The sequence below is a fragment of the Bergeyella zoohelcum ATCC 43767 genome (assembly GCF_000301075.1).
Lineage (GTDB): Bacteria > Bacteroidota > Bacteroidia > Flavobacteriales > Weeksellaceae > Bergeyella > Bergeyella zoohelcum.
This window is the reverse complement of record NZ_JH932293.1, coordinates 1975866-2033536: the sequence shown is the minus strand read 5'-3', so window position 1 is coordinate 2033536 and position 57671 is coordinate 1975866. Positions and strand designations below refer to the sequence as shown.

54 protein-coding genes and 1 tRNA gene (2 of these 55 cut by a window edge) are annotated in these 57671 nt (G+C 36.5%); 28 read left to right on the top strand and 27 right to left on the bottom strand.

Features of this window, described 5'->3' with window-relative positions:
- Positions 1-81, bottom strand: a tRNA-Ser gene (locus tag HMPREF9699_RS09300); it reaches 6 nt to the left of the window's first position.
- A gap of 198 nt (positions 82-279) precedes the next feature.
- Between HMPREF9699_RS09300 and HMPREF9699_RS09295 the strand changes: the two genes are divergently transcribed.
- From HMPREF9699_RS09295 to HMPREF9699_RS09285, 3 genes are all read left to right on the top strand, one after another.
- Entirely contained in the window at positions 280-807 is a 528-nt protein-coding gene (locus HMPREF9699_RS09295; protein WP_002664339.1) for a YceI family protein, read from the top strand.
- A gap of 227 nt (positions 808-1034) precedes the next feature.
- Positions 1035-1385 (top strand): hypothetical protein, encoded by a 351-nt coding sequence (locus HMPREF9699_RS11365; RefSeq protein WP_002664338.1) that lies wholly within the window; start codon positions 1035-1037, stop codon positions 1383-1385.
- A 45-nt stretch (positions 1386-1430) separates the two neighbouring features.
- Positions 1431-1757, top strand: coding sequence for a hypothetical protein (locus HMPREF9699_RS09285; RefSeq protein ID WP_002664337.1), 327 nt, complete (start codon positions 1431-1433; stop codon positions 1755-1757).
- Positions 1758-1965: 208 nt separating this feature from the next.
- Here HMPREF9699_RS09285 and HMPREF9699_RS09280 read toward each other — a convergent pair whose 3' ends face one another.
- Together HMPREF9699_RS09280 and HMPREF9699_RS09275 are read right to left on the bottom strand one after the other, a co-directional pair.
- Entirely contained in the window at positions 1966-4332 is a 2367-nt protein-coding gene (locus tag HMPREF9699_RS09280; protein ID WP_002664336.1) for a TonB-dependent receptor, read from the bottom strand.
- Between the two features lie 236 nt (positions 4333-4568).
- Positions 4569-4838 (bottom strand): hypothetical protein, encoded by a 270-nt coding sequence (locus tag HMPREF9699_RS09275; RefSeq protein ID WP_245946133.1) that lies wholly within the window; start codon positions 4836-4838, stop codon positions 4569-4571.
- 343 nt (positions 4839-5181) lie between these two features.
- Between HMPREF9699_RS09275 and HMPREF9699_RS09270 the strand changes: the two genes are divergently transcribed.
- Genes HMPREF9699_RS09270 through HMPREF9699_RS09260 form a run of 3 tightly spaced genes read left to right on the top strand, consistent with a single transcriptional unit; the run spans position 5182 to position 11001 of the window.
- The gene (locus tag HMPREF9699_RS09270; RefSeq protein ID WP_002664334.1) at positions 5182-8325 is read left to right on the top strand and encodes an efflux RND transporter permease subunit; all 3144 of its coding nucleotides are present in this window, start codon (positions 5182-5184) and stop codon (positions 8323-8325) included.
- 52 nt (positions 8326-8377) lie between these two features.
- Positions 8378-9562: an efflux RND transporter periplasmic adaptor subunit gene (locus HMPREF9699_RS09265; RefSeq protein ID WP_002664333.1), complete on the top strand. Its 1185-nt coding sequence runs from the start codon at positions 8378-8380 to the stop codon at positions 9560-9562.
- 38 nt (positions 9563-9600) lie between these two features.
- A complete protein-coding gene (locus HMPREF9699_RS09260) occupies positions 9601-11001 on the top strand; it encodes an efflux transporter outer membrane subunit (RefSeq protein WP_002664332.1) in 1401 nt (466 codons plus the stop codon).
- A gap of 197 nt (positions 11002-11198) precedes the next feature.
- Here HMPREF9699_RS09260 and HMPREF9699_RS09255 read toward each other — a convergent pair whose 3' ends face one another.
- The 3 genes from HMPREF9699_RS09255 to HMPREF9699_RS09245 all read right to left on the bottom strand — a co-directional run bounded on the left by HMPREF9699_RS09255 (position 11199) and on the right by HMPREF9699_RS09245 (position 13317).
- Positions 11199-12032 carry an undecaprenyl-diphosphate phosphatase gene (locus tag HMPREF9699_RS09255; protein ID WP_002664331.1) on the bottom strand — a complete coding sequence of 278 codons (834 nt, stop codon included), beginning with the start codon at positions 12030-12032 and terminating at the stop codon, positions 11199-11201.
- 112 nt (positions 12033-12144) lie between these two features.
- A complete protein-coding gene (locus tag HMPREF9699_RS09250) occupies positions 12145-12414 on the bottom strand; it encodes a DUF3098 domain-containing protein (protein ID WP_002664328.1) in 270 nt (89 codons plus the stop codon).
- A gap of 6 nt (positions 12415-12420) precedes the next feature.
- The gene (locus HMPREF9699_RS09245; protein WP_002664327.1) at positions 12421-13317 is read right to left on the bottom strand and encodes a cell division protein FtsX; all 897 of its coding nucleotides are present in this window, start codon (positions 13315-13317) and stop codon (positions 12421-12423) included.
- A gap of 134 nt (positions 13318-13451) precedes the next feature.
- Here HMPREF9699_RS09245 and rsmA point away from each other — a divergent pair, with 134 nt between their 5' ends.
- Genes rsmA through HMPREF9699_RS09230 form a run of 3 tightly spaced genes read left to right on the top strand, consistent with a single transcriptional unit; the run spans position 13452 to position 17158 of the window.
- Positions 13452-14219, top strand: coding sequence for a 16S rRNA (adenine(1518)-N(6)/adenine(1519)-N(6))-dimethyltransferase RsmA (gene rsmA / locus HMPREF9699_RS09240; protein ID WP_002664326.1), 768 nt, complete (start codon positions 13452-13454; stop codon positions 14217-14219).
- A gap of 45 nt (positions 14220-14264) precedes the next feature.
- Positions 14265-15368 (top strand): lipid-A-disaccharide synthase, encoded by a 1104-nt coding sequence (gene lpxB, locus HMPREF9699_RS09235; RefSeq protein ID WP_002664325.1) that lies wholly within the window; start codon positions 14265-14267, stop codon positions 15366-15368.
- Between the two features lie 17 nt (positions 15369-15385).
- Entirely contained in the window at positions 15386-17158 is a 1773-nt protein-coding gene (locus HMPREF9699_RS09230; protein ID WP_002664324.1) for a ComEC/Rec2 family competence protein, read from the top strand.
- A gap of 9 nt (positions 17159-17167) precedes the next feature.
- Here HMPREF9699_RS09230 and tilS read toward each other — a convergent pair whose 3' ends face one another.
- A complete protein-coding gene (gene tilS, locus HMPREF9699_RS09225; protein WP_002664323.1) occupies positions 17168-18463 on the bottom strand; it encodes a tRNA lysidine(34) synthetase TilS in 1296 nt (431 codons plus the stop codon).
- A gap of 54 nt (positions 18464-18517) precedes the next feature.
- Here tilS and HMPREF9699_RS09220 point away from each other — a divergent pair, with 54 nt between their 5' ends.
- From HMPREF9699_RS09220 to HMPREF9699_RS09205, 4 genes are read left to right on the top strand one after another with little or no spacing between them, the layout of a single operon-like run.
- Entirely contained in the window at positions 18518-19165 is a 648-nt protein-coding gene (locus HMPREF9699_RS09220; RefSeq protein WP_002664322.1) for an O-methyltransferase, read from the top strand.
- A 2-nt stretch (positions 19166-19167) separates the two neighbouring features.
- On the top strand, positions 19168-19851 hold the full coding sequence (locus tag HMPREF9699_RS09215) for a C40 family peptidase (RefSeq protein WP_002664321.1): 684 nt from the start codon (positions 19168-19170) through the stop codon (positions 19849-19851).
- 6 nt (positions 19852-19857) lie between these two features.
- Complete coding sequence (locus HMPREF9699_RS09210) at positions 19858-20328, top strand: DUF1648 domain-containing protein (RefSeq protein WP_002664320.1); 471 nt, start codon at positions 19858-19860, stop codon at positions 20326-20328.
- Between the two features lies 1 nt (position 20329).
- Complete coding sequence (locus HMPREF9699_RS09205) at positions 20330-21550, top strand: 3-deoxy-D-manno-octulosonic acid transferase (protein ID WP_002664318.1); 1221 nt, start codon at positions 20330-20332, stop codon at positions 21548-21550.
- 36 nt (positions 21551-21586) lie between these two features.
- On the opposite strand, the gene HMPREF9699_RS09200 is transcribed toward HMPREF9699_RS09205, so the two are convergent.
- The 12 genes from HMPREF9699_RS09200 to HMPREF9699_RS09145 all read right to left on the bottom strand — a co-directional run bounded on the left by HMPREF9699_RS09200 (position 21587) and on the right by HMPREF9699_RS09145 (position 31427).
- A complete protein-coding gene (locus HMPREF9699_RS09200; protein WP_002664317.1) occupies positions 21587-22198 on the bottom strand; it encodes an inorganic pyrophosphatase in 612 nt (203 codons plus the stop codon).
- Positions 22199-22306: 108 nt separating this feature from the next.
- The gene (locus HMPREF9699_RS09195) at positions 22307-22834 is read right to left on the bottom strand and encodes a DUF7935 family protein (protein ID WP_002664316.1); all 528 of its coding nucleotides are present in this window, start codon (positions 22832-22834) and stop codon (positions 22307-22309) included.
- Positions 22835-22960: 126 nt separating this feature from the next.
- Entirely contained in the window at positions 22961-23923 is a 963-nt protein-coding gene (gene trxB / locus HMPREF9699_RS09190) for a thioredoxin-disulfide reductase (RefSeq protein WP_002664315.1), read from the bottom strand.
- Positions 23924-23925: 2 nt separating this feature from the next.
- The gene (locus HMPREF9699_RS09185; RefSeq protein WP_002664314.1) at positions 23926-24204 is read right to left on the bottom strand and encodes an ATP-dependent Clp protease adaptor ClpS; all 279 of its coding nucleotides are present in this window, start codon (positions 24202-24204) and stop codon (positions 23926-23928) included.
- Positions 24205-24237: 33 nt separating this feature from the next.
- The gene (locus tag HMPREF9699_RS09180; RefSeq protein WP_002664313.1) at positions 24238-25593 is read right to left on the bottom strand and encodes a hemolysin family protein; all 1356 of its coding nucleotides are present in this window, start codon (positions 25591-25593) and stop codon (positions 24238-24240) included.
- 378 nt (positions 25594-25971) lie between these two features.
- The gene (gene atpG, locus HMPREF9699_RS09175; protein WP_002664306.1) at positions 25972-26832 is read right to left on the bottom strand and encodes an ATP synthase F1 subunit gamma; all 861 of its coding nucleotides are present in this window, start codon (positions 26830-26832) and stop codon (positions 25972-25974) included.
- Between the two features lie 66 nt (positions 26833-26898).
- Positions 26899-28476 carry a F0F1 ATP synthase subunit alpha gene (gene atpA / locus HMPREF9699_RS09170; RefSeq protein WP_002664305.1) on the bottom strand — a complete coding sequence of 526 codons (1578 nt, stop codon included), beginning with the start codon at positions 28474-28476 and terminating at the stop codon, positions 26899-26901.
- Between the two features lie 17 nt (positions 28477-28493).
- Entirely contained in the window at positions 28494-29027 is a 534-nt protein-coding gene (gene atpH / locus HMPREF9699_RS09165; RefSeq protein WP_002664304.1) for an ATP synthase F1 subunit delta, read from the bottom strand.
- A gap of 1 nt (position 29028) precedes the next feature.
- On the bottom strand, positions 29029-29523 hold the full coding sequence (locus HMPREF9699_RS09160) for a F0F1 ATP synthase subunit B (RefSeq protein WP_002664303.1): 495 nt from the start codon (positions 29521-29523) through the stop codon (positions 29029-29031).
- Positions 29524-29603: 80 nt separating this feature from the next.
- Positions 29604-29813 (bottom strand): ATP synthase F0 subunit C, encoded by a 210-nt coding sequence (atpE, locus tag HMPREF9699_RS09155; protein ID WP_002664302.1) that lies wholly within the window; start codon positions 29811-29813, stop codon positions 29604-29606.
- A 56-nt stretch (positions 29814-29869) separates the two neighbouring features.
- Entirely contained in the window at positions 29870-30949 is a 1080-nt protein-coding gene (gene atpB / locus HMPREF9699_RS09150; protein ID WP_002664300.1) for a F0F1 ATP synthase subunit A, read from the bottom strand.
- Between the two features lie 58 nt (positions 30950-31007).
- Positions 31008-31427 (bottom strand): hypothetical protein, encoded by a 420-nt coding sequence (locus HMPREF9699_RS09145; protein WP_002664298.1) that lies wholly within the window; start codon positions 31425-31427, stop codon positions 31008-31010.
- Positions 31428-31463: 36 nt separating this feature from the next.
- On the opposite strand from HMPREF9699_RS09145, the gene ffh reads away from it, so the two are divergent.
- Positions 31464-32831, top strand: a complete 1368-nt coding sequence (gene ffh / locus HMPREF9699_RS09140; RefSeq protein ID WP_002664297.1) for a signal recognition particle protein — start codon at positions 31464-31466, stop codon at positions 32829-32831.
- A gap of 127 nt (positions 32832-32958) precedes the next feature.
- On the opposite strand, the gene HMPREF9699_RS09135 is transcribed toward ffh, so the two are convergent.
- From HMPREF9699_RS09135 to HMPREF9699_RS09125, 3 genes are all read right to left on the bottom strand, one after another.
- Positions 32959-33519 carry a hypothetical protein gene (locus HMPREF9699_RS09135; RefSeq protein ID WP_002664296.1) on the bottom strand — a complete coding sequence of 187 codons (561 nt, stop codon included), beginning with the start codon at positions 33517-33519 and terminating at the stop codon, positions 32959-32961.
- 36 nt (positions 33520-33555) lie between these two features.
- Complete coding sequence (locus tag HMPREF9699_RS09130) at positions 33556-35943, bottom strand: TonB-dependent receptor (RefSeq protein WP_245946134.1); 2388 nt, start codon at positions 35941-35943, stop codon at positions 33556-33558.
- Between the two features lie 83 nt (positions 35944-36026).
- Positions 36027-36398 (bottom strand): hypothetical protein, encoded by a 372-nt coding sequence (locus tag HMPREF9699_RS09125; RefSeq protein ID WP_002664294.1) that lies wholly within the window; start codon positions 36396-36398, stop codon positions 36027-36029.
- 125 nt (positions 36399-36523) lie between these two features.
- Here HMPREF9699_RS09125 and HMPREF9699_RS09120 point away from each other — a divergent pair, with 125 nt between their 5' ends.
- The 3 genes from HMPREF9699_RS09120 (at position 36524) to hutH (ending at position 40353) form a co-directional block, all read left to right on the top strand.
- On the top strand, positions 36524-37354 hold the full coding sequence (locus HMPREF9699_RS09120) for an SAM hydrolase/SAM-dependent halogenase family protein (RefSeq protein WP_002664293.1): 831 nt from the start codon (positions 36524-36526) through the stop codon (positions 37352-37354).
- Positions 37355-37432: 78 nt separating this feature from the next.
- Positions 37433-38743 carry a dihydrolipoamide acetyltransferase family protein gene (locus tag HMPREF9699_RS09115; RefSeq protein WP_002664292.1) on the top strand — a complete coding sequence of 437 codons (1311 nt, stop codon included), beginning with the start codon at positions 37433-37435 and terminating at the stop codon, positions 38741-38743.
- Between the two features lie 116 nt (positions 38744-38859).
- On the top strand, positions 38860-40353 hold the full coding sequence (gene hutH, locus HMPREF9699_RS09110; protein WP_002664290.1) for a histidine ammonia-lyase: 1494 nt from the start codon (positions 38860-38862) through the stop codon (positions 40351-40353).
- Positions 40354-40416: 63 nt separating this feature from the next.
- Here hutH and HMPREF9699_RS09105 read toward each other — a convergent pair whose 3' ends face one another.
- Positions 40417-41226: a GLPGLI family protein gene (locus tag HMPREF9699_RS09105; protein ID WP_002664283.1), complete on the bottom strand. Its 810-nt coding sequence runs from the start codon at positions 41224-41226 to the stop codon at positions 40417-40419.
- A gap of 264 nt (positions 41227-41490) precedes the next feature.
- On the opposite strand from HMPREF9699_RS09105, the gene HMPREF9699_RS09100 reads away from it, so the two are divergent.
- From HMPREF9699_RS09100 to HMPREF9699_RS09050, 11 genes are all read left to right on the top strand, one after another.
- The gene (locus tag HMPREF9699_RS09100) at positions 41491-42819 is read left to right on the top strand and encodes a M16 family metallopeptidase (RefSeq protein ID WP_002664281.1); all 1329 of its coding nucleotides are present in this window, start codon (positions 41491-41493) and stop codon (positions 42817-42819) included.
- 20 nt (positions 42820-42839) lie between these two features.
- Positions 42840-44861, top strand: a complete 2022-nt coding sequence (locus HMPREF9699_RS09095; RefSeq protein ID WP_002664280.1) for a M16 family metallopeptidase — start codon at positions 42840-42842, stop codon at positions 44859-44861.
- A 105-nt stretch (positions 44862-44966) separates the two neighbouring features.
- Positions 44967-45323, top strand: coding sequence for a preprotein translocase subunit SecG (secG, locus tag HMPREF9699_RS09090; protein ID WP_002664279.1), 357 nt, complete (start codon positions 44967-44969; stop codon positions 45321-45323).
- Positions 45324-45485: 162 nt separating this feature from the next.
- Positions 45486-46505 carry a sugar phosphate nucleotidyltransferase gene (locus tag HMPREF9699_RS09085; protein WP_002664278.1) on the top strand — a complete coding sequence of 340 codons (1020 nt, stop codon included), beginning with the start codon at positions 45486-45488 and terminating at the stop codon, positions 46503-46505.
- Between the two features lie 80 nt (positions 46506-46585).
- Positions 46586-47392: a DUF4292 domain-containing protein gene (locus tag HMPREF9699_RS09080; RefSeq protein WP_002664277.1), complete on the top strand. Its 807-nt coding sequence runs from the start codon at positions 46586-46588 to the stop codon at positions 47390-47392.
- A complete protein-coding gene (locus HMPREF9699_RS09075) occupies positions 47389-48942 on the top strand; it encodes a murein hydrolase activator EnvC family protein (protein ID WP_002664276.1) in 1554 nt (517 codons plus the stop codon). Before HMPREF9699_RS09080 ends, HMPREF9699_RS09075 begins: the two co-directional genes overlap by 4 nt.
- A gap of 58 nt (positions 48943-49000) precedes the next feature.
- Complete coding sequence (locus tag HMPREF9699_RS09070) at positions 49001-49183, top strand: twin-arginine translocase TatA/TatE family subunit (RefSeq protein ID WP_002664274.1); 183 nt, start codon at positions 49001-49003, stop codon at positions 49181-49183.
- Between the two features lie 4 nt (positions 49184-49187).
- Positions 49188-49805 (top strand): DUF4254 domain-containing protein, encoded by a 618-nt coding sequence (locus tag HMPREF9699_RS09065; RefSeq protein WP_002664272.1) that lies wholly within the window; start codon positions 49188-49190, stop codon positions 49803-49805.
- Positions 49806-49808: 3 nt separating this feature from the next.
- Positions 49809-50267: a hypothetical protein gene (locus HMPREF9699_RS09060; protein WP_002664270.1), complete on the top strand. Its 459-nt coding sequence runs from the start codon at positions 49809-49811 to the stop codon at positions 50265-50267.
- A gap of 15 nt (positions 50268-50282) precedes the next feature.
- Positions 50283-50867, top strand: a complete 585-nt coding sequence (gene ribA, locus HMPREF9699_RS09055) for a GTP cyclohydrolase II (protein ID WP_002664268.1) — start codon at positions 50283-50285, stop codon at positions 50865-50867.
- A 78-nt stretch (positions 50868-50945) separates the two neighbouring features.
- Positions 50946-52385, top strand: a complete 1440-nt coding sequence (locus HMPREF9699_RS09050) for an aminoacyl-histidine dipeptidase (protein ID WP_172539696.1) — start codon at positions 50946-50948, stop codon at positions 52383-52385.
- A 342-nt stretch (positions 52386-52727) separates the two neighbouring features.
- Here the strand turns inward: HMPREF9699_RS09050 and HMPREF9699_RS09045 are convergent, their stop codons facing one another.
- From HMPREF9699_RS09045 to HMPREF9699_RS09030, 4 genes are all read right to left on the bottom strand, one after another.
- Entirely contained in the window at positions 52728-53702 is a 975-nt protein-coding gene (locus HMPREF9699_RS09045) for an IS256 family transposase, variant Zn-binding type (RefSeq protein WP_002661810.1), read from the bottom strand.
- Between the two features lie 145 nt (positions 53703-53847).
- Positions 53848-55350 carry an amidophosphoribosyltransferase gene (gene purF / locus HMPREF9699_RS09040; protein WP_002664264.1) on the bottom strand — a complete coding sequence of 501 codons (1503 nt, stop codon included), beginning with the start codon at positions 55348-55350 and terminating at the stop codon, positions 53848-53850.
- Positions 55351-55354: 4 nt separating this feature from the next.
- Entirely contained in the window at positions 55355-56077 is a 723-nt protein-coding gene (purC, locus tag HMPREF9699_RS09035; RefSeq protein ID WP_002664263.1) for a phosphoribosylaminoimidazolesuccinocarboxamide synthase, read from the bottom strand.
- A gap of 680 nt (positions 56078-56757) precedes the next feature.
- On the bottom strand, positions 56758-57671 hold the final stretch of the coding sequence (locus HMPREF9699_RS09030) for a M13 family metallopeptidase (RefSeq protein WP_002664262.1). Its footprint extends 1174 nt past the window's final position; the window shows 914 of its 2088 coding nt (coding positions 1175-2088); its start codon lies off the right edge, out of view; its stop codon occupies positions 56758-56760.

Sequence of the window (57671 nt, the reverse complement as noted above, 5' to 3'; positions counted from 1 at the left end):
GGAAGGGATTCGAACCCTCGATACGGTTACCCGTATACTACCTTTCCAGGGTAGCCTCTTCAACCACTCGAGCACCTTTCTTTTTCGGTGAGCAAAAGTAAGCAATTATGTATAAAAAAACAAATATTATCGTAAAAAGTAATTGAGGCACATTTAACTCCAAGTACAATTCATTTCAGTCCCATCATAAAAAACAAAAAAAATCACTTCTTGACTTACATCAATGACCGAGTGCAAAAAACCGACTACCTTTGCCCCGAATTTAAAACTAAAGAAAATATGTCAACAGTAAAATGGTCATTAGATACCGCTCACAGTGAATTGAATTTCAAGGTAAAACACCTTATGATTTCTAATGTAAAAGGAAGTTTCAAAGATTTTTCAGTGGAAATTCTTGGCGAAGATTTCGCTACTTCAAAAGTAAATGCACAGGTAAAAACTACTTCTATTTTTACTAACAACGAAGACAGAGACAACCACTTGCGTAGTGCCGATTTCTTCGATGTAGAAAACTTCCCAGAAATGAAATTTGAAGGAACTTCTCTTACCAAAAAATCAGATGACGAGTTCACTTTGGTAGGAAACCTTACCATAAAAGATGTTACCAAAGAAGTGGCTTTGGCAGTAGATTTTGGAGGGGTGAGCAAAGATCCTTGGGGAAATGAAAAATTAGGTTTCTCTGTAAAAGGAAAAATTAACAGAAAAGATTTCGGGCTCAACTGGAATGCCGCTTTGGAAACAGGAGGGGTTTTGGTAAGTGACGAAGTAAGAATCGAAGGAGAATTGCAATTCGCAAAACAAAACTAAATATAACTCCATCACTAACTCATATCAGGGCTTTTACAATGATTGTAGAAGCTCTGATTTTTTTATACCGTTGCTGTTAGTAATATAAAATTTTAGTAAGTCAAATTTAAAATCACACAGTAGCATTGTACCTTTCTCTATGTCTTTAAGTGGTTTTAGTTTTCATTGTTATTAGAATGGTGTTTTTTTATGTTTTTGCCTAATTATTCATAAAAAAATCTTTTCTTATGGAATTTTTTTTATATTTTTACACTATTCGAAGACGGTCTTTTATTTATCTTAACCCTCCTACACAGGTAGGAAATTATTTTACATCTGTAGGGAACGCTCCTACACTTTGGGGAAATACTCCTACATCTGTAGGGAATGCTCCTACACTTTGGGGAAACTTTCCTACATCTGTAGGGAACGCTCCTACACTTTGGGGAAACCCTCCTACATCTGTAGGGAACGCTCCTACACTTTGGAGAAACCTTCCTACATCTGTAGGGAACACTCCTACACTTTGGGGAAACCCTCCTACATCTGTAGGGAACCCTCCTACACCTTGGGGAAACTTTCCTACATATTATAAATAAAAATTTACACCCAAATCATTGTTTAATCTTTAAAAATTGAGTCTTATGAGCAGTTCAAAACCTAAAAAAAGCTATGCGGAAACTATTTCCCAAGCACAGGTAATGGCAACAGGGCTTACTAATCAAGCCACAGAAGTTGCCAAAAGAGGAATTGATTCTGATTTTATTCAAAAATTAGAACGCACACGCACCGAAGCCATCGATCTCAACGATGAGCAGGAACGCCTAAAAGCTGAGCTAAAAACCAAAACAGAGGAACTAGACGGAAAAATGAAAGCACTTACAGCAATGCTTAGCGAGGCGAAGAAAATAGTGAAAATAGCTATGCCACAAGCCGGCTGGCGAGAATTTGGTATTGAAGACAAAAGGTAAACCCTAAAAAAGGAACGATGAAAATCGTTCCTTTTTTTATTCAGAAAATTATAATGGTAACCCATGGTGCATGGAGGAGGAATATGCTATAGAAGTGGAAAATTTGATAATACCACTAGAACTTATCTAGATTTTTATTCTGCTTAAATTTTCTGCGTCTTAATGTACTTTTAAAACACTTTGGCAAAGTGCTTAAATCATGAAAGTTTTAAAATCGGACATCGATGCCGAAGTAAGCATTTGTGGGCATGATAGGGGCATACACCATGCTTCCATCAAAATAGGAACCGAAAGGGTTTTTAGCATCAATGATAGGATTTTTTTGCATTGTTCCTGTAAGGTTTTCTCCACCGATGTATATTCTGGTGTTTTCACTGAAATGTCTTGAAATTTGGGCATTGAGTGTGGTGAATGCTGAAGAATATCCGGGAAGCTGATATTGTGGGAGGCTACCTGTCATTACTGGGAGTTTTTGTTTTCCTACAATATTGAGTGTGGTATCCAAAGACCAAAATTTGCCCTCTTTTTTAGGGGTAGTATAGGCAATGTTTAGGAAGCCTCTGTGTTTTGCCATGAAAGGAACGGCTCTTCTTCCTCCTGAATAGTCTGCCTGAACATCATAGTATTTGTACGCAATTCTGAAATCTAAATTTCTTATGAGGGTAAAATCCCACTGAGTTTGGAAGCTATTGGCAAAAGATTTTCCATCTAGATTATAAAACACCATTTTATGTGCAGAGAGGTCTAGGTCTAGGAGTACCTGTTTTTGGAAGTCCGTTCTGAAGAAATCTAATAATAGGGTAGATTTTCTCCCGAAAAGTTTCATCTCTTGCTGGAAGCTCATGCCATAGTTCCAGGCGATTTCAGGTGCTAGTCCATAGATTTTTCCATCTTTATTAAGGATTTCCAGCTGTCTATTGGATGCGAAATAGGCTTGATTTTCAGCAAAAATATTCGCTGTTCTGAAGCCTTTTCCTGCGGATAATCTAATGATGGACTGTGGGGTAATATCATATTTTAAATTGAGGCGAGGGGTGAACTGTATGCCCGCCAGATTATGAAAATCTACTCTGGCACCTGCTACTAAGGTGAATTTTTGTGCTGTATGTGTATATTCTGCAAAAGCACCTGGTACGGTCTCTATTCTGCTGAAGGGCTGTGTAGCATAAAATTCGTTATAGTGGTCATAGAGGAAGCTGGCTCCTGTTTTATATTTATGCCTTGTATCACTGATGATGCTTTCGAAAATAAAATTAGAATAATAAGAAATTTGTTCTCCGAAGTATTTTCTATGCCCGAAGAAGCTATCTTGTTTATGATAAGTAAACTGGTTCATAAGCCCTACGCTTTGGTAAGGTTTGTTTTTAAAGATGTGTCCTGTTTTGTTCCACACTTGAAATCTTTCAGTTTCTATTCCTATTCCATAGGCGGTTTGTTCTGCTTGGGAGAGTTTTCTATCATAGTTTACTTGTCCAGAGAATCTTTTGTCTGTTAATCCTGTAATCCCGAATTCACTTGCCCAGCCTGATTTTTCTAAATCATTAAAGTTTAACAAATAGGCAATGTTGATTTGGTTTCCAGTAGGCTGGTCTAGAATGCCATCTTCATTATAATCTCTTTTGGCAGTAGTAGTATTTCCGTGGAGTAAGATGCTTTGTTTCCATTTTTCATTCAGTGGTGAAATATGGGTGATATTTACCTCTGTTCTTGCATTGATATCAGCAAACAGATTAAGATCGGTTTCGGGATTTTTTTTATCTTTTAAAAGTTCTGTATTGATTTGTCCTGTAATACTCTCATAGCCATTTACTACGGTGCTTCCTCCTTTAGTGAGCTGTATTCCTCCTATCCATCTTCCTGGGATAAAGTTGAGTCCATACGCACTGGCAAGACCTCTAATTTCGGGCAGCTGTTCTTTAGTAAGGGCGGTATATTTTTGGTCTAGCCCCAGCATTTTCAGCTGTTTTGTTCCTGTAACGGCATTGGTAAAAGATACATCTACGGTAGCATTGGTTTCAAAAGATTCGGAGAGGTTACAGCAGGCTGCTTTGAGCAGTTCTTTTTGGTGGATATTAAAAGTAAGTCCAGCACTTTTATTGTCAATGGCCGTTGCTGCTTTGGCTTTCACTATTTTCACGCCATCTATTCTTTTTTCTTTTTCAGAATGCTGATGTCCATCATGATGATTATGGTCATCATAAGGCGTTTTTTCTTTTGCTGTAGAGGCTGTTTCGGGCGTTTCATTTTTTTCATCTCTTGGGTAGAGGCAGCACTGGTGTAGCTGTTCATAGTTGGCATCTTTGGCACGGAATAGCACATTATCATGCCCTACATTGGCTATTTCTTGAAGGATTTTTTCTGCGGAAGTAGTAGCATCAAAATCAATGGTTAATTGCTTGGTCTGGATATTCCAATCTGCTGTTTTAGCTCCAGCTTTTTTAGCGGCGGTTTCTATTCTGGTTTTACACATTCCGCAGTTGCCTTTTACATGAAACTGCTGTAATTGCTGTGCCGATATGGTATTGATAGCAAAGAATAAGATGAAGAAACTTATAATTTTTTTTGAAAATTTCATTGTAATCATTTTTTTATTGAAAATATTATATAGATGAAATGATAATCATTCTTTGGATAATAGAATGATGAGGCATCCAATAATGATGGAGAATTTGTCTTGATTTTAACTATTCCAAAGGACTTGGGTAAAGTTCCCAAAAGATGCTTTGGATAATGATGTAAAGACAATAGTCTCAATCACGAATAGGATGAAGAAAACGAAGTATCTATCTCTAAAGAGAATATTAGAAATGATTAGGCAGAAATTTTCGGCGGTTTCCAAATTTTTTGGAAAGTAGTAAGAATATGCGGAGAAAGGTACGGGAAATTCCTTTCCTTATCCGTCATTCCGATTGTTTTTTTAGTAGTTAGATTTTCATCTAATTCTGTAATAAAAAGAGCGAAACATGCGGAGCATACTTTAGCACAGCTATCTCCACAATGCTGTTTTTCAGACGAAGAGTGCTGGGAGGTGGTTTCTTCATAACAACAAACTTTTTCTCCCTGATGATTTTCTTTACTCATTTTGCAACACTTTACTTCTTTTTGAGGCATAGCAAAAGCCTTCAGCGTAGGCAATATAAACATTGCCCCGCAAGTTAACCATATAAAGAATAGCATTGCTTTTTTCATCTGAATGCAAAGGTAATAATTTTTTTATGATGAATGAGGTAAGTAATCCATCATCATAAAAGGTGAATTTTAGATTTAGCTTATAAAGCTATCTTTCGTTTTTTACTTATTTTTTTCATATCCAATGGATGATTTGTAGGGACAATGTGTATCTTTGTGCTAAGATTGGGATGAAAAGTAATATTTTTTTCAACTATAGTACTTTAGATTTTTCTTGTTGTAAACCGCTTTAGATATGGTAAAACACTTTATTAATAGACCCGTACTTTCAACGGTGATTTCTATAATGATTGTTATTCTCGGGGTTTTAGGGATTACTTCTTTGCCTATTTCTCAATATCCAGATATTGCACCTGTTACAGTATCGGTCTCTACTAATTATACGGGAGCAAATGCTGAAACGGTAATGAAATCCGTAGTCATTCCGTTAGAAGAACAGCTTAATGGAGTAGAGAATATGGATTATATCACCTCTACCGCTACGAATAATGGTTCGGCCAATATTAATGTGGTTTTTAAGCAAGGCACGAATCCTGATATTGCTGTGGTAAATGTGCAGAATCGTGTAGCAAGAGCGAACTCTATCCTTCCCAATGAGGTAACAAGGGCAGGAGTAATTACCCAAAAACAGAATACAGGGGCTCTGATGTTCATTTCGTTTTATTCTGAAAATCCTAAATTAGATGCGGTATTCATTCAGAATTTTATGAATATTAGTATCATCCCCGCTTTGAAAAGAATAAATGGTGTGGGAGATGCTAATGTCTTTGGGGCAAAAGATTACGCTATGCGTATTTGGCTTAGACCTGATAAAATGGCAGCATATGGGCTCAATCCTTCAGAAGTTTCGGCAGCCATTGCAGACCAAAGTAGAGAGGCAGCTGCGGGAACTTTAGGGCAAAATTCGGGTAGCAGCTACGAGTATGTGATTCGGTATAAAGGTAAGTTTAATGAAGTAGAGGAGTATGAAAATATTGTATTAAAAGCACTGGATGGAGGAAGAATTTTGAGGCTCAAAGATGTAGCAGAGATAGAGCTAGGCTCACTTTCTTATGCTGGTTTTGCTGAAAATAATGACTATCCTGCCATTGCAATGGGGATTTTCCAAACTCCTGGCTCTAACTCCCGAAATGTAATTAATGATATAAAAAAATATCTGAAAGAGAATGAGGCATCTTTTCCCGAAGGGATAAAGTATTCCATTAATATGGATTCTAATGAGTTTTTGGAGGCCTCCATTAATAAAGTAGTAATCACTCTTTTAGAAGCTTTTGTACTCGTCTTTTTAGTGGTATATCTCTTCTTGCAAGATTTTCGTTCTACGCTTATTCCTGCCATTGCTGTACCAGTATCTGTGATAGGTACCTTTTTCTTTCTCAATTTATTAGGCTACTCCATTAATATGCTTACGCTTTTTGCTTTAGTTTTGGCCATTGGTATAGTAGTAGATGATGCCATCATCGTGGTAGAGGCGGTTCATGCTAAAATGGAACATACCCATCAGGCTGCCAAGTCTGCTACCATTAGTGCCATGAATGAAATCACTGGTGCTATTATTTCTGTAACATTAGTGATGGCAGCAGTATTTATTCCTGTAACTTTTATAACGGGAAGCACAGGTGTTTTTTATAAGCAGTTCGGGATTACTCTCATCATAGCTATCGTTATTTCGGCGGTGAATGCACTTACGCTCAGTCCAGTGCTGTGTGCTTTATTTCTGAAGCCTCATCAAGATAAAGCGTACGAACAGAAGTCTTTTATGGGAAAATTTTTCCATAAATTTAATATTGCCTTTGAAGCTGCTACGCTCCGCTATGGTAAAACTTTTACTTTTTTCTTGAGACATAAATGGATAACATTAGTGCTATTTGTGATAGCGGGGGGCGTACTTTTTTGGTCTAATCAATCCATGAAAAAAGGATTCATTCCTAGTGAAGATACAGGTTTTTTCTTTGCCAATATAGAGATGATTCCAGGGGCTTCCATGGAGAGAACCTCTGCAGTAGCAAAACAAGTGCAAGACCGTCTAAGAAAGATAGATGGGGTAGATAGAGTAACTGTGGTGAGGGGCAGGAGTATTATTTCTGGTGCAGGCAGTAATTACGCTCTTAGTTTTGTTCGGTTAAAACCCGTTGCTGATAGAATTTCAGACCCTGCACAGAGTGTTCAGGCGATTATTGGGAAGGCATTTGCATCTGTGAGTGATATATCGGAGGCTAAGATTGTATTTTTTCAGCCTCCTGCCATTTCTGGTTTTGGAATGAATTCGGGATTTTCAATGGTGCTCTTGGATAAGCTGGGAGGTGAAATGTCTGAACTGAATGCTACTACCCAACAATTTTTATCAGAACTTAATAAGAGACCAGAAATACAGTATGTTCAGACTTCATTTAATGTAAACTATCCACAGTATGAACTCTCCATTAATGTGGAAAGAGCAGCCCAATCTGGCATTTCGGTCAATAGTATTTTATCAGTGTTACAAAACTATATTGGGGGGCTATACGCTACAGATTTTACTAAATACGGAAAACAATTTAGGGTAATGATTCAGTCTTTGCCAGAGGATAGGAAAGATTTGCAAAGTCTTGATAAGCTAATGGTAAGAACTGCTTCGGGGCAGATGGCACCAGTCTCTCAGTTTGTTCATCTCACTCGCGTTTTTGGCCCACAAAGCATTAACCGTTACAATCTTTTTACTTCAGTAAGTCTTTCGGGAGCCAATGCGGAAGGGTATTCCACGGGAGATGCCATTAGAGCAGTGGAAGAGGTAGCCGCAGAAAAATTGAGTGCCAACTACGCATTAGACTATACAGGAATGACAAGGGAAGAACAAAATGCAGGGGCACAAACGGTAATTATCTTTATGTTATCATTGGTTTTTACTTATTTTATTCTTTCAGCACAGTATGAAAGCTATCTGTTACCTATGGCGGTAATTTTTTCCTTGCCTTTCGGAATTATGGGAGCATATCTAGGGCAGTGGTTATTTGGATTGGAAAATAATATTTATTTTCAGATTTCTCTCATTATGCTCATAGGTCTTTTAGCCAAAAATGCCATTTTAATTGTGGAATTTGCTGTGCAAAGGAGACATCACGGTGAAAGTCTTTCTCGTTCTGCCATTAATGCCGCAATGGCTCGTCTTCGCCCAATATTGATGACTTCCTTTGCGTTTATCATTGGGTTGTTGCCACTCGTATTTGCTAGTGGAGTGGGGGCTGCCGGTAATCGCTCGGTAGCTACAGGGGCAGTAACGGGATTATTGATAGGCACTTTCTTGGGGCTTATCGTTACACCAGTACTGTTTGTAGTATTTTATGGCATTCAAGAGAAAATTTTTCCCAAAAAGCAAAACCCAATTCATCTTGGAGAATAGGGAAATGGTTTAAAAAAAACATAAATAAGTATTTATCATAATAATTTAGGCAATGAAAAATAAAATCATATTTGCAGTAATGGCGTGGGTATTATGGTCTTGTAGTAAGGAAAAACCCAAAAATGAACCCCAAAAAGTGTATTCGGTGATTACTGTTGCAGAACGGGATGTGGAGGGCTATTTTACCTATCCTGTAAATATCCAAGGGAAGATTAATAATGATGTGAGAGCAAAAATTTCGGGATATATCACTCAAGTTTTAGTAGATGAAGGGCAATATGTTACCCAAGGGCAGCCACTTTTTAGGTTAGAAACCAATATGCTTAATGAGAGTGCCAGTGCAGCACAGGCAGGGATAGGAGCATCACAATCGGGCATCAGTGCAGCACAAGCAGCGGTGAATGCAGCACAGGTAGAAGTGGATAAGCTCAAGCCTTTGGTGGAGAAAAATATCATTAGTAATGTACAGTTAGAAACTGCAAAAGCGAATTTGTACAGAGCCCAAAGTCAGCTAAAACAAGCACAAGCAGGGCATCAACAAGCGTTGGCCAATTATAAAGGAGTTAAAGCGAACATTGATTACTCTATCATCAGAGCTCCCATTAGTGGAGTGGTAGGCAGTTTGCCCCTAAAAGTAGGTAGTTTGGTAGGGCCTAATGATCCTGTGGCACTTACCACGATTGCTGATACGAGAGAGGTATATGCCTATTTCTCAATGAATGAAAAAGAATACCTTAACTTCCTTAAGACTTCCAATGGAGCTACTGTTTCTGAAAAATTGAAAAATATGCCTATGGTGGAATTGGTAATGGCCAATGGTGAAATCTATACTGAAAAAGGAAAAATAGAAACTGTAACGGGGCAAATTAATCCTAGTACAGGGAGTATTCAGTTTCGTGTGGCTTTTCCGAATGGACAAAAAATGCTGACCAATGGAAGTAGTGGAAAGATAAGAGTGCCTAACCGCTATGATGATGTATTGATAGTTCCAGAATCATCTACTTATGAACAGCAAGGAGTGGTATATGCGTACAAGGTAACGAAGGATACTGCCAAATCTGTAGTCATAGAGGTACAAGACCGTGTGAATAATCGAGTGGTGGTGAAATCAGGATTAAAGAAAGGAGATATGGTAGTGGCATCGGGAATTGGTGGATTAAAATCGGGAACTGCTATTAAATCTAAACCTGCTAATTTAGATAGTTTAGTAAATGCTATAGAACCCATTTTTAAGTAAAAACGAGTTTTTGTTTTTATAAAATAAAAAAATAGACGATGAAAAAACAAAATATCATCTTATTGCTTTGTATCAGTATAGTATTGTGGTCTTGTGCTACACAGGAAAAATATGTAAGACCGCAAGAGATGGTAAATGAAAATTTATTTCGAACAAATGAAATTCCTAAGGATAGCCTGAATGTAGCTCATCTCCCATGGCGAGAAATTTTTACTGATGAAGTACTACAGAAACATATTACCCAAGCCTTGGAGAATAATTTAGATATCAGAATTGCTTTACAAAATATTATTTCTGCGGAGGCTTACCTATTACAGAGCAAAAATGCTTACTTACCTACATTTTCTGTAGGGCCTAATTTTACTTTCCAAACCCAATCGCTCAATACGCAGTTTGGTAGAATCATAGGAAGAAGAGCATACATTAAGCAGTTTGATATCACAGGAAGTTTAAGCTGGGAAGCTGATATTTGGGGGAAAATGAAAGCTCAAGAAAAAGCAAACTATGCCCTATATATGGGAACAGTAGCGGCACATCAGGCGGTGAAAACGAATTTGGTAGCTTCCGTAGCAACGATGTATTATCAACTACTCACTCTTGATGAACAGAAAAGAATTATTAACGAAACAATTCTTCTAAGAAATAAGAATGTAGAAACTACCAAAGCCTTAAAATCTGCAGGAATACTTACGGAAGTAGCTGTAAAACAAAGTGAAGCATTGGTGGCCAGTGCCAAAGCTTCACTGATAGAAATGGATAATCAGATTCATATTTTGGAAAATAGCCTTTCACTATTAATGGGGGAAGCATCACAGACTATTCCGAGGAAAACAATGCGTGAGCAAATTTTTCCAAGAGATATTAAGCAGGGGATTGCAGTTCAATTGCTGGAAAATAGACCTGATATTCGTGCAGCAGAATTCCAGCTTATTTCCGCTTTTGAATTAACCCAAGCTGCGAAAGCTAATTTTTATCCTAGTTTAAAACTCACTGCTAATTCGGGAATTCAATCCATAGATGTAGATAAATTATTTAGTGTTAATTCGTTATTCGCATCCGTGATAGGAAGTCTAGCCCAGCCTATCTTCAATAAAAGACAAATAAAAACACAGTACCAAGTAAGCCTTATCAATAAAGAAAAAGCATATCTTAACTTCCGAAAAACGATATTACAAGCAGGAAAAGAGGTGTCTGACGCATTAAAAACCATGGAAAGTCAAGATGAATATATTCACTATAAAAAACAGGAATTGGCTGCTTATAAAAAAGCTACAGAGTATTCCCAAGAGCTGGTCAATTACGGTATGGCTAATTATTTAGAGGTGCTTAATGCGAATGTCAATAGCCTGAATGCAGAACTGAGCATTACTACTGCTCAATATAATAAGATGAAAAGTATCATAGAACTTTATAAATCCTTAGGAGGAGGCTGGAGATAATGGCATATCTTTTGACGATTAGCCTCTATGAGTTTGAAAATATGATGAAACCCCGAGATTCAGAAAAAAGTTGAAAATCGGGGTCTTGTAATAAAAAGTGTAACAAATATTTTCCGGGTAAAAAGAGCCTTGAGTTGGTGTCAAAAAAATGATTTTACGGGTGTAGCAATAGTATTATCTGTGCAATAAAAATGAAATTAGGATACTCCTCCGTTTTCTTGCCAAAGGAAGAACAGCAAAAGTACAATACCGATAATGATTCTGTACCACCCCCAAAATCTAAATCCATATTTGGCAAGCACACTGATAAAAGTTTTTACCGCGATCATAGCTACGATGAATGCTACGATATTTCCGATGATGAAAACTTGAATATTCTCGGTACTAGAAAGTATCATTTCATATCCTTTTTGTGCATTTTCAGTACCTTCTCCCCAGGTTTTTACAAAAATAGAGTACACTGTAACGGCAAGCATGGTGGGCACCGCAAGGAAAAATGAAAACTCAGCTGCCGCTTTTCTGCTCAGTCCCTGTGTCATCCCACCGATGATGGAAGCTGCAGAACGAGAGGTCCCTGGCATCATGGCTAAGCATTGCCAAAAACCAATGATTACGGCTCTTTTTATGGAGATTTCTTTTTCATCAGTGATTTTAGGGTGTTTAAACCATCGGTCCACAAATAATAATATAACACCTCCGATGATAAGCACCGAAGAAATAGCAATCTGATTGCCCAGTACTGCCTCTATTTTCTCATCTAATAATTTTCCTAATACCAAAGCAGGAATTACGGCAAATCCCAATTTGATATAAAATTTGAGATTGGAAAAATCAAAAAACTTTTTCCAGTACAAAACTACAATGGAAAGAATAGCTCCAAACTGGATAGAAACTTGAAACATTTTTAAATATTCTGATTCTTCCATGCCCATGAGTGCTGCGGTAAAGCCCATGTGAGCAGTAGAAGAAATAGGAAGATACTCGGTAAGCCCTTCGATGATGGCAATGATAATTGCTTGTAGTATATCCATGGATGATTAATTGTACGGGTTGATGAATAAGTTTTTTTTTACAATAAAAACCCCTTTCAGATGAAGATATTCTAAAAGGGAGGTAGGTTTTCTATTCATTGAAAACTGGTATTTATTTCTTTTTTAAAATGGCATAGACCTGAATTCCAAATCCTATCAATACCAATAATGGAGCAATTCTAATTCTTCGGAATGAAAAAATATCAGGATTCCAATGGTTCGGATTGGAAATGCCATCTACCGTATTAGCATCGGCCCCCATCATTAGGATAAACCCTAACGCGATGCATACCAGACCGATGAGCATCCATCGATAGTTTTCCTTGCCAAAATAAAAAGCATCTTTATTTTCTGTATTGCTATTTGTCTTTTGATTTGCCATGTTGGATTAGTTGTAATATAAATCATCAATATTTGAACTCAGAAATCTCCAAGTAGCGAAAACAGTGGAAATCAATGAAATGAAAATACCTATTAAAATAATTCCGCCTAAAAGCATGTAGTACTGATTTTCATCTTGAACAAATGGAGTTTCTATGGTGGTAGTAAAGTAATACCAAACGCCTGTGAGTGCTAATATCCCTAAAACAGCCCCGATGAGTCCTAAAACTACAGCTTCTTTGAGGAAAGGAGCAATGATGAATCTTCTTCTAGCCCCTACCAATTGCATGGTTTTAATAATGAACCTTTTAGAAAATATTTTAAGACGAATAGAGTTGTTAATCAATACGATGGCTAGAACCAGAAATAACAATGAAAAGCCAATGATCCATTTTAAAATTTTATTCAGGGTATTATACACCTGCTTAGATTCTGAATTGTTTTTCACATCTACAATTCCAGGAATCGCCTTAATTTCTTTAATCGCATTTTCAATATGAATAGAGTCTATATGGCTGGCTTTGAGAGCAATTTCTACTGATGAAGGGTAAATGTCGGCGTTAAAAAGTTGCTGAGCATCAATGCCTAAACTCTTTTTAGCTTCTATTGAAGACTGTGCTCTAGAAATGTAGGTAGCTTTTCTTACGGGGGTAAGTGATTTGATTTTTTCTACCGCTTCATGCTCTTGTTTTAAGATTTTTACAGAGTCTTTTGCATCAAAATCTTGATCAAAATATGCATTGATTACCAGCTGTTCTTTCAGATAATCTGCATACTTCTGTGCATTGATCACAATAAGCCCTGAAAGCCCTACCATAAATAGTACCAAGGCAATACTAATGACTACTGTGAAATTGCTAGAACGCAATCTTCTTTTATTAAAATCTTCGGGCGAATTTGCCATTTTGTAAAAATTTTTGGCTAAAATAGAAAAATCTAACGAAATTTGTAGCCGAAATGATGATAAAAGATTGTTAAAAAAAACATAATTTGTCTTCATGAGTGTAAGAAACAAATTGTAAATCAATATTATATTCTATGTCTGTTCGTGCTAAAAAACATTTAGGTCAGCATTTTCTTACGGATGAAAATATCGCCCAAAAAATAGTAAATTCATTGCAAACTCCTGTAGATGCTTATTTGGAAGTAGGTCCTGGTATGGGAGTGCTTACCAAATATTTGATTCATAAAGAAAAGCCCCTTTTCTTAGCTGAAATAGACACTGAATCTATAGAATATTTGATAGAAAACTATGATGAAATTATGCCAGAAAGTTTTGTAGGGGATTTTCTAAAAACTGATTTTTCCTTTTCTCAAGGGCAAATAGCCGTTATAGGTAATTTTCCGTACAATATATCCTCACAAATTCTTTTTACCATTGTAGAAAATTATACCCGAATTCCCGAAATGGTAGGCATGTTCCAAAAAGAAGTGGCAGAAAGAGCAGCAGCAGCACCTAGAACAAAAGCCTATGGTATAGTATCCGTACTCGTTCAGGCGTTTTATGATGTAAAGTATCTTTTTACGGTTCATGAAAATGTGTTTAATCCACCTCCGAAGGTGAAATCTGGAGTTATCAGAATGGAGAGAAATCCAAAGGTAGGGGTGCTAGAAAATGAAGATTTATTCAAGAAAATTGTAAAAGCAGGGTTTAACCAAAGGAGAAAAAAGCTGAGCAACGCACTGAAAACTTTAGGTATTCCCGAAAATCTTTTGCCGCATCCTTTTCTAGATAAGAGAGCGGAGGAACTCAGCGTGGAGGAATTTATTGCTTTTACTAGAGCATGGAAAATGAAGATTAATTAGTAGATGATATTATTTTTTTTCTAAATTTGTTATCATATTCATCGTATGAGGTATTATATAATAGCAGGGGAAGCATCGGGAGACTTGCATGGAAGTAATCTGATGAAAGCCTTAAAGGAGAAAGATACATCTGCAGAATTTAGATTTTGGGGTGGTGATTTGATGGCAAATGTTGCGGAGGAAAAGCCCGTGAAGCATTATCGGGATTTGGCGTTTATGGGGTTTGTGGAGGTGATTAAAAATTTACCCACCATTCTTAAAAATTTGAAATTTTGTAAACGAGATATTCAGGCGTATCAGCCTGATGTTTTGATATTGATAGACTATCCTGGGTTTAACCTGAGAATAGCCAAAGCAGCTAAGAAATTAGGCGTAAAAAAGGTGGTGTACTATATCTCACCACAGCTTTGGGCTTGGAAAGAAGGAAGAGTGGAGGTCATCAAAAAATTCGTGGATGAAATGCTGGTGATACTTCCTTTTGAAAAAGATTTTTATAAAAAACATGGTATTCATGTACACTTTGTAGGGCATCCGCTTTTGGATGCTATAGCACATCTTCCTGAAATAGATCAGGAAAAATTTAGGAAAGAAAATCATTTGGATGCTAGGCCTATCATTGCTTTATTACCAGGGTCTAGGAAACAAGAAGTGGAGAAAATGCTTAATATGATGCTCTCTGTGAAATCTAAATTTGAAGATTATCAGTTTGTGATTGCAGGAGCACCCAGTTTACCTCCATCGTTTTATGAACAATATAATACTGAGGGGGTTCATTTTGTATCGAACAAAACTTATGATATCTTGAGATGTTCAGAGGCAGCATTGGTAACTTCAGGAACTGCTACTTTAGAAACGGCACTTTTGGGAATTCCTCAGGTGGTTTGTTATCGTGGAAGTGCCATTTCTTATGCCATTGCGAAACGATTGGTAAAGCATATTAAATACATTTCATTGGTCAATCTTATTGGAGATAAAGAAGTGGTAAAGGAGTTGATACAGAATGATTTGAATACGGAAAATCTCGTTCGTGAATTAGGTTTTGTCTTAGGAGAAAAACGAGATCGAATATTAAATGACTATGCTCAGCTGAGGATGAAGCTGGGAGGGGCAGGAGCCAGCCAAAGGGCAGCAGAGAAAATTGTAGAATAACCTTATATTTTTTTATTATGCAAAAACAACTTTTTCTTTATTTGTTAGCTTTTTGCATAGTGGGCATTGCTCTGGCAGATTATTTTCATGAAATGCTTTCTGTGCAAAGCATCTTATTTGGGCTGAGTATTCTGGTATTCATTCTTATATTACAGTTATTGGTACCTAAACTATTTCCGGCTTGGGGGAGTGGAATTGTACTAGGAGGAATTTTTTCTTTTTTGTTTGCTTTTTATCATTTGCTTTCTATTTCAGATGGGGCCAAAAAAGAATATAGTGGTAAGCAGTTGTATCATTTTCAGTTGGTTAAAAAATTAAATTCCACAGAGAAATACAGGAAATATGAAGTGGAAATTATTGCAATTCAAGGAGAGGAATCGAACGAATCATTTAAGGCACTATTCAATATTCCGAAAGACCTTCCCGAACTGGATTTTTTTCATACCTATCAGGCAGAATCTTATATTCATCAGATGCGTTCTACGGTATTGGATTTTCAGTTTGATTATTCTAAATATTTAGCAAGGCAAGGAATTTATTATCAGTCTTTTGTAAGTGATTACTATGAGATAAGTGCGTACTCTGGTTTTAGATTATCACAATGGATTAAGCAGCAGAGACTTCAGTTATTGCAAAGGATAAATGTTGGGCAATTATCATCTACTACGAAATCATTTTTAAAGGGAATTATTTTGGCAGATCGTACCGAAATGGAGCAGGAAATGATTTTAGATTTTAGGAGAACAGGGCTGATGCATCTTTTGGCTATTTCGGGTGGACATATTGTGGTAATTTTTGTACTGATATTCTTTCTTCTCAAATATAGCGTTTGGTTTGTTTCGTATCGGTGGAGATTAATTGTTTCATTATGTGTGGTTTGGTTATTTACCATTTTCATAGATTTGGGTAATTCTGTGGTAAGGAGTAGCCTTATGCTAAGTATGTATTACGGCGCTATTCTCCTTCAAAGACCACCTAATCTTTTTCACTCGGCAAGTATTTCGGCATTACTGATGTTGCTTATAGATACCAATGCTATTTTCGATGTCGGTTTTCAGATGAGTTATACGGCTGTATTCGGTATAGGTTTATTTTATGCTCCATTGTTAAAGCGTATGTATGGCGGAGTTTCAAAGTGGAAGAGGAATTTTTTCTCTATTATAAGCATTACCATTGCTGCACAGATAGGTACATTTCCTGTGGTGTTGTATCATTTTCATCAGTATGCTTTGGTGTCTTTTTTTGCGAACCTTATCATTGTTCCTTCTGCGGAAATTCTGATTGTCATTTCATGTTTCATGGTTGTTTTCTATGCTGTAGGAACCATTTTTAATTTCTTGGAATGGGCGTATGACACGGTAGTACAAGGGGTATTATGGCTTATCCATCATTTGGGAGATTGGGAAGTGATGTTTGTAGAGTATATTTCTTTTGGTATTTTGGAACTCATCATGATGTATTTTTGTATTTATCTGTTTTATAGATATTTAGTGGTTAGTAGATCTTCTTTTTTACCATTAGTCATCGCGGCTATTAGTTTTTTTATTCTTCGTTTAGGGATACAGATGTATTGGAACCATCAAAGTGAAAATATATCTATGCAGTTTGCTAAGCAAAAAGTACAAATAGTAAAGGACAGGCGGAAAGTATATTTTATGATTTCGGGAAAACCATCTGAAAATTTTGATGATGAAAAGTTTAGAAAGTTCGTGATGATGCCATATCTTACCAGTAGAAGAGTGAGTGAAGTAAATACGGAGGTGTATTTTTCTGAAAGTACATCGTTTTAAACGAGCGTGTCAGAAAATAATGGTCATACGATGAGGGTTTTCAAGTTCCTTGATAGAAAAATCTCCATCTTGGCGGTAGGGGAGTACGCCTAATATTTTTCCAGAAGCATCGCAAAGAACTCTGCATTTTTCTTTATCGAATTGGTTGATTTTTTCGTCTTTTAAATATTTGGAAACCAGTTTGGTGCCTTTCATACCTTTGGGCTGAAATCGGTCACCTTCTTTTTTGGGTCTTAGCTCTAAGGGAAAAGAAATTTGAGAAGCATCGAAATGCCATTGCTGTGTAGATTTTTCTTCTGTGGTAGAATGGAAAAGGTTAATTTCGTAGGTGTTAGTATGGTTTTTGGGAATGAAAATACGCTCAGCATTTGGAGGCGTTGTATTTTTTTGAATTAAAATTTCATTACGATTAATCAATATTTTATGCGTTTGGGTCATAAAGATAGCACCTGTTTCGGCGTGGAAAATTTTTTCTATTTCAGTGCTGTTTTGCATTCCGAAAGGTTTTAAAATTTCGTATTGGATTAAAGCGTCCATTTTCTGTAAAGCGTCTTTATCCAAAGATATTTGTTCATTTTTTTCTTGAGAAATAGTGTTTCTTTTTTCTTCTATAAGGGTTTTCATTGCCTTTTGGGTGGCTTGTAGATGACCGAGTGTTTGGCGGAAATTATCTAAGAACATCGGCTGAATTTTCTCCAATTGAGGAATGATTTCGTTTCTCAAAAAATTTCTTTGATAGATGTTTTTAGTATTACTTTCGTCTTCTCTAAAGAGAATAGCATTTTGTAATGCAAAATCATAAATTTCTTTTTTAGAGAAATTTAAAAGAGGTCTAATGATTTTATTTTCAGCGTTGGGTATGCCACACAGCCCACGAACTCCTGTCCCTCTCATCAGATGGATAAAGAAAGTTTCCAGTTGGTCATTCAGGTGATGAGCGGTCATTATATAATCTATTTTTCTTTCCTTCCTAATTTTATGAAAAAAATCATAGCGTATTTCCCTTGCCCAAGTTTGAATATTTTTGTTTTTAGATTGTTTAAAATCAGCATGGTAGATATGGATAGGGATATGATTTTGGGTGCATATTTTCGTTACCAATGCTTCATCGGCATCGGAATTTTCTGCTCTGAGATGATAATTGATATGTGCTACTTCTATATGGATTTTCAGCTGGATACAAAGCTGGAGCAGCACCATGGAATCCACGCCACCACTGATGGCCAAAAGAAAGGTTTTTTGTTGGTAATGGGCACATGAGTTTTCCAATGCTTGGACGAAATTTTCTTCCGATAATTTTTTCATAAAAACAAAGATATTAATTCTGTTTTACCTAACTTTGAGACTCAAAATTTTTCTATGAGTTATTTTGAAGAAATCGCTCCAGAGATGGATGCTTATTTGGAATCTCATGCATCGGGAGAGTCAGATTTATTAAAGGAACTAAAGGCAGAAACTTACGAAAAAACTACACAGCCTCATATGGTTTCGGGAGGGCAGCAAGGGAGATTACTGTCTATTCTTTCTAAAATGCTAAGGCCTAAAAAAATTCTTGAAATAGGAACTTTTACGGGGTATGCTACACTCTGTTTAGCAGAGGGGTTACCTAGTGATGGGGAAATTGTTACGCTGGATATTAACGAAGAGCTGGCATATTTACCCAAGAAATATTTTGAGAGAAGTCCATATTCTGATAAAATTCGTTTTGTGCTTCAGGATGCGATGGCGTATTTAGAACAGTCTGATGAAATTTTTGACTTAGTTTTTGTAGATGCCGATAAAGGGCGATATCCTGCCTATTTTGAGGAAGTGAAAAAGCATTTACGCTCTGGCTCTGTGGTGCTTTTTGATAATGTGCTTTGGTACGGTAAAGTTTTGGAACAAAATTCAAAGAAAAAAGCCACCCGAATGATACAATTATTAAATGAAATGGTAGCAAAAGATGAAGCGTTTGAAAATGTGATTTTACCGATTCGTGATGGTCTTAATGTTTTGATAAAAAAATAGTTATGAATATAGCTCGTTGCCGAACATCTGTATCATCCATTACTCAAAAACCAAGTTTTGAATCTTTATTGGTCAGTCAGCTATTGTATGGTGAGTATTGTGAAATTCTTCGGGAGGAAGGGTATTTTTCATTCATTCGTGTGGAAAATGATGGGGTAGAAGGTTGGGTTTTTTCTGGGCATCTGCAGTGTGTGAATGCTGTGGAAAAACAGGAGGTTTTGAAGTTAAAGTACATGGAGAAAGAAGGACAATTATTTTCTCTGGGTGCTGAATTTTCAGAGAATGAATTGTTAATTGATTCTGAAAATCAATCACTGGATACTATTGCCCGAAGCTGCATAGGAGTTCCCTATTTACATGGCGGGCGAAGTGTTTTCGGGATGGATGCAGACGGATTTACCCAACTGATGTATAAAAGTCAAGGGTTTTTATTACCCAGAAAAGCTTCTGAACAAGTACAATTAGGAGTGGTTTTAGACTTTGTAGAAGAAAGTAGTTTAGGGGATTTGGCTTTCTTTGAAAATGAAAATAATGAAATTACTCATGTAGGAATGATGTTAGAAAACTTGAAAATTATCCATGTTTTCGGAGAGGTAAGAATAGATGATTTGGATATTAGTGGGATTTATAATAGAGAATTAAAAAAGCATACCCATAAACTAAGATGTATCAAAAGGATTTTGTAACTTGTCATGATTCATTATCATATGATGGTATTCAATATTTTAGCGTTTTGTTTTTTAGCATTAACATTTTTTGTGGCGATAAAAAATTACCCCAAATTACCCGATAGAATTCCAATTCACTTTAATATAGAGGGCGAAGCGGATAGATATGGACATAGAAAATGGATTTTCTTTACCCCATTTTTGAGTTTGGTAATATTTGTGTCAATGACAATTATTGCTTTTGGAAATGTTGGATACAATAACCCTGTAGAAACTACTGACCAAAATATTGATACTCAAAAATACATTGGGGATATAGTCATTGGTGGATTAAATGCGATATGCACGGTATTATTCTATTTGGTGACTTTATTGATGATTAATTATCAAAATGTGGAGAAAAGAAAAAAAATCAGTATTTATTTGCTTTCATTCATTGGACTTTCTTTAGTTTTCCCAATCGTGATGGTTGTAATTGCGTATTTCAGTAAATAAAATGGCATTTTTATATACATTTTTTGTTGGATTATTGTCTTTGGGCTTGAAAGTTTTTTCATTATTTAATGAAAAAGCACGGAAGGGTGTGGAGGGGAGAAAGCAAAGTTTTTCATTGGTTCAAAAGATTAAAAATGATAAAGTGATATGGATGCACGCTGCCAGTTTGGGCGAATACGAACAAGGGTTACCCGTTTTAGAAAAACTGAAAACACATTTTCCGAATCATAAAATTTTGATTACATTTTTCTCGCCATCAGGGTATGAAATCGTGGTGAAAAAACCGAATATTGCAGATGTAGTTTGTTATCTTCCTCTAGACAAAAAAAAGGAAATTCAAAAATTTGTATCCCAGTTTAAAACAGAGCTATTTTTTACTGTAAAATATGATTTTTGGTATCATCTTTTGGCAGAACTGAAAAAACAAGGGGCAAGAACATTTGTGGTTTCTGCATTGTTTTATAAAAAACAAGTATTTTTCAAACCTTGGGGAAAATGGATGGTACATCAGTTAAGACAATCTATTGATTTTTTCTTTCATCAGACGCCGGCTTCTTTAGAATTGGCAAAATCAGTGGGTATATCACAAGGAATGGTTTCAGGGGATACGCGTTATGATAGGGTGAGAAGTTTTCTTTATAGAGATAATCATGTGCCTTATATTGGGGCATTTATAGGCGATAATAAAGTGGTAGTGATAGGTAGCTCTTGGCAAGGCGAAGAGGAGGTTTTGGAAGATTTAGCGGTTCATTCTACTATTAAAATCATTATTGCACCCCATGATTTAGGAAGAGTGAAACTACTGAAAAAGAAATTTCCCAATGCTTTTCTTTATTCTCAAATTTCTGAAAATGAGGATTTATCAAAATCTAATATCTTGATAATAGACTGTATAGGATTGCTCAATAGGCTTTATTCTTATGCTGATGTGGCGGTGGTAGGCGGTGGTTTTCACAGTAAAGGACTTCATAATATTTTGGAAGCAGTCATTTTTGGAATTCCTGTTTTCTTTGGGAATCAATATCAGAAAAATCCTGAAGCAGATGATTTAATTGGTGCAGGTGGAGCGAAATCATTTGCGAAACCTAAAGAATTAACAGAAGAAATAGTATCGGTGATTCATCATCCTTCTTTGCAAGCAATATCTGAAAAAACCAAAGAGTTTATGAAATGTCAATTGGAATCTACGCAATTAATTGTGAATCAGATGTTAAAAAAATAAGGCTGTCTGATATTTTCAGAACAACCTCTTTTATTTTTACTTACCATATTTATCTTGATAATCTTTCATAGAAGCTTTGATAACTTCTTTGGCATGTTCAGCTCCATACACTTGCTCTATTCTGCATTTTGCTGGTTCATTAGGAAGATTTTTGTAAGTCAAGAAATAGTGCATCAATCGGTTAATTTCTGCCTGTGGAAGTTCAGAAATATCTTTATAATGCCCAAAAGCATGGTCTCCTACTAATACCGCAACAATTTTATCATCTGCCTCTCCTCCATCAATCATTTTAAAGCCACCAATAGGCACAGCGTCCATCAGCATTCCTCCTGAACTGATATGGTGAGAACTTAATACACAGATATCTAAAGGATCATGGTCTCCCTCTGTAACATCTGTAGCTCCCAATGCTACAGCTAAATCTTTCACTGCATTATCACAATAAGTTTGAGGTACAAAACCATACAATGCTGGGATGATATTAGAGAATTTCTGTGGTCTATCCACTTTCATAAATCCACTTTCTTTATCAATTTCATATTTAATGGTATCCGATGGAACGATTTCAATGAAAGTGGTTACTACTTCTGGTGCATTTTCCCCTGCGGAAATTCCATGCCAAGGATGTGCTTGAAAATTAGGTTTCATTTATTTCTGTATTTATATGATTTATTTGAATAATTTTTATTTGAATAATTTGTTCAGTAGTTAAAAATTTACTTGTAAGACCAATGTTCGTGTACGAATAAAATTCACTTATGTGATTAAAATAATTTCTTTTCTTAAATAGTCTATGGATTGAATAATAGGCTCCTCATCTTGAACATACTGTAAAAGAAAAACAGTTTTAAATTCTTCTAAACTAGCTTCTTTACTTAATCCTTTTCCTGCATCTTGGAGTAGCTGCATCACATAATTTTTCGCATCTAAAACTTCTTGCCATGCCTTAGGTGTAGTATAGAGCTGCTGAGAAGCATTGTATTCAAATTCTTCCTGAATGGCTTTGGTACAAAGAAAAATAAACTCTTCTTTTTGTAATGAATCATCAAATCTTTTTACCAGAGAAGTAGGTTTTATTCTCTCTAGAAATAAGGTAAGCCTTTCATACGCCTGACTTTTATTTCCACTGTTTCCTTTCACGGTAAGCATTTTGAGCTCTTGATTTTTCATCTTAATGTATGAGAAAACAAACTGCCTTAGCAGAACGATAAAAGGCAACACTAAAAGTATCGTAAATATATACGGAAAATATACCGAATGCAATATGGAATCTAACCAAGCCATTTTTAAATTATTATTTTATACGATGTAGCTTTCTCTCCACATTGTATAATAAACATTTGCAAAAATAAGAAAAAATGAGCATCCCAAGATGAGTTGCTCATTTTTTATTCTATGATGTAGAAAATGCTATGCTTCCATCTCTTCTGCCTTCAGAGATTCTAAGTATCTTTCAGCATCCATAGCCGCCATACAACCGCTTCCAGCCGCAGTAATGGCTTGTCTATAGATATGATCTTGCACATCTCCTGCCGCGAAAACACCTGGAAGATTAGTTCTAGTAGAACCTTTTTCTGTTACGATATAACCATTTTCATCGGTGGTGATTTGCCCTTTGAAAACCTCTGTATTCGGCTGATGTCCTATGGCGATGAAAATTCCATGCACAGGAATAGTAGATGTTTCTTTTGTTTGATTATTAATCACCACAGCCTTTTCCACCAAGCTATTTTCTCCTTCTATACCGATGAGCTCGTGATGAAATTTCACTTCTATATTAGGGGTTTTAAGCACTCTGTTTACCATGGCTTTTGATGCTCTAAACTCATCTCTTCTTACCAACATAGTAACTTTAGAGCAAAGATTAGAAAGATAAGTAGCCTCTTCTGCGGCAGTATCTCCTGCACCTACTACGATGACCTCTTTCCCTTTGTAGAAGAACCCATCACAAGTAGCACATGCCGAAACGCCTCCTCCTGCATATTTTTTTTCGTCTTCTAAACCAAGATATTTAGCAGTAGCCCCTGTAGAGATGATGACCGTTTTAGCCAAAATCTCTCTATCTCCAGCCCAAAGTTTGTGTATTCCTCCTCTTTCTTTAGAAAATTCTACTTTGGTAATCATTTCATAGAAAACCTCGGTGTCAAATCTTTCTGCCTGTTTCTGAAGATCCATCATCATTTCAGGCCCTGTAACGCCATTAGGATAACCTGGGAAATTATCCACTTCAGTAGTAGTAGTGAGCTGTCCACCAGGCTGAAGTCCTGTAAACACTTTCGGTTTTAAATCAGCTCTTGCAGCATAAATTGCTGCGGTAAATCCAGAAGGTCCACTTCCGATGATTACACAGTCGTTTATATTTTCTGTATTCATGTTTAAATTATTTCAGATGTAAGTCCTTTATTTATCAATTGATTATGCATAGGCTTTAGCACTTCCAAAGAAGATGTCTTTACGGTACACTTTCCTTTATAATGTACTAAAATGGTGCATTGTTCGGCTTGTTCGGGGGTGTGTCCACAAACCTCTATCAATGTATCTATTACAAAATCAAAAGTGTTAAAATCATCGTTCCAAAGTACCAACTTATTGGTATCTTTCAGCAATACATCTCCTTGTAGCTCCTGCTGTTTTTCTATATTATGTGAATTCATTTTTTCTAAAGTTTTATCGTTTTACGAAATCGCTTATTCGGCCGTTTCGTTATCCGTATTTTCGGTAGAAGGTTCTGTATAGATGAGCTCTACCACTTCTACACTTTTATTATTCATTTTCAATATTTTACACTCATAACCATTGAGGGAAAACTCTTGATTTTCTTCTGGAATATCTGCCAAGTCATGTAAAATATATCCTGCCAATGTATTAAACTCCCCTTCTTCAGAAAGTGGAAACCCTTTTGGCAAATGTTCATTAATTTCGTCTAGCGGTTGTGTAGCTTGTACCCAATAAGTATTCTCACTCACTTGGTCCACAATATTCGCTTCCTCATCTTCTTCATCTTGGATTTCCCCTACAAGTTCTTCTAGAATGTCTTCTAAAGTAATTATTCCTTCCGTTCCTCCAAATTCATCGATTACGATAGCGAGATGCTGTTTTTTCAGCTGGAAAGTTTTCAGCAAATCGGATATTTTTTTAGAGCCTACCACGAAGAATGCTTCACGCATCTTATCCCGAAGATCATCATGAGTAAGGTTTCCTTTTCTCTGGATATACTCACGAATGATTTCTTTGACATAGAAAATCCCGATAATATTATCAATGGAGTTTTCATAGACGGGTACCCGAGAATAGCCACTTTCCATAATGGTATTAATAATGTCCTCAATAGGCTCATCAATGTCTATGGACAGAATATTTTGTCTCGGTACCATCACCTGCTTTGCGGTATGATCTGTAAAATCAAAAGCGTTTTTAATGATTTCATAGTTTTCCTCTTCTATCGCTCCAGAATCTGCAGATTGTTTTACCAAAAGTTGTAATTCTTCGGTAGAGTGAATTTCATGCTCAGAAACAGGATGGATTTTTATTAACCTCAAAAAAGCATTAGAAATACCGTTCATCAGCCAAATAAAAGGTCTGAAAATATTATAAAACAATTTGAGTGGTGCAGCGATGATCAGTGTAGTAGATTCTGATTTTCTAATAGCTATAGATTTGGGAACCAATTCTCCAAAAACAATATGCATCACAGTGATAATCAAAAAACTAAGCACTAAAGAAACGGTAGTTACAGTAGCATTATCTACCACCATACCCATTCGGATGAATATATCCTCAATAATATGATGCAGAGCACTTTCTCCCACCCAACCGAGTGCTAATGATGCCAATGTAATTCCTAGCTGAGTAGCAGAAAGATAGGCATCTAAATTTTTTATGATGTCTTCTGCTTGTTTTGCCATAGAATTTCCTTCTGCAGCTTTAAGCTGGATTTGAGAATAACGAACTTTGACTATTGAAAATTCAGCGGCTACGAAAAAGCCATTGAGTAAAACTAAAAATAAGGCAATTAATATTTTGACTAAACTGTCGGGGTCCATGAATGATAAATACTTTTGGCAAAGATAATAAAAAATATTTTGTGCAATTGGGTGCTAAAATCGGATTCAATGTTTTATTTATAAATACTATAGGTTCTATAAACTAAACACATGCCTTGTGTTAATTAACCATTTTATATAGTTCCAAAAAACGCAAGGAAAGACGAAGTATCTTTTAAGAAAAATATTGTCGTTTTTCAAATAAAATAAAGTCGCTAACTATAAGAGAATAGCCAGCAGCGAATAGCTAAAAGCTAATACTTTGGGATTAAAATTTTATGCGTTTGATTTGTAATACCATTTCATGATATTCACACTTTCAATCAATAAAAAATCCACCCTTTTATGGAGTGGATTTTAATATTCATTTGTTGCTTATTAGTTTCCTTTCAAAGCCTCTGCTCCAGAAACAATTTCGAGGATTTCCCCTGTAATCGCTGCCTGACGAGCCTTGTTGTAGTGGATAACCAAATCATTTTTGAGGGCTTTCGCATTGTCTGTTGCTTTGTGCATTGCCGTCATTCTAGCACCATGTTCAGAAGCAACAGAATCTAAAATCGCCTTAAAAACTTGTGTTTTTATTGATTTAGGAAGCAAGTTATTGAGAATTTCCTCTCTATTAGGTTCGAAGATATAATCGGTTTCTACATTGCTTTCTTTTTGTTCTGCCATTTGAATTGGGAGAAGCTGCTCTTTCGTTACTTCTTGTGTAGCAGCATTGATGAATTTATTATACAATAAATAAACCGCATCAAATTTACCTTCACGGAAATCTCTCATCACGGCACTGGTTACCTGAGATACACGTTCAAAACGAAGGTTATCATACAGCTCACTTTGGTTAGCATATACTTTTTTATCTCTTCTTACTGCATCAAACCCTTTTTTCCCTATGGTCAATATTTCTACTTCTGCACGGGTATGGTTCAGCTGATGATTTAGCTCTTTCACTACCGAAGAATTAAAAGCCCCTGCAAGACCTCTATTAGAAGTAATCACAATGTACAGCACTCTTTTTACTTCTCTTTGCTGTGCATACACAGAGGTATTTTCTGAATCCGAAGCACTGCTTACATTTTGGATAAGCTCTTGCAATTTTTCAGAGTAAGGTCTTAACATCACAATAGCATCTTGTGCCTTTTTTAATTTAGCCGCTGATACCATTTTCATCGCTCCAGTGATTTGCATCGTAGAGCTGATGGATGTAATCCTACCTCGAATTTCTTTTAAGTTTGCCATATTGTTTCGGTTGTTATTAGGAAATTTTTGGCTGACCAAGCATCAGCCAAAAATTCTGACTCCTCATTAGTTATACTTAGAAGCGATGTCTAAAGCCGCTTGCTTCAATACCCCAGTGATTGTATCATCTATTTTTCCAGCTTTAATAGCTGCCATAGTATCACCGTGCTTCGCTTTCAAAAATTCTACATATTCCGTTTGGAATTCCTTTACTTTATTTACAGGAACAGTTCTCAGAAGGTTTTCTGTACCTGCATAAATCATGGCTACCTGAACTTCTACTGGAAGTGGAGAGTTCACAGGCTGTTTAAGGATTTCCACATTCTTTTCCCCTTTGGTAATTACAGCAAGGGTAGAAGCATCAAGGTCAGAACCAAATTTCGCAAACGCCTCTAATTCTTTGTACTGTGCTTGATCCAGTTTTAAAGTACCTGATACTTTTTTCATAGACTTAATCTGAGCATTCCCCCCTACACGAGATACGGAAATCCCCACATTAATTGCAGGTCTCACCCCTGAGTTGAAAAGATCAGACTCCAAGAAAATCTGTCCGTCTGTAATGGAAATTACATTGGTAGGAATATACGCAGATACATCCCCTGCTTGCGTTTCAATGATAGGAAGTGCCGTTAATGAACCTCCTCCTTTTACGATAGGTTTCAATGATTCTGGCAAATCATTCATTTGTCTTGCGATTTCGTCATCAGCAATTACCTTAGCTGCTCTTTCTAAGAGTCTTGAGTGCAGGTAGAATACATCCCCTGGATATGCTTCACGACCTGGTGGTCTTCTCAAAAGAAGAGAAAGCTCACGGTAAGCTACCGCTTGTTTAGAAAGGTCATCATAGATGATCAATGCTGGACGCCCTGTATCACGGAAGTACTCCCCGATAGCAGCTCCCGCCATAGGTGCATACACCTGCATTGGTGAAGGGTCTGAAGCATTTGCTGCTACTACTACGGTATATGCTAAAGCTCCTTTATCTGCCAAAGTCTGAACGATTTGGGCTACCGTAGAGCCCTTTTGCCCTACCGCAACATAAATACAATATACAGGTTTCCCTGCATCATAGAATTCTTTTTGGTTAAGAATGGTGTCAATCGCTACGGTAGTTTTCCCCGTTTGTCTGTCACCAATGATTAACTCTCTTTGTCCTCTTCCGATAGGAATCATAGAGTCAATCGCTACGATACCCGTTTGTAAAGGCTCATTTACTGGCTGACGATAGATTACTCCTGGTGCTTTTCTTTCGAGCGGCATTTCGTAAAGATCTCCAGTGATTTCCCCCTTACCGTCTATAGGGTTCCCGAGCGTATCTACCACTCTTCCTAAAAGTCCTTCTCCCACTTTAATAGAAGAAATAGTATTGGTACGGTTTACGGTATCTCCTTCTTTTACGAGTTTAGACTCTCCAAGAAGTGCTACCCCTACATTATCTTCTTCAAGGTTCAAAACAATACCTTCTACACCGCTTTGGAATCTTACTAATTCACCATATTGTACATTTTCCAATCCGTATACACGAGCAATACCATCTCCGATTTGGAGTACAGTACCCACTTCTTCTACATTGGATTGGGTATCAAAATTTGCTAACTGTTGCTTCAGTATCGCTGATACTTCTGCTGGATTTATTTCTGCCATTATCTGGTATTTTTTACTTAGTTATTTTGAAATTGTTTACGAACTCGCATCAGTTTAGTTTTTACAGATGCGTCTATTTGCTGATCTCCCACTCTTAGGATATAACCACCTAAGATTTCAGGGTTGACGATAGTTTGCACATCAGGATTTTGTTTCACCATATTAGATTGCTCAATGATGGTTTTTATAGTAGCCTCAGAAATAGGACTCGCCAAAGTAAGCGTTACTTTTTGGATACCTTTCTCTGCTTCCACTTTATCAATAAAAGCTTGTGCAATATTTCTCAACTGACTTTCTCTCCCTTGTTTTATCACCAATTTAATTAAATTCTGAGCTACTGATGATAGACTTTTGAAGATTTCTGTCGCTACAATAGTTTTCTTTTTATAATCAATGAAAGGTGTATTCAAAAAACGATTAAGCTCTGCTGAATCTTTCAAAACTTGAACCACGGTTTTCATTTCATCGAAAAGAAAGTCTGTTTGTTGCGTTTCCTTTGTGAAATCTAAAAGCCCCTGGGCATAGCGCTTGGCAACTTTTGTAGAAAACATATTAATTCAAATTTTGGTTTTTCAAATAGCTCTGTACCAGCTCTTCTTGTGCTGCTGGATTGTTAAGTTGGCTTTTAAGGATAGACTCTGCGATGTTTACAGACAATGTACCAATTTGGTTTTTAATATCTGCCATTGCAGCCGCTTTCTCTGCCTCAATGCTAAGACGAGCGTTTTCTATCATCTTATCACCTTCTACTTTTGCAGCTTCTTTCGCTTCAAGTACAATTTTGTCTTTCAGCTCTCTTGCTTCCTTAAGGATAGCATCTCTCTCCATTTTTGCCTCACGCATAATTTTTTCATTATCCGCTTTCAAGGCTTCCATTTCTTTTCTCGCAAGTACAGCTTGATTGAGTGCATCTTGAATACTTGCTTGTCTTTCTCCTACCGCTCCAAGAATAGGTTTCCAAGCAAATTTAGCTAAGAGAATAAGCAAAATAAGGAAAACAACTGCTGTCCAAAATATATTACCAACTGAAGGAGTTAATAAATCCATGTGTATATAGGTTTATAAATTTTACATTTTAAGAAAAATGAATTCCACAGACCAACCGTCTGTAGAATTCAAAAACTTTTTTATCCGTTACCAAGTAATGCTACTACGATACCGAATAGACCTGCACCTTCGATAAGGGCAGCTGCGATAATCATTGCAGTTTGGATTTTACCGGATTGCTCTGGCTGTCTTGCAATTCCGTCCATTGCTGAACCACCAATTTTACCGATTCCTAATCCTACGCCAAGAACTGCTAAACCAGCTCCGATTGCTGCGATACTACCTGTCATAATATAAAATTTTAAAAAAGTTATTAATAAGTTATTTGTCTCTAAAAAAATATTGATTAATGATCATGGTGAGGCTCCTCTACCGCCGAACCAATGAACAATGCCGTAAGCATGGTAAAAATAAACGCTTGTAACGCTGCCACCAATACTTCCAATATGTAGATGAACAATGCTAAACCAATAGATACTGGGGTAATAGCATATGTTTTCATAATGAATATTAAGGAAATCAATGCCATGATAATGATGTGTCCTGCCGTCATATTAGCAAAAAGACGAATCATTAATGCGAATGGCTTAGTAATAATTCCTAATATTTCTACAGGTACTAAGATAATATAAACTAAAATCTTTCCTGCCCAAGGCATATTGTTTCCAAGTGGGTCAAAAATATGAGCCCAATAAGTTTTTCTACCACTAAAATTAACTACCAATAGGGTAATTACCGCAAGCACCATAGTAAACGCAATATTCCCAGTAGTATTGGCAGCTCCTGGAATTAACCCAAGAATATTCAACACCCAAATAAACAAGAACAAAGTTACTAAAAATGGTACAAACCTTTTATAACTTACAGCTCCGATATTTTGAAGTGCAATCTCATCTCTTACAAAAACTACGATAGGTTCTATGAATTTAGCAATTCCTGATGGCACATTACTCTTCTTATAAGAAGCCGCAGCACTAAAACCAATAACTAAAAGAATAATAGCTGCAAGAAACATTTGAGCTACTACTTTAGTAATGGAAAAATCTAATGGCATCTTATTTGTAGGATGTCCATCATGCATTTCTAAAGCCCCACTTGCATCTGTAGAATAAATTTTATCATGGAAAAGTCTATAATATTTCCCATCCACTTCTACTGGTGTTTCACTTTCCATGTGTTTTTCATCATAAAACTTAGACGATGAAAACACTTTTAGCCCATCATCCCAGAGGATTACCGGCAAAGGAAAACCAACAGACTGCTCACCTTCTCCCCAAAGATGCCAACTGTGGGAATCCTGAATGTGATGCATAATAAACGGTACGGGATTGTATTTCCCTTCTTCAGATGCAGGCTCATTTCCGGCTGCTAAAGCAATGCCTCCTACAAAAGCCCATAGAATAAAAAATAATTTGCGTAAAGCCATCTTTTAACCTCTTGTTAAATTTTTGCAAAAATAATAAATATTTTCTTCAAAATAAAGTTTATTCATGATTCTTTACATGATATTTATCTTGTTCTTTCACAGACCGCACTAAATAAAGGGCTTCTAAGAGTAAATAATACCAGAAAAATCCGAAATAATACAATAAATGAATTTTAAAATCAGGTTCAAAAATGGCTAAATAACCTACTCCGAACATTTTAAATACCACGGTCCCCAAGAAAAAAAATCCTATAATACTGGCTTTGCCAAGAATTTTTAATAGTAAAATAGAAAATATTACAATAGCACTGAGTACCGCAATCAAAAGATGAACCCGCTGAGGAATTTCCAAAATATGCAATGATAAACTCCCTAATACAATGGATGTAAGGAAAATCCCTATAAATAAATAATCTCTTTTATATTGTTTCATGACAAAAATTTCATTTTGCAAAGATGGATAAATTTCTATTATCATAAAAATACTTATTTTTGTGGCTTAAATTTCATCATCATGTTCAATAATTTACAAGATAAATTAGACAAAGCCCTACACAATATTAAAGGGAGAGGGAAAATTACAGAAATCAATGTAGCGGAAACGGTAAAAGAAATTCGTAGAGCATTGGTAGATGCCGATGTAAACTATAAAGTAGCCAAAGACCTTACTAAAAGAGTTCAAGACAAAGCCATTGGTCAAAATGTACTTACCTCACTTACCCCAGGGCAGCTCATGACGAAAATCGTTCATGATGAATTGGTTGACTTGATGGGAGGCACACAAGAGGGCATTAATCTCTCTGGAAAACCTTCAGTGATTCTCATCGCTGGGCTTCAAGGGTCAGGGAAAACTACTTTTTCTGGAAAGCTCGCTCATTTTTTAAAAACAAAAAAAAATAAAAAACCACTCTTGGTAGCTTGTGATGTTTATCGTCCAGCGGCCATTGAACAACTAAAAGTATTGGGGGAACAAATTCAAGTGCCTGTCTATACGGAAGAGGGCTCTAATAATCCATCTACCATTGCCGAAAATGCAGTGAATTACGCTAAACATAATAGCTTCGATGTGGTTATTGTAGATACTGCCGGCCGTCTCGCTGTAGATGAACAGATGATGAACGAAATCAAAACCGTACATCATTTTATCCATCCCAATGAAACACTCTTTGTGGTGGACTCCATGACAGGACAAGATGCTGTAAACACCGCCAAAGCATTTAACGACGCCCTCAATTTTGATGGGGTGGTACTTACCAAATTAGATGGAGACACTCGTGGTGGAGCTGCACTCACGATTCGCTCCGTAGTAGAAAAACCTATCAAATTCATTTCTACAGGAGAAAAAATGGAAGCCCTTGACCTTTTCTACCCTGAAAGAATGGCAGACCGTATCCTCGGGATGGGAGATGTAATTTCTCTCGTAGAAAGAGCTCAAGAACAATTTGATGAAGAGGAAGCCAAAAAACTTCATAAGAAAATTGCAAAGAATGAATTTGGATTTGATGATTTCTTACAGCAAATCCAGCAAATCAAACGCATGGGGAACATGAAAGACCTTATGGGGATGATTCCTGGAGTAGGAAAAGCCATTAAAGATGTAGATATTAATGATGATGCCTTTAAACATATTGAAGCAATCATTCAATCGATGACGCCTGAGGAAAGACGAAAACCTTCTATCATCAATACCCAAAGAAAAAATAGAATAGCGAAAGGTTCTGGAAGAAAAATAGAAGATGTCAATCAGCTGATGAAACAATTTGAACAAATGGGTAAAATGATGAAAATGATGCAAGGCCCACAAGGAAAACAACTGATGCAGATGATGAGCAAAGGAATGCCTAATATTCCAGGATTAGGGAAAATGTTTCCTAAAATGTAGTTATGACTTGATTACTAGTCTTTTTTTAGATTTTAGTCACTATCTACTGCAGGTAATCATACCATTGTTTCTATACCAAAAAACCTTCTCTGTCATGAGAAGGTTTTTTCTTAAAATAAGATTTAGATTACTGGATGTTGATAGTCATATCCACATCAGCATCTCCTCCAGTTACAGCACCATATTGTTGGTCTATAGAAGGATAGTCTTGGTTTACAGAAGTAGGTTGGTGCATTAGCTGAATCTGCACTTTGGCGTTAGCAGCAGGTGCAGCAGTCATTTCCCACTCGGACTTTAAACCTACGATTTTGGCATCAGAACGAACATCATTTGCCGATTGTCTTGTGAGTTTTGGATTTACACCAGCGAATTTAAACACGATGAAATGCTCATCTCTTTCTTTAATGATTTCATCATTTACAGAGTGATAGTGATCATTGTGTTTGCTCTGGAAATCTAATTCTACGCGGTAACGCTTACCATTTTCTAAATTGAGTGCTCCAGAGGCAGTTCCGTTAATGTAAGTGATGCTTTGTTCATGTTTGGTAGCCAAATTGGTTACTTTCATCACTACTTTAGAGATTTCTTCATGTTCGTGGGTATCATGCGGATGATGATCTTTGTCTCTACATGAAATAAGGGCTACTGCCAACACGAACAACACGGCTAAGTTTAAGAACTTCTTCATAATAAAAAATTTTAAAATTGTTAATTAATGTTATTGTTAAAAGTTATATTTCAAAGTCAAACTGATATTTCTTCCCATTTCAGGAGCGAAAAATCGTAAGCGGTTCAGGTAATCTCTGTACTCGGTATTTAGAGCATTAGAGATTCTGAGGTGAGCAGAAAAGTGTCTATTCATTTCTGCACTTAGATGGATTCCAATGAGATGATAAGCTACTGGAGGGGTGCTTACATCTAGTGTCTTTGGTACAATAAGTCCATTTTCTATGGTTTCAAAATTTACATTTCTCATAGGAAATCTATGTTGTTTTTGAACGAATAAGTGTTCTATCCCTAAAAGCATTTTTTTCTTTTTCCAAAGTGAGTAAGAAAGTGTAGTTTTTAACCTCGGAGGCATCATCAGTATGATAGGTTCAGCATGGGTGAGGTTATGTCCACGAAGCCAACTGTACTGTGCATCTACTGTCATTTTTTCCGTGATTTTAGCTTGCATTTCTGCCTCGAAACCTAAGATGTTGGCCTTTACTTGCTGATAATCCCAAATTACAAATGCTCCACGATTAGAGTTTTGTATGCCTGTAGGAATCTGCTGAATATAGTTTTCAGCATGATAATAATACGGTGAAAACTGTAGATGTATCCCTTTTAGTGCATTGATTTTTGCCCCGATGGCCATATTCATTTGGGTCATTACTTCGGATTGTAATTTTAAGTCTCCTCTTTCTATAATAGCGGCAGAATGGTGGAGTCCGTCTGCGAAAAGTTCTGCTGGATTCGGCATTCTGCGTACCTGAGCGATATTGGCTTTAATATTCCAAGCATTGTTAGGGGTAAAGCGGAAACCTGCATTCACAGAGTGATTATGAAAATGAAAGACAGGATGGGTAAGAATTCTACTCCCTGATTGCTTCACTTCAAAATGGGCATAATGCTTAGCAAAACGAGCGTTCCAAACACTTTGGTCATAATATTTAAAGGCATCAATGGTAGAATAGTCATACCGTGCAGCCCATTCTAAAAACCACTTCGGAGAAATGGTATATTCCCAAACAGCATAAGTAGAAATTTGTCCCTTTTCATAGTCGGGAATGAGCCTTCGGGTTTGGGTATTAGGATCTGCGTAATTGTTTTGATATTCACCTAATATAGCGGTTTCTAAAGACCATTTTTCTCTTTCCAAAAGATGACTTAGTTTTGCCTGATGGGTCTGAAGCTGTAGGTCTAATGAGGGAATGTTTTTAAGTTCCCCTCTTCGGATATCAAATTCTTTTCTATCATTGAGCTGATAAGCATACATGAACTTAAATTTCCCAATGGTTTTAAATCGGTGGTAGGCTTCTATTTTTGCAGTATGATGAAGTACTTCTTGTTTGGGATTTTGCAGAGCATATGCAAAGTGATCATAATAATGCATGGCTCCACCCGCAGCTATTACATCATAGAGCAATGATGCTGAACTTAGATGTGAACCAGTGAAAATCCCGAAATCTTGCTGAAGAATTTTATATGAAATCTCTATGCCTTTATCGAATGCTCTTTTTCCTGCTGAAAAATGAAAGGCATGTTCCTCAGAAGCGGTATTTTGTAAGGTATGATTAGGGATGGCTATATCGCCTCTTTTAGAAAAAGAGCCTCCAGCATTTACGAACCAGCGGTTTTCGTATGATTTCTGCACCTGTATGCCTGTTTTTATCCCTCGTCCATTGGTAAATCCTGCCATTTGAAAATGTCCCATCAGGGTATCTTTTGCGGGAAGAGGCTTCGCTTCTAAGATGACCACGCCCCCCATAGCATCACTACTGTATTTTAGAGCTCCCGCTCCTTTTACCACAGAAACTTTTTGGAACATAGAGGCTTCTACGCTTGGTGCATGCTCTACACCCCATTCTTGTTCAGATAGTTTTACGCCATCGGTGAGAATGGAAATTCTACTTCCGTAGAGTCCTCTTACAATAGGTTTTACAATGTTATTTCCCGTTTTTATGGTGCTTACACCAGTGATTTGTGTAAGGAGATTCCCTATATTGTCTTGGAAATTTTGGCTCAAGATATTCCCTTGGAGCGTATGGCTTTGTTGAGATTTGGAGGGTCTTACCGCACCAGAAACTTTGATGTCTTCGATGATTTTTTCATGATGTTCCAGAGCGATGGTAAGGTGTAAGGCTTTATCTACAGTGATTTTTTGTAGATAATCCTCGCATTCAGAGTGGGAAACTACTATTGTGTGATTTCCTTTTTGTATTTTCTGAAGTATAAATTGCCCTTTCGCATCGGTTTTGGTTTGGAATTTCCCGATTTTTACGGAGGCATCTTGTAGAGGAGCGTTATTATGTAAATCCACTACCTTACCTCGGATTTCGTAATGCGTTTGTGACCAAAAAAATGAGAGTCCACAAAGCATCAGCACGAAACTGAACAGTCTTTTCACGATAAATGATAAATAGAGTTATAAGCTACTGATGAATTGCAAAAGAAGAAATTTTTTGCAATGAAATTTAAGACAAGAAGAGATTATGCCACTGGGGGACCTCTAAGTAGCTGAGATGAGAGGGTGATATTCCCAAATTTTTGGAAATAAGAATAAATGGCTTGGGAAAATATCCAATCCTGAACCCAAGTAAAGGAAAAAAACGCCATCTCTACTCCATGCTGATACTGAAAATAGAAACAAGAAAGACAGTCTTGGGTGTTCTCATCCTGTTCATCGGTATCATGGGATTCATCATGATGTTCATCAGTATCTTGAATGAAAGAGAAATGCGTATGGGAATTTTCCATGGCAGAATGCTCATGAAAATGAACCGAAAAGAAGGATACAAAAATATAGAGCACCAACATATATTGTGCTACAAAATACTTTTGTGAACATTTTTTCTGATTCATGGTGCAAATATAGAAAGTTTTTTCAAAATGAATGCTCAAATAGGAAATGAAAAATGGTTATTCTGGATAACTTTACTTTTTTTTCTATACTTTTTTGCCGTAAATTTGTGAACCAAAATAAGCCTATGCCTGTAATAACATTAACTACGGATTTCGGAAATAGAGATTATAGAGTCGCCCTCATTAAAGGGAGTCTTCTCTCTGGAGATGAGTCTGTTATGATATCAGAAATTACACATGATATTCGGGCGTATGATATAGAGCAGGCAGCTTTCATGCTTAGAAAATCTTACCGAGCTTTTCCCAAGGGAAGTGTACACATGGTGGCGGTGGACTGTCTGTTTCATCCTCAGCAGAAAAATTTGATTTATAAGGTGAATGAACATTATTTTCTCACAGCAGATAATGGTTTTATTAGTCTTTTACATCCTGAATTTGAACTGGAAGAGGTCTATGAGATTACTTATAACAATCGGTTTGATGATGTGGTAGAGTTCACACCTAGAGATATTTTCGTTCCTGCAGCATTACATCTTATCAAAGGAGGAATTCCCGAAATTGTAGGTAGAAAATTTACAACACCTGTGAGACTTTCTACGCTCAATGCGGCGTATAAGGATAAATTTATTGCAGGACAAGTGGTGCATGTAGATGGTTTTGGGAATGTCTGTTCTAATATTTCGAGGGAAAAATTTGAAGAATATCAAAGAGTTTATCCGAAATTTCTTATCCGGTTTAGAAATCATACCATGAAAAAGATACACCATAGCTATGCTGATTTTATTCCTGATTGGTCCAAAGAGAAGGATTTCCATGGAAAACCTATGGCACAGTTCAGTGAAGATGGATTTCTAGAAATTTTAATGTACAAGGGGAGTTTCCAAAATGGTGCCAGTAGTCTTTTAGGATTAAAAGAAGGGGAACATATCAATATAGAATTTATAGAAGAAAAATAAAAAAGTATTATTTTATAATACCATAGAAATACCTTATATTTGTCCGTCAGTAACATAAATAAATCTAAACCATAGAAAATGGCAGAATATAAACTATTACTTCCAAGTATGGGAGAAGGTGTGATGGAAGCTACCATCATTAGTTGGCTTTTCAAAGAAGGCGATACGGTAAAAGAAGATGAATCTGTAGTGGAGATTGCTACAGATAAGGTAGATTCTGATGTCCCTACGCCGGTTTCAGGAAAAATTGTAAAAATTCTAAAACAAAAAGATGAAGTAGCAAAAGTAGGGGAACCTATCGCTATTTTAGAAACCGAAGGTGCAGGAAGTACCGATGCTTCAGATGTGAAAGAAGTGGAAACACCGAAGACCGAAACGCCTACTGCACAAGATTTGGCAGAACTTCAAAAACCTTTGGAACAAAGTAATACCGTTGCTTTCTCTGGGGATTTGTATTTATCACCATTGGTAAAATCTATTGCTCAGCAAGAAAATATTTCGGAAGTAGAGCTAAAGACTATTGCAGGAAGTGGTTTAGACGGAAGAATTACAAAAGAAGATATTTTAAAATTTGTAGAAAATAGAGGGAAAACGCCTATGGCAGCTCCTGCTCATACCGTAGTAACTTCAGCACCAGTGGCTCAAGAAGCACCGAAGCCTGTCCCTGTAACTGTGGGAGAAGGAGATGAAATTATCCAAATGGATAGAGTGAGAAAAATCATTGCCGATGCCATGGTGAACTCTAAGAGAATCTCTCCGCATGTTACTTCTTTCATTGAATCTGATGTTACCAATGTGGTAAAATGGAGAGCAAAAAATAAAAATATTCTGGAAAAAAGAGATGGTGAAAAGCTTACTTTCATGCCGATTTTTGTTCGTGCAGTAGTAAAAGCCATCCAAGATTTCCCAATGATTAATGTTTCTGTAGATGGAGATAAAATCATTAAGAAAAAGAATATTAATATCGGTATGGCTACTGCCTTGCCAGATGGAAATCTCATCGTTCCAGTAATTAAAAATGCAGATCAGCTTTCCCTTTCTGGACTTGCAAAGGCTATCAATGACTTGGCACATAGGGCCAGAAACAAACAGCTGAAACCTGAAGATACCCAAGGTGCTACCTATACCATTTCTAATGTAGGAAGTTTTGGAAACTTAATGGGTACGCCTATTATTCCTCAGCCTCAGGTCGCTATTTTAGCGATTGGAGCGATAGTGAAAAAACCTGCTGTAGTAGAAACTCCAGAAGGAGATATGATAGGCATTCGTCAGATGATGTTCATGTCTCATTCTTATGATCACCGAGTGGTAGATGGCTCATTAGGAGGAATGTTCTTAAAACATGTTCATGATTATCTCCAAAATTGGGATATGAATACAGAAATTTAATAGAATTCTAATAAAACTATTCATAAAAAGCTGTTCGGTAAAATCGAACAGCTTTTTCAATGGAAATATATTTGCTCATTCTATAAGAATATAGTACTTTTAGAAAAAAATAAATAATGATAATATATGGTATTGATCGCTTGACTATCAGCGATGTAATGAATATTGTAGCCCATCCATCTTTAGCTACACTGGATGAACAAGCGAGAAAGCAAATCCTCAATTCTGAGAAAAATGTAAGAGCCATTGTGAATTCAGACAAAACCGTTTATGGGATTAATACGGGGTTTGGTCCGCTATGCGATGTAAAGATTTCTGAGGAGGAAACTGCACAGCTACAGCATAACCTCATCATCTCTCATGCGGTAGGTGTAGGGAAACCGATAGATGAAAAACTATCTAAAATCATGATGATAGCTAAAATTCATGCGCTTTCCAAAGGTTTTTCAGGGGTTTCTCTCACGGTGGTAGAAAGAATGATAGAAATGCTCCAGAAAAATATTATTCCTGTAGTCCCAGAACAGGGGTCTGTAGGTGCATCGGGAGATTTAGCACCGCTTTCGCATCTCGTTTTACCGCTTTTAGGTTTAGGGCAAGTGTGGCACGAAGGCGAAATTCATGATACTGCAGATATTCTTAAAAAATATGACCTTCAACCACTAAAGTTAGGTCCGAAGGAAGGCTTAGGATTGATTAATGGTACACAGTTTATTTTAGCACATGCTATTTTAGGGCTGGATAAAATGAAGTATATTTTAGACCTTGCGGATGTAGCGGCTGCGATGTCTCTAGAGGCATATAGAGGCTCGGCAAGCCCTTTTAAGAAGGAACTCCATGAAATCAGAGCATATAGCGGAACACAGGAAGTAGCAAAGAGAATGAGAAGGCTTTTAGAAGATTCTGAAAATTTGGCAGCTCATGAGTTTTGTGATAGAGTACAAGACCCTTACTCCTTAAGATGTGTACCCCAAGTACATGGAGCCAGTAGAAATGCCTATGAGCATCTGAAAGCCATGGCAGAAATAGAACTGAATTCGGTAACAGATAATCCTATTGTGCTGAGTGATGAAGAGGCAATTTCGGGTGGAAACTTTCATGGTCAACCGATGGCTTTGCCTATTGATTACGCTACACTGGCAGCGGCAGAATTAGGAAATATATCGGATAGAAGATGTTATTTACTATTGGAAGGAAAATTTGGTTTACCAAGACTTTTAGCGGAAACTTCAGGGCTGAATTCTGGTTTTATGATTCCACAATATACCACGGCGGCTTTGGTAACGGAAAATAAAACGCTTTGTTTTCCAGCTTCAGCAGACAGCATTCCTACCAGCTTAGGGCAAGAAGATCATGTGTCTATGGGAAGCATATCGGGAAGAAAGTTTAATCAAGTGCTGGATAACTTAGTAAATATTTTTGCAGTTGAACTCATGTTTGCGGCTCAAGGATTAGAGTTCCGTCGTCCTGCAAAATGTTCAGACATCATTGAAGAGAACTACGACCTTGTCCGTTCAGTGGTTCCAAAATTAGAAGATGATAGACTCATTGGGAAAGATATGCACGCATTGGCACAGCTGATTAGAGAAAGGGCTTTTGTAGTGGAGTGTTAAGTGTTTAAAATATTTTAAAGAGAAAAGCAGACGGAACTTTCGTCTGCTTTTATTTTTTAATGATTAAGGGTAGGGAATTGCTTTATCTTTTTCTAAAGGAAAATGGTAATTTTTAATCCGCTGTTGTATTTCTCGTTTTTCTTTGAGAATACTTTCTTTCGTATTCAGCTCTTTGTCTGATGCAATAGAATTTCCTTTTTCCACGAAATCTCCCAGTTCTTTTACTACATTATGATAGCTATCTAGTTTTATTTTGTGGTATTGTTTCAAGCTGATAGGGATAGGCTTTTTCCCATATCGCACTTCGAGAAAATCTGAAGTGTCAAATTTTTGGGGGAGATTGATGCTTTTGGTCATCCAGTAATGAAACCGTTTTTCCGAGTCATAGAGCTCAATGATTAGTCCTGGAAGCCCACGGAATTTATAAGGTCCCTCTTGTATAGGAAATATCATAGTAAACCATGCTATCCAGTCTCTCCCTCCATACTGTGCAGTTGCCTTTTGTAGAATAATTCCTTGCAGTTCTTTGGTTTCTTTTTGTATTTTCCAATTTATTTTGTCTTCAGAAGAAATTACAAAATAATCATAGCCATGAGCATAGAAGGTCTTATTGTGAAAACTTCCTTTTTTTCTGATGAGCAGCTGGTCTGTCTCGGTGTGTACTTGAATATTTTGTCCTGTTTTCCGAAGTGAATCTGCCTCTATATAGGCTTCGTCATAAAATTTGACTTCACCTTCACTTACATCCAGTATTGTTTTTGCTCTTACGGTATCCGTATTTTTTCTGATTACGAGGTCGTAATGAAATCTATGCCATTGTGCAGAAGCAAGGCTGCAAAGTAATAGCGTGATAATGAGAATAATTTTATTCATCTTTATTACTTAGATTTTAGTTAAAAGGGGTATCTGTCTATTGATTTAAGTGTATTCTGGTACTGTATCGTTTAAAATGATGTTTTTGTTTATACCAAAATCATTATTTTCGTAGCTAAAAGTTTTTTTCTTTGTAAATCAAACAAAAATAGTAAAATATAATTTTGTTTTTTAGTATATGAAATAAAAAAATACATTTTTTTGTAACAAAACGAAGAAAAAATCGACTTACTAGAGGAAGTAAAAAATAAAACTATTTTTATAATGAAGAAAATACTTAGTGTTGCTGCTGTTGCACTTATGGGAACAGTGATGAATGCACAACAAATCAAATTCGAGGAGTACAAACTCCCTAATGGGCTTCATGTCATCCTCCATCAAGATAATACGGTGCCAGTAATTACCACTGGTGTAATGTATAATGTAGGTTCTAGAGATGAGCAAGCAGGAAAAACAGGATTCGCACACTTTTTTGAACACTTACTTTTTGAAGGGACAGCTAATATAGAGCGAGGAGAGTGGTTTAAAATAGTTTCTTCTCATGGAGGACAGAATAACGCCAATACTTCTACAGATCGTACCTATTACTATGAGACTTTTCCTTCTAATAACCTAGAGCTAGGTCTTTGGATGGAAGCGGATAGACTTCGTCAGCCTGTGATTAACCAAATTGGAGTGGATACACAGAAAGAAGTAGTAAAAGAAGAAAAAAGACAGCGATTAGATAATCAGCCGTATGGAAAGTTCATGTACGGAGAAGCACTCAACCCGCATATCTTTGAAAAACATCCCTACAAAAATTCGGTAATTGGTTCTTTTGAAGATCTTTCTTCAGCTAAATTAGAAGATTTCCAGTATTTTAGTAAGAAATTTTATTCGCCTAATAATGCTGTTCTTGTGGTAGCAGGGGATTTTCAAACTGCTGAAACCAAAAAGATGATAGAAAAATATTTTGGTGTCATCCCAAGAGGTGCAGAGGTGGTGAAAAATTTCCCTAAAGAAGCTCCTATTACCAAAGCCAAAGAAGTAACGGAATATGATTCTAATATCCAGCTTCCACTTTTGGCAATTAACTATAGAACTATGGATAATAAATCTAAGGATGTCTATGCACTAGATTTACTTTCTAAATATTTGAGTGGTGGGAAAACTTCTGTACTCCATAAGAAATATGTAGATGAAAAGAAGCAAGCATTGCAAATTTTCGCGTTTAATCGTCAGATGGTAGATTATGGAATATATACCATCGGTGTGATTCCGCAGACGGGTGTTTCTTTGGATCAAATGAAAAACGAAATCCAAAAAGACATCGAAAAAGTACAAAACGAACTTATCTCTGAGGAAGATTATCAGAAACTGATGAACGCTACAGAGAATGATTTTGTATCTAGCCGTTCAGGAATAGAAAATATTGCACACCAGTTGGCAGATGCTTACATGCAAAAGGGAGCTACCTCTAAAATCAATACCGAGCTGGAGGATTACCGTAGGGTAACTCGTGAGGATATCCGTAATGTAGCTAGAAAATATTTAGGTAAAGACCAAAGAGTTATCGTGAACTATTTACCAAAACCTGCTGAAGATAAAAAATAACATTAACTGAACTAAAAAAAATGAAATCTAGAATATTATCCATTGCTGTAGCTTTTCTTTCACTTACTGCTACGGCACAAGTTAAAATCCCAATGCCAAAACCTGGTCCATCACCTGTAATTAATTTAGGGAAGGCCAATGAATTTAAACTCAACAACGGACTGAATGTTATCGTGGTAGAAAACCATAAACTTCCAAGAGTTTCGGTTACACTGACTATTGATAATCCTCCTTTTGCACTCGGAGCTAAGAAAGGGGTAGAGGATGTACTTAGCCAAATGCTCGGTACTGGAACTATTAAAGTTTCTAAAGATGACTTTAATAAAAAAATAGAGCAGATGGGGGCTAGAGTAAACTATTCTAGCGGTGGCGGTAGAGCATCATCATTAACCAAGTTCTTTTCCGAAACTTTCTCTGCTTTTGCTGAGGGGGCAGTTCATCCTAAATTTACACAAGAGGAATTCGAAACTGTAAAAACGAGAATTTTAGAAGAAATTAAATCTTCAGAGAAAAGTGTAGAAGCAGCGGCGGGGCGTGTAGAGGATGCTTTGGTCTATGGTAAAAATCATCCTTTCGGAGAGTTTGAAACCAAAGAAAGTGTGGAAAAACTTACTTTAGCAGATGTTCAGAATTACTATGATACTTATTATAAACCGAATAATGCTTACTTAGTATTCATCGGTGATATCACTGCTAAAGAGGCGAAAAAATTGGCTGAAAAGCATTTCAAATCTTGGAAGAAAGGAAATCTTAATATCCCTGCTTTCCCAGCAGTAAGCCCAGTACAAAAAACCAGCATCAGCGTAGTAGATATGCCTAATGCAGTTCAGTCTGTAGTTTCTGTGGCCTACCCAGTGAATCTCACTAAGAAAGATCCAGATTATTATGCCGTGCAGGTAGCTTCTACTATTTTAGGTGGAGATTTCGGCTCCAGACTCAATATGAATCTTCGTGAGAAAAATGCGTTTACTTATGGTGCAAGAGGTAGCGTGTCTGATTCTCGTTACATCGGGCAGTTTCATGCCACAGCTACGGTAAGAAATGCCGTGTCTGATGCTGCGGTGGTAGAAACGCTTAAAGAAATGAGAGAAATGGGGAAAGTAAAAGTAGATGCTAAGGAATTAGAAAATGTAAAAGCTAAATTCTTAGGAAACTTCATTTTGAGATTAGAAAATCCCGCTACTACTGCTTCCCAAGCATTGACTAAAAAAACGCATAATCTTTCTGACGCATTTTATACGGATTATATTAAGAATATTAATAAAGTAACTCCTGAAGATGTACAGCGTGTAGCACAGAAATATTTCCGTCCAGAGCAGGCTCAAGTCATTGTAACAGGTAAGGCATCTGAGATAGGAGATAAGCTAGAGAAATTAGGCTATCCAGTGCAGTACTACACAGCGTATGCAGAAAAAATGGAGAAACCGAAAGCGAAAAAAGTAGATGCTAATATTACAGCCACTTCTATTGCAGAGAAATACATTAATGCCATTGGAGGAAAAGCAAAGGTAGAAAAAGTTACCAGTACCAAGATGAATGCTTCTGCTACTGTACAAGGAATGGCACTGGATATGACCATGATACAGGCAAAAGGTGGAAAAATGAAGATGGAAGTGAAAATGATGGGCAATACCATGCAAAAAATTGCTTTTGATGGTAAAGATGGATTTCAGGAAGCTCAAGGGCAGAAAATGCCAATGAACGATGAGATGAAAAAGAAATTTGCCGAAGAAAAAGAAATTTTCCCAGAACTTCACTTTACAAATGCCAAAGTGGAAGGGCAGGAAAAATTTAATGGAGAAGAAGCTTTCGCAGTAAAAGTAGGAGAGAAAACGAATTATTACAGTGTAGCCACAGGGTTAAAATTAGGTTTTGTAGAAAACATGATGGGGCAAGCTATACCTACCTATCTTTCTGACTATAAGGAGGTAAATGGAGTAAAATTCCCTCACAAGATTTCACAAAATATGGGAGGAATGGAAATCGTTTTCGAGGTGAAATCTTACGAACTTAATAAAGCGAAAGACGCAGATTTTAAATAAAAAAATTTAAAATAATAAAAAAAGGCAGTTGCATAAGCAATTGCCTTTTGTTTTTTATGTAATAAATGTGTAAATTTGCCCATTAAAATTTCAGAACAAAAAATTATGAGCACTATATTTACTCTTCTCATGGTTCTTATCATGATAGCCTGTATTTTGGTAATGATTATTATCATGGCTCAAAATCCTAAGGGAGGTGGTCTTTCTTCAGCATTTGGGGGAACTTCATCGGCACAATTTGGTGTGCAGAGAACCAATGATTTTATGGAAAAATCCACTTGGATTCTTGGAGGTACTATCGCGGTACTTTGTCTTATTAGTGTGGTGATGACTACCAATCCTCAGGCAGTTAATAAATCTACTCCTAAAGTGGCACCCGTAGAAAATACTACAGGAACAAGTACAGCAGATAAGACTACGGAAGCAAAACCTGCAACTACGCCTACATCAGAAAAGAAATAAGGAATAACAAATTAAAAGATAAAGATAATACCTCCTAGATTTTGGGAGGTATTTTTGTGATGAAGAATACCATCATATTTAGGTGAAGAGTGCTTTTTTTGTATTTTATAGACTTGAAATCAAATAAAAAATAGTAGATTTGCAGGAAAATTTTTTCGAAAAATGAGAATTATTGTACCTATGGCGGGGAGAGGTTCACGCCTAAGACCGCATACACTTACAGTTCCTAAGCCATTAATTCCTATTGCAGGGAAGCCTATCGTACAAAGATTGGTAGAAGATATTGCTAAAGTAGCTAATGAACCTATAGAAGAAATCGCCTTTATTATCGGAGATTTTGGAGATGAAGTGAAGCAGTCTCTTGTGGAAGTAGCAGAAAGTCTTGGTGCTAAGGGAAGTGTATATGTGCAGGATGAGCCTTTGGGAACGGCACATGCCATTAAATGTGCTGAAAGCTCTATGCAAGGAGATGTGGTAGTGGCATTTGCAGATACGCTCTTCCGTGCAGATTTTCATTTAGATAAAAACTCAGATGGGGTGATTTGGGTGAAAAAAGTAGAAGACCCTTCCGCTTTTGGAGTAGTAAAATTAGATGACTATGGTTTTATAACAGATTTTGTAGAAAAGCCTAAAACTTTTGTTTCAGACCTTGCAATTATTGGGATTTATTATTTTAAATCGGCGGAGAAACTGATGGAAGAGATTAATTTCATCATGGATAGTGATATCAAGGTAGGCGGAGAATACCAACTGACCACAGCACTAGAAAATTTGAGACAAAAAGGAGCTAAATTTACTCTCGGAAAGGTAGATGACTGGATGGATTGTGGTAATAAAAATGCAACTGTAGATACCAATTCTAAAATATTGCAATATGAAAAGGATGCGTTTCAGGATTTCCCTGCTTCGGCAAGAATAGAAAATTCATTGGTTATTCAGCCGTGCTATATAGGTGAAAATGTAGAGATTATTAATTCCAAAGTAGGTCCTAATGTTTCTTTAGGTAATGGAACTAAAATCATCAGCTCTAATATAGACCATTCATTGATTCAGGAGAATACTCATATTAATCACGGGAATTTAAGTAACTCTATGATTGGCAATCACGCTCAGTATTTTGGTGTATCTAGGGAAATTTCTTTAGGAGATTACTCAGTGCTTGATTTTCTATCAAAAGATTAATTGTAGCAAAGCATTTTTTCAAATTATTTTGGCACTTTTTGTGTTACTTAGAAGCCATGCGATTAATTCTTAGCAGTTTTATGATGATTCTTGTTATGCTCTCATGTAAAACAAGAAGTAAGGCAGTGGAAAACTCACAGACCAGTAGTACGGATTCTGTGAGTGGCGGTGTGGACGGGCAGAGAGTAGCTACCACCTTGGCTTTTTATGAAAAAGTACTCATTCCGCCTAAGTTTACACAGCTGAAAATTACGGGTAAAGTAGAGGTAAATATTCCTAATACCTTTACACCGCAGCTCAATTCTACCATGTACATCGTTCAAGATGAAAAGATATGGATGAATATGAATGTATTATTCATCAATGCTGCAAGAGCTTTGGCCACTCCCAATGGAATAGAAGCGTATGTAAAAACAGAGCGTTCTTATATACAATCTGATTTTCATTATATCAATAATTTGCTTAATGTTAATTTTATTAATTATAAAACGCTAGAAAAACTACTGCTTGGTAGAACTTTTGTAAAGTTGAGTTCCAAACAGTATCAGATGCATAAAACAAAAGAAGGCTATACATTGGCATCGGTAGTACCCCAGCAGTTCAGTGATACGGATAATGAGGGCGTCTATCATGTAAAGCTAGAGTATGCAGAGAATTATGATTTGCTTAAAGTAGATTTACAAGACACAAAGTCTAAAAATAAACTATTCATAGAGTATTTAGAATGGGTAGATTTCGAGCAAATGAGGCTTCCTAAATATGTTAAAATAATTATAAAAGGAGGAAAATCGGGAGAAATTTTATTAGAAAACACGAAATTTGAAAGTCAAAAAATGAATACTCCCTTTAGTATTCCTAAAAATTATTCAAAAATAGAAATACAATGACCCGATATATCGTCTTCTTATCTACCTTTTTCTTTTTTTCTACTTCTGCTTTGGGGCAAAATAGAAAAGAGCAGTTGCAAAAACAAAGTGCTGAACTGAAAAAGCAAATTGCTAATATTAATGCTGAAATTGCTAAGTCTAAAAAAGAATCTAGAATTTCTGTAGCATATTTAGATAATGTGAATAGAAAGATTCAGCTTAGAGAGCAAGTCTATCAAAACACGCAAAAGGAAAAGAAATTTATAGAAGAAGATATTTATCTAAAACAACTGGAGATTAATAGGCAAAACCGTGAATTGGAAGTGCTTAGAAAGAATTATAAGCAAGTGCTGATTAATGCCTATAAAAATAGAGATGTTAATAATAAAGTAACTTTTATTCTTTCTTCCAAAAGTTTTGGTCAGGCCATTCGTCGTGTACAGTATTTGAGAAATTATAGTGATTATCAGACTAAACAGGCAGAAAAAATTACCAAAGCTAAAGAGGATCTGCAAAAAGCCATTGCCAGTAAGGAAAAGTCTGTAAACGAAAAACAAGCATTGCTTAAGAATCAACAAAAAGAACTCATTACCATTCAAGCAGAAAGGGAAGAAAAAGCTAGAGTGGTGGAAGAGTTTAAACAAAATGAGAAAAAACTCGTTGCCGAGCTACAGCAAAAACAAGCACAGCAGAGATCTCTGGAGGGGCAAATCAGAGCTATCATTGCTGAAGAAATTCGTTTAGCAAAAGCCAATGAAGAAGCCAGAAAAAAAGAAGAGGCAGAAAAAAGAAGAATAGCTAGAGAGGCTGCAGAAAGAGAGAAAGCAAGAATAGATGCTGAAAATAAAGCCCGAGCTGCTGCACTGGAAAAACAAAGAAAAGCAGCAGAAGCAGAAGCAAAAAGAGCCGAAGAGCTTATGGCAAAGAAAGCAGCTGAGGAGAAAAAAAGAGCTGAGAATGCAGCCAGAGCAGAAGCTACCGCAAGGGAAATAGCAAGAAGAGAGGCTGCGGCAAAAGAAGCTGCAGAAGCTGCAGCAAAAGCCAAAGCAGCTAATGAAAAACTAGCTGCAGCGAAAGCGGCAGAAGCAGAGCTAGAAAAGAAAAAGGAAGCAGAAAAAAAGGCAGCAGAAGCTAAAACAATGACTGACTTTGGAGTAACTACTTCATCTGCTAGTTTTGTGGCAAGTAAAGGAAAGCTCTCCATGCCTGCCTATGGAAGAATTACGCACAGATTCGGGAGACAACCTCATCCCGTGTTTAAAAATATTTGGGAAGAAAACCATGGCATCAAAATTGCGGTGAGTAAGGGTACTGCTGCTAAATGTGTTTTCCCTGGTGTGGTAAGTAGAATATTAGACGGTGGAGATGGTACTAGAACGGTGGTGGTGAAGCATGATGGCTATTTTACTACTTATGGGAATTTGGCATCTACCAGCGTAAAACAAAACCAAAAAATATCAGGAGGAACCGTTGTAGGAGTAGTGGGAGAAGATTTTGAAGGAACCCACACGCTAGAATTCCAAATTTGGAATGGTACTACTCCGGTAGATCCTGTGGGGTGGATAAACTAAAAAATACTACCTTTGTAGAAATAAAAAATAAGAATACAAATAATTAACAACTATAAATATGGGTGGAATAGGATTTAGAGAAATACTCTTATTATTATTAATAATCGTCATTTTATTCGGAGCTAAGAAAATTCCAGAACTTATGAGAGGAATGGGTTCAGGAATCAAGGAATTTAAGGACGCTGTAAAAGAAGATAAAAAAGAAACTTCTGAAAGAGAGAGCACCAATAACCCAAGCTAAATTCATGGAAAAACTCAGCTTTGCAAATAAGGCTTGGAATATTTTTCAGCAGGCAGTAGAGCAGTATCATGTTCATGATGATATCAATAAGATTCCCCAAAATCCTTTTCAAGAAGGTGGTTTGGAACATCTTTTGTTTAGTAAAAATTGGATTGATACCGTACAATGGCACTTAGAAGATATTATCAGAGATGAAAATATCCATCCTGATGAGGCACTGGTCATTAAAAGAAAGATAGATGCCTCTAATCAGAAAAGAACCGATTTGGTGGAATATATTGATGCTTGGTTTCTTCATCAGTATCAGGATGTTGTGTTGAAAGAAAATTTCAGGTTAAATACTGAAACTCCTGCTTGGGCTATAGATAGACTTTCTATATTGGTACTAAAAGTCTATCATATGAATATAGAAGCCCATCGTCAAGATGCTTCTGATGAGCATAGAGCTGCATGTGAGGAAAAACTTCGTATATTACTTTTGCAGAAAAGAGATTTGATACAATCTATAGACGAACTCCTCGGTGCCATTGAAAAAGGAGAGGTGAAGATGACTGTGTACAAACAAATGAAAATGTACAATGATGAAAGCCTTAACCCAATCCTTTATCAAAATAAAAAATAAATAATGGCAAAGTATATTCATGCATTTCTAGTTTTCTTATCTTTCTACTCTTGTAGCGTAGAGCATGTGAGCAAATCCCCTATGAATAGTGCATTTACTCAGGTGAGTGCGGCTCCCGTTTTAACTACGGTAAAAGCAATTCCTGAAGAATTAGAAATCAATGCTGAATTAGCCCGTCTTACCAATACAGCGGCATCTATTACTTATGTAAAAAATCAGGGGATTAATAAGGAAATAGATCTGCTGAAGCTCAATGTACAGAATTTTGTATACGCTTATCAAGCATACAATGTTCAAGGGCAAAAAAGGTATATGAAACAAATCCAAAATAGCTATAAGAGAATTTATATTTCAAAAACAAAAATGAACGAAGATGAGTTCCTAAAGCTCAATCATTGTTTGGTTAAGATAAAAGGAAGTCTAGCAGAGCTAAGCACTACACCTATAGAAATTTCTAATTAATATTTTTCAAAAAGAATGAAAATTCAAGCTCAAGCTTCCCTGCCTACTGCGTTTGGGGATTTTACCATTTATGCACTTTCGGAATCCCAAGAAGATTGGACTCCAGAACTTATTTTGGTGAGTAAAAATACTCAGTTGGATGATGTAGTAAATGTTCGTATTCATTCTGAATGTATTACAGGAGAAGTGTTTAGGTCAAAAAAATGCGAATGCGGTCCGCAGTTGGATGCAGCCATGCAATATTTTGGAGAAAATGGAGGAATATTAATTTATCTCCGACAAGAGGGAAGAAATATAGGTATCATTAATAAACTCAAAGCCTATGCACTGCAAGAACAAGGACACGATACTGTAGAGGCGAACCTCCAGTTGGGATTACCTGCAGATGGTAGAGATTTTCAGATGGTAACAGAGATTCTTACTCATTTCGGTGTGAAAAAAGTGAGGCTATTTACTAACAATCCTGAAAAATTGGCCATTTTCGAAAATCATGAAACCATAGAACTTGTAGAAAGAGTTCCTCTACAGATGCCTTCGCTTCCCGAAAATGAAGAGTATTTGGCGACTAAGAAAAACTATTTTAAGCATTGGATAGATTAATCATATAGAAATACAGGTGATTTATTTTTTGTTTAAAATATGAACATGATTGGATGGTATAAAAAATTAACTAATATTATGGATATTACTCAAATAGAGCCAAAGATTATTTGGAAAAATTTCGCAGCACTTAATGCGGTGCCTAGACCTTCTAAAAAGGAGGAAAAAGTAATCGCTTTTATTAAGAATTTTGGAGAAAATCTAGGATTAGAAACTTCTGTAGATGCCACAGGAAATGTGATTATCAGAAAACCTGCTACGGCTGGAATGGAAGATAGAAAAACGGTGGTACTCCAATCTCACCTTGATATGGTTTGCCAAAAAAATAATGATGTAGAGTTTGACTTTGAGACCCAAGGGATACAGATGTTTGTAGAGGGAGATTGGTTAAAGGCTAAGGGGACTACATTAGGGGCAGACAATGGCTTAGGCGTTGCTGCTATGATGAGTATTTTGGAAAGTGAAGATATAGCTCATCCTGCCATTGAAGCACTTTTTACTGTGGATGAAGAAACGGGAATGACGGGTGCCTTTGGACTACAGCCTGGGGTACTTACAGGAGATATTTTACTTAATCTGGATACTGAAGAAGATGACGAAATAGATATAGGCTGTGCCGGAGGAATAGATGTTACCGCTAATCAGTCTTTTGCTGTTGAGCATTTCTCAGGAGAAGCGGTAAAGCTTGAGATTAAAGGATTACAAGGAGGACACTCGGGGATGGATATCCATAAAGGATTTGGTAATGCCAATAAAATTTTGGCAAGATTTTTCTTCCTGGGTATAGAGCATGCTATTCAGTTGATAGAAATTAATAGTGGTGGGCTGAGAAATGCAATTCCTAGAGAAGGAACGGCCCTTTTTTCGGTTACGGACAGGGGAGTATTTCTTCAAAAAGCAGAGGTATTAAAAAAGGAAATAATAGAAGAGTTTCAAAGTATAGAGAAAGAACTTTCTATCCGCATAGAAACCATTGCTATGGAAGGTAATGCTATTAGAGAGCAAGAGTCTAAGAGAGTAGTTCAGGCGTTGCATGCTGCACATAATGGTGTTTTCCGTATGTCTCCAGATGTAGAAGATTTAGTGGAAGCCTCTAATAATGTAGCGAGGGTAGAACTGAAAAATGGAGATTTACAAGTACTGAACCTAACTCGCTCTTCGGTGGAATCTTCAAAAATGCAGGTAGCAAATCAGCTTAAATCTGTATTTGAATTGGCAGGAATAGAAGTGCAATTTTCGGGTTCTTATCCAGGATGGAAACCTAAACCAGGGGCGGAAATCATAAAAATCATGGAGGGAATTTATGAAAAAGAGTTTGGTGGAAAGCCTAATGTAGTGGCTTGTCATGCAGGTTTAGAATGTGGTATTATCGGTGCTAACTATCCTAAAATGGAAATGGTAAGTTTCGGACCAACCATCCGAGGAGCCCATTCACCAGATGAAAGAGCCAACATACCTTCAGCACAGAAATTTTGGAAATTTTTACAAGAGATATTGAAAAATATTCCAAAGAAGTAATGAATAGATGAGTTGTTTTTATTAAATTTCTAATATAAAACCCCGACTTTTGCTTTTCGCTAAATTCGGGGTTTATTATCAATATGAGAAATTTTTAGGCAATGTGGTAAAAAATGGTACTTTTATAATTGATAAAAAATGCTTATATTTCGCACATTGATTGGAAGAGGAAACAAGCTCTGCTGAGGAATAAGCGAGAAAAAGCGAATAGCTTTTACGAAGGTTACGAACATAGTTCATTGTCAGCAATACAATCAATGTTCAAAACGATAGTTTTAGGGGTGAGTTTTTCTCACCCTTTTTTATTAAAACTATCGGATGAACCCTATGGCTAAAAAAACCTTATCCCCCTTGATTTTTAAAATATAAATACCATTTTATAAAGTTCTTTTTAGCCTCAAAACGAAGTCCTCTATGCAAGGTTAATTTCTCTTTCAAATGCGTAAAATAGGCTTCTAAACGATTGGTAGTATAAGGGATTTCACTATCTTTCAGATATGCAAACATATTGGGTAAGGCATTGATAATATGATAAGTAGCTAAGTGTAGATTTTTATGTTTAAACCACTGAAATCCAGATTCTTCATTCATTGATTTTTCTTCTATAAAATATTGATTTTCAACATACCACTGGTAAAATCTATTTACCCAATCGTTAGCCTGTTCATTGGTTTTTAGATGCGTAATTTCTTTGGATAAACACAAAAGCTGTTGGCTAATAAAATGTTTTGGGCTACCACTTAAATAGTTCTTAATCTGTCGTTTAATATGCACTAAACATCTTTGGATAATCACCTCTGGAAACACCTTTTTTACCGCTCCTAAAATAGATTTATGCCCATCGCAGGTTACACTGTAAACTGCCACATTCAGCTTCTTTAAGTTTTCCAAATCTTGCTTTATATCACGAAGTTTTTCCTTGTTGGTTTGGCGGTAAAGTTGCACATATCGAATGTCATAATCGTAGTAGAGTATCAGGCATAATCCATTGGAAAAGTAGGTGCCATCAATCAAGAGATGAACCTTTGTCTTGCTTTTGATGCTGAGGGTAGGAACTTGTGAAAGGTAATGTTTAAAGAGGTTTTGAAGGGTAGATTGGCTCATTGAGCTATCCCTCGAAAGGGTTTTATAGACTTGCCTTTCCATTATCCATTTTCTGAACCAAATGAATTGATTTTTTCTTTTTACACCAATGTTTTTAATCGTAAAATTTGCCTGACAATCTCCACATTGAAAGCGTTGTTTTCCATTTCTTTTTCCTTTTTTGATGATGTGATTAGAATCACAAACTGGACATTTTTTATTCGTTTTGGACATAAAATAAGAGTTATAATGAAACCACTTTCATTATAACTCTTATAAGTCTATAAAAGACAATGCTTTACAAGGTTTTTAAGCACCATTTTTTGTTATATTGTCAATTTTTAAATAGTTTGTTAATTTGTGGATTTTCCGAATATGCTTAATTAAATAATGCAGTTTCTTCCCCTTTGTCCACAGGATATTGTTCTGTGAAACATCCGAAGCAGTGGTGAGAGGAACCTAATATCTCTTTAAGGTTATCCAAGTTTAAAAATTCTAATGAATCCACACCTAAATATTGTCTTAGTTCTTCCTTGGACATATTAGCAGAGATAAGGTCGTCCTTAGAAGGAGTGTCAATGCCTAAAAAGCACGGTGCTGTGATGGGAGGAGACACACTTCGGAAGTGAATTTCCTTAACTCCTGCATCTTTTAAAATTTTTACTAATCGTTTAGAAGTGGTACCTCTTACGATGGAGTCATCAATGATGACCACTCTCTTTCCTTTAATTTCGTGGATAATAGGGTTGAGTTTTAAATTCACTATTCGTTCTCTCATCTCTTGTGTAGGGATGATGAAAGACCTCCCGATGTATCTGTTTTTTACCAACACAGGACGGAAAGGAATTCCTGAAACCTTAGAAAAACCTATGGCTGCTGGAACACCAGAATCTGGCACTCCAATCACAATGTCTGCATCTACAGGAGCCTGTTCCCATATTTTCTCGCCTGATTTTTCTCTTACATCATATACATTAATGCCTTCCATTTCAGAGTCCGGTCTTGCGAAATAGATGTACTCAAAAGAGCATATTGAGTTTTGACAATCCTTTTTTACTTGATAGCTCTTTAAGCCTTCTTCGTTTTCACTGGTATAGATAATTTCTCCAGGAAGAATATCTCTCTCATATACCGCACCGATGGCATCTAACGCAGCCGTTTCAGAAGCTACGGCATAGCCGTCATTGATTTTACCCAAAACCAAAGGACGGATACCATGGAAATCTCTAAAAGCGAAGAATTTATTTCGGGTGATGCCTACCACGGAGTAAGCTCCTTCTATTTTTTCCATTGTAGCTTTAATGGCACCTCTAAGTCCTAAGTCTAAGTTTTTTTGAATTAATCGAAGAATCACTTCGGAATCTGAAGTGGCACGGAAAACCACCCCCTCAGCTTCTAACTCTTTTTTAAGTTGGTGTGCATTAGTTAAGTTTCCATTGTGAGCAATAGAGAGGATGATTTGGTCGTATTCATTTTTGGCAAAAAACGGCTGATAATTGTATTTCTTCTTATCTCCCGCCGTGGTATATCGTGTATGTCCAATGACTGAATTTCCCATGAATGCCTCAGGGTTTTCTATTTCTTTGTACACATCAAGTACCAGCCCCTCGTCCTTAATATTTACTATTTTGCCACTATTAGATACTGAGATGCCACATGCCTCCTGTCCTCTATGTTGTAAAGCGAAGAGTCCGAATTGGGAAAGGGAAAAAGTATCGGTAATTTCAGGGGTGTACATTCCGAAAATTCCACACTCTTCTTGTGGTGCATCTATCTGCTCTTCTTTTCGGGTGCGAAAAAGATTTCTACCATAAGCCTCATTTTTAAATATACTGAGGTAATTTTTTTTATGGTGTATATGTTCTTTGTTATTCTTTTTCATGCGATTATTTATTCAGCACTTTTTTTAGTCTTTCGTAAATTTCTACATAGGCTTCCGTAACTTCTCCAAGGTCTCTACGGAATCTGTCTTTGTCTAGTTTTTTCATGGTATCCTTGTCCCAAAGTCTGCAAGTGTCAGGAGAAATTTCATCTGCAAGAATGATTTTTCCGTCTGATGTTTTTCCCAGTTCTATTTTGAAATCTACCAAAATGATATTCATTTTATCAAAAAGCTCGATGAGCAGATTATTGATTTTTGCAGTGAGTGCATACATTTCATCCAATTCTTCTTTGGTGGCAGCACTTAAGAAAATAGCATGATAGTCATTAATGAGTGGATCTCCTAGGGCATCATCTTTGTAGCAAATATCAAAAATGGTAATAGGAGATTTAGTTCCTTCTTCTACACCTAATCTTTGTGCCATGCTTCCCGCAGCATAGTTTCTTACCACCATTTCTAATGGAATGATAGATACTTTTCTTACTAATTGCTCTCTTTCATTAAGGTGTTTTATGAAGTGGGTAGGGATTCCTTTTTCCTGTAAATACTCAAACAAAAGGGTAGTGATGGCGTTATTCATTTCGCCTTTTAGATCAAACTGTCCTTTCTTCTGAGCGTTAAAAGCTGTGGCATCGTCTTTAAATTTTACGATGACTTCCTCTGGGTTTTCCGTTGCAAAAATTTGTTTCGCTTTACCTTCGTAAAGCATTTCTCCTTTCGTTGCCATAATGATTGTTGGAATGATGATATAGGTTATTAATATAATTACAAGTGTTAATTTTTGTAAATAAAAAAAGGACGATATTATTCACCGACCTGCATTTTTTTATAAGATTGTACCGAAATTTTTTGTCTGAACATACGGGCATACACACTCCCGAACGCTTCGTGTGATTTTTGTTTGAGAAATCTAATGATAGAACGCCGAAATGTTTACTCGCTATCATTCCACAAATATACGCATTTTTTAAATGTTTAAAATACTATTTCTTATCTAGTGTAATTTGGAATGAATACAAATAACTTTCTTAATGAAAAAGGATATTAAAAAGACTCGAATAATCAAATTATCAGGACTTTTTTCTATTATTTAATCTGTTTGTTATTTACAATGTACAAAGTAAAAAGACTTTTGGAATATGGTTTTTTATTTGTATTGTTTTAGAATAAAGGGCATTTGTTTCATTGAAAACTTTGGGAAGCGTTAGAGATTTTGTGTCTCTGAAAAAATCTTTGTTTAGCTTCTCGTTTTAATCGCAAAGGAATATGAAGTGTACTAATTTTTAATAAAATCATTTGTATATGCCCTTGTTTTAATTCATTAATGATTAGGTTCATCCAATAAGTCGATATAATTTCAATAACAAAAAAAACAATCACCCAGTACAGGTGATTGTTTTTTATAGATTACCAAATTTTTATTCTATCTTTTGGAGCCTTATACATTTTATCTCCTGGTTTTGTATTAAATGCTTCGTGGAAAGCGTCTAAATTCATTAATGGAGCGAAAGCTCTGTAATATCCTGGAGAGTGTGGGTCTGTTTTCACTTGGTTTTGGATGTACTTCTCGGTAGATTTTGTACGCCATACTGTTGCCCAGCTCATGAAGAATCTTTGGTCTTGCGTAAATCCACTGATAGGAGCCACCTGCCCTTTGTCCTTAAGGTACATTTGGAGTGCTTCGTAAGCTACTGCTACACCACCAAGGTCTCCGATGTTCTCTCCACTGGTAAATTTACCATTTACGAAGATGCCTTTGATAGGTTCATATTGGTCAAACTGAGCGGCCAATTGGTTTACTTTTTCATCGAAATTTTTTCTATCGGCATCTGTCCACCAGTTTTTGAGGTTACCATCACCATCAAATCTAGCTCCTCCATCATCAAATCCGTGAGAGATTTCATGTCCTATTACCGCTCCTATTCCCCCGAAGTTTACTGCAGGATCTGCCTTGAAATTAAAGAAAGGAGGCTGAAGGATGGCTGCAGGGAATACTATTTCATTATTCGTAGGGCTATAGTAAGCGTTTACCGTTTGTGGACTCATACCCCATTCTTGTTTATCTACAGGCTTCCCTATTTTGTTAAGGCTTCTTTGGTAGTTCCACGCAAAAAGGTTTTTCAAGTTATCGAAATAAGTACCTCCTTGGTTTGGGGAAATCATTTGTAATTGGCTATAATCTTTCCACTTGTCAGGGTAAGCAATTTTCACAGCGAATTTAGAAAGTTTTTCTTGTGCTTTCACTTTGGTAGCATCAGACATCCAGTCCAGTTCATCTATTCTTTTAGCAAAGGCCTTACGAATATAGTTTACATATTCTT

Excerpts from the sequence above, each read along its gene's own strand:
- HMPREF9699_RS09060 (WP_002664270.1), top strand. The coding sequence starts at position 49,809 with ATGGCAAAGTATATTCATGCATTTCTAGTTTTCTTATCTTTCTACTCT.
- HMPREF9699_RS09100 (WP_002664281.1), top strand. The coding sequence starts at position 41,491 with ATGAAGAAAATACTTAGTGTTGCTGCTGTTGCACTTATGGGAACAGTG.
- atpH (WP_002664304.1), bottom strand. The coding sequence starts at position 29,027 with ATGTTTTCTACAAAAGTTGCCAAGCGCTATGCCCAGGGGCTTTTAGAT.
- HMPREF9699_RS09200 (WP_002664317.1), bottom strand. The coding sequence starts at position 22,198 with ATGAAACCTAATTTTCAAGCACATCCTTGGCATGGAATTTCCGCAGGG.
- atpA (WP_002664305.1), bottom strand. The coding sequence starts at position 28,476 with ATGGCAGAAATAAATCCAGCAGAAGTATCAGCGATACTGAAGCAACAG.
- tilS (WP_002664323.1), bottom strand. The coding sequence starts at position 18,463 with ATGAAAAAATTATCGGAAGAAAATTTCGTCCAAGCATTGGAAAACTCA.
- HMPREF9699_RS09050 (WP_172539696.1), top strand. The coding sequence starts at position 50,946 with ATGGATATTACTCAAATAGAGCCAAAGATTATTTGGAAAAATTTCGCA.
- HMPREF9699_RS09105 (WP_002664283.1), bottom strand. The coding sequence starts at position 41,226 with ATGAATAAAATTATTCTCATTATCACGCTATTACTTTGCAGCCTTGCT.
- HMPREF9699_RS09205 (WP_002664318.1), top strand. The coding sequence starts at position 20,330 with ATGGCATTTTTATATACATTTTTTGTTGGATTATTGTCTTTGGGCTTG.
- HMPREF9699_RS09080 (WP_002664277.1), top strand. The coding sequence starts at position 46,586 with ATGATGATTCTTGTTATGCTCTCATGTAAAACAAGAAGTAAGGCAGTG.
- atpG (WP_002664306.1), bottom strand. The coding sequence starts at position 26,832 with ATGGCAAACTTAAAAGAAATTCGAGGTAGGATTACATCCATCAGCTCT.
- HMPREF9699_RS09210 (WP_002664320.1), top strand. The coding sequence starts at position 19,858 with ATGATTCATTATCATATGATGGTATTCAATATTTTAGCGTTTTGTTTT.
- HMPREF9699_RS09285 (WP_002664337.1), top strand. The coding sequence starts at position 1,431 with ATGAGCAGTTCAAAACCTAAAAAAAGCTATGCGGAAACTATTTCCCAA.
- atpB (WP_002664300.1), bottom strand. The coding sequence starts at position 30,949 with ATGGCTTTACGCAAATTATTTTTTATTCTATGGGCTTTTGTAGGAGGC.
- HMPREF9699_RS09245 (WP_002664327.1), bottom strand. The coding sequence starts at position 13,317 with ATGGCAAATTCGCCCGAAGATTTTAATAAAAGAAGATTGCGTTCTAGC.
- HMPREF9699_RS09115 (WP_002664292.1), top strand. The coding sequence starts at position 37,433 with ATGGCAGAATATAAACTATTACTTCCAAGTATGGGAGAAGGTGTGATG.
- HMPREF9699_RS09280 (WP_002664336.1), bottom strand. The coding sequence starts at position 4,332 with ATGAAATTTTCAAAAAAAATTATAAGTTTCTTCATCTTATTCTTTGCT.
- HMPREF9699_RS09295 (WP_002664339.1), top strand. The coding sequence starts at position 280 with ATGTCAACAGTAAAATGGTCATTAGATACCGCTCACAGTGAATTGAAT.
- HMPREF9699_RS09180 (WP_002664313.1), bottom strand. The coding sequence starts at position 25,593 with ATGGACCCCGACAGTTTAGTCAAAATATTAATTGCCTTATTTTTAGTT.
- HMPREF9699_RS09260 (WP_002664332.1), top strand. The coding sequence starts at position 9,601 with ATGAAAAAACAAAATATCATCTTATTGCTTTGTATCAGTATAGTATTG.
- ffh (WP_002664297.1), top strand. The coding sequence starts at position 31,464 with ATGTTCAATAATTTACAAGATAAATTAGACAAAGCCCTACACAATATT.
- ribA (WP_002664268.1), top strand. The coding sequence starts at position 50,283 with ATGAAAATTCAAGCTCAAGCTTCCCTGCCTACTGCGTTTGGGGATTTT.
- HMPREF9699_RS09215 (WP_002664321.1), top strand. The coding sequence starts at position 19,168 with ATGAATATAGCTCGTTGCCGAACATCTGTATCATCCATTACTCAAAAA.
- secG (WP_002664279.1), top strand. The coding sequence starts at position 44,967 with ATGAGCACTATATTTACTCTTCTCATGGTTCTTATCATGATAGCCTGT.
- HMPREF9699_RS09270 (WP_002664334.1), top strand. The coding sequence starts at position 5,182 with ATGGTAAAACACTTTATTAATAGACCCGTACTTTCAACGGTGATTTCT.
- lpxB (WP_002664325.1), top strand. The coding sequence starts at position 14,265 with ATGAGGTATTATATAATAGCAGGGGAAGCATCGGGAGACTTGCATGGA.
- HMPREF9699_RS09230 (WP_002664324.1), top strand. The coding sequence starts at position 15,386 with ATGCAAAAACAACTTTTTCTTTATTTGTTAGCTTTTTGCATAGTGGGC.
- HMPREF9699_RS09045 (WP_002661810.1), bottom strand. The coding sequence starts at position 53,702 with ATGTCCAAAACGAATAAAAAATGTCCAGTTTGTGATTCTAATCACATC.
- HMPREF9699_RS09085 (WP_002664278.1), top strand. The coding sequence starts at position 45,486 with ATGAGAATTATTGTACCTATGGCGGGGAGAGGTTCACGCCTAAGACCG.
- HMPREF9699_RS09135 (WP_002664296.1), bottom strand. The coding sequence starts at position 33,519 with ATGAAGAAGTTCTTAAACTTAGCCGTGTTGTTCGTGTTGGCAGTAGCC.
- hutH (WP_002664290.1), top strand. The coding sequence starts at position 38,860 with ATGATAATATATGGTATTGATCGCTTGACTATCAGCGATGTAATGAAT.
- HMPREF9699_RS09095 (WP_002664280.1), top strand. The coding sequence starts at position 42,840 with ATGAAATCTAGAATATTATCCATTGCTGTAGCTTTTCTTTCACTTACT.
- HMPREF9699_RS11365 (WP_002664338.1), top strand. The coding sequence starts at position 1,035 with ATGGAATTTTTTTTATATTTTTACACTATTCGAAGACGGTCTTTTATT.
- HMPREF9699_RS09120 (WP_002664293.1), top strand. The coding sequence starts at position 36,524 with ATGCCTGTAATAACATTAACTACGGATTTCGGAAATAGAGATTATAGA.
- HMPREF9699_RS09195 (WP_002664316.1), bottom strand. The coding sequence starts at position 22,834 with ATGGCTTGGTTAGATTCCATATTGCATTCGGTATATTTTCCGTATATA.
- HMPREF9699_RS09075 (WP_002664276.1), top strand. The coding sequence starts at position 47,389 with ATGACCCGATATATCGTCTTCTTATCTACCTTTTTCTTTTTTTCTACT.
- HMPREF9699_RS09145 (WP_002664298.1), bottom strand. The coding sequence starts at position 31,427 with ATGATAATAGAAATTTATCCATCTTTGCAAAATGAAATTTTTGTCATG.
- HMPREF9699_RS09070 (WP_002664274.1), top strand. The coding sequence starts at position 49,001 with ATGGGTGGAATAGGATTTAGAGAAATACTCTTATTATTATTAATAATC.
- HMPREF9699_RS09265 (WP_002664333.1), top strand. The coding sequence starts at position 8,378 with ATGAAAAATAAAATCATATTTGCAGTAATGGCGTGGGTATTATGGTCT.
- atpE (WP_002664302.1), bottom strand. The coding sequence starts at position 29,813 with ATGACAGGTAGTATCGCAGCAATCGGAGCTGGTTTAGCAGTTCTTGGC.
- HMPREF9699_RS09065 (WP_002664272.1), top strand. The coding sequence starts at position 49,188 with ATGGAAAAACTCAGCTTTGCAAATAAGGCTTGGAATATTTTTCAGCAG.
- HMPREF9699_RS09275 (WP_245946133.1), bottom strand. The coding sequence starts at position 4,838 with ATGAGTAAAGAAAATCATCAGGGAGAAAAAGTTTGTTGTTATGAAGAA.
- HMPREF9699_RS09185 (WP_002664314.1), bottom strand. The coding sequence starts at position 24,204 with ATGAATTCACATAATATAGAAAAACAGCAGGAGCTACAAGGAGATGTA.
- HMPREF9699_RS09160 (WP_002664303.1), bottom strand. The coding sequence starts at position 29,523 with ATGGATTTATTAACTCCTTCAGTTGGTAATATATTTTGGACAGCAGTT.
- HMPREF9699_RS09250 (WP_002664328.1), bottom strand. The coding sequence starts at position 12,414 with ATGGCAAATCAAAAGACAAATAGCAATACAGAAAATAAAGATGCTTTT.
- trxB (WP_002664315.1), bottom strand. The coding sequence starts at position 23,923 with ATGAATACAGAAAATATAAACGACTGTGTAATCATCGGAAGTGGACCT.
- HMPREF9699_RS09255 (WP_002664331.1), bottom strand. The coding sequence starts at position 12,032 with ATGGATATACTACAAGCAATTATCATTGCCATCATCGAAGGGCTTACC.
- rsmA (WP_002664326.1), top strand. The coding sequence starts at position 13,452 with ATGTCTGTTCGTGCTAAAAAACATTTAGGTCAGCATTTTCTTACGGAT.
- purF (WP_002664264.1), bottom strand. The coding sequence starts at position 55,350 with ATGAAAAAGAATAACAAAGAACATATACACCATAAAAAAAATTACCTC.
- HMPREF9699_RS09220 (WP_002664322.1), top strand. The coding sequence starts at position 18,518 with ATGAGTTATTTTGAAGAAATCGCTCCAGAGATGGATGCTTATTTGGAA.
- purC (WP_002664263.1), bottom strand. The coding sequence starts at position 56,077 with ATGGCAACGAAAGGAGAAATGCTTTACGAAGGTAAAGCGAAACAAATT.
- HMPREF9699_RS09125 (WP_002664294.1), bottom strand. The coding sequence starts at position 36,398 with ATGAATCAGAAAAAATGTTCACAAAAGTATTTTGTAGCACAATATATG.